Here is a 57063-nt window from a genome sequence, read left to right as displayed (position 1 = left end):
ATGCAAGCCGTAGATCTGCACGGGGGCAAAGCCAAACAGCGCCAGCAGGTCACTGACCCAGCCGGAGCGGCCAAACACGGCGAGCAATCCGAGGATGGCAACAATCACCGGCAGGATGAACGGCGCGCCCAGAAGGGTGATCAGCACCCGCCGTCCGAAGAACCGCCGCCGCGCCATCGCCCGCGCTACGGGCACCGCAAGCCCGATGCTGAACAGTGCCGACAGGCTCGCCTGCAGCAGCGTGAAGCGCAGCGCGGACCAATCCGCCGGGCCAAGGCCCGCAGGCCCTTCGGCGCGCAGGGCCACGGCAGTCAATGTGCCCAGAACCAGAAGCGCCACCCCAAGGGCGGCGCAGGTTCCGGGCCAGGTCGCAACCGGGCGCAGGGTTACTGGCTGAGCGCGGAGAGCCATTCGGCCAATGCTTCATCGCGGACGGAGGCTGCATCCTCTTCCGGCAACAACAGGGATTTCTCCGGGCTGACGAGGGTTTCGAACCCCTGTGGCAGGCCGTCGGACGGGATCACCGCCGGATACATCCAGTTGGTGGTCGGAATGATCGACTGAAACGCGTCAGAGACCATGAATTGCAGGAACTGATCCGCCAGCTCTGGCTGATCGCTGGACGCCAGCTTGCCCGCGACCTCCACCTGCATGTAGTGGCCTTCGTCAAACACCGCCGCCGCCTTGGTGTCATCTTTCTCGGCAATCAGGTGATAGGCGGGCGAGGTGGTGTAGGACAGGACCATGTCCGCTTCACCTTCGAGGAACAGGCCATAGGCCTCGGACCAGCCTTTGGTCACGGTGACGATATTGTCGCTCAGATCCTCCCAGATCGCGGGGGCTTCGTCGCCATAGGCGGCCTTCACCCACATCAGCAGGCCGAGGCCGGGGGTGGAAGAGCGCGGATCCTGGATCACGATCTTTGCATCACTCTCGGCCAGCGCCTTGAAGTTCGTGGGTGCGTCGGCATCGGCATTATGCACAAAGGCGAAATAGCCCCAGTCATAGGGGGCGAACATCTCGTCCTGCCACTCCACTGGCAGAGCATATTCCGCTGTCACTGAAATCGGCGCAAACAGACCGGTGTCCTTTGCCGCCGCCGTCAGGTTGGTGTCGAGCCCCAGCACAACATCGGCGTCAGAGCGCGCCCCTTCCAGCTTGATCCGTGCCAGCAGCGCGGCGCCATCGCCCGCACCGACAAATTTCAGATCGCAACCGCAGGTCGCCTCAAAGGCGGTTTCCACCGCGGGGCCGGGCCCCCATTCAGAGACAAAGCTGTCATAGGTATAGACCACCAATTCCGGGGTCTCGGCCGTGGCTGCTGTGGACAGGGCAATCGCGCCCGCAACACTGCTCGCAAGAACGAGGGTTTTCATGTCAGTCTCCAGTGCGGCGTGAGGCGAGGGGGATCCGGGCATCGCGTGCCGGAAGATCCGAAACCTTCCCTCCGCCGGTATAATCCGGTTCAGGTTCAGCGGGTTCATCAATCGACATCTCAGCGCATTGATCTGCGCACCCCGAGGTGAGGAGGACACTAGGGCTGACATCAGAGCTTGGCAAGGTCGCGCATGCAGGGCTTGGATGGGGCGATGGGGAGGGCCTTTGCCTTGGAGGATTTACGGCACCCCTCCTGACCTATTGTTTCGCGCGCGAAACATTGGGGGAGACATTCTGTCCTTTCTGCGGGGTTAATGCGCCACTCTCTTTTCCCGCGCCGCCTTTGCCGTTAAAGGGGCAGGACATAAGGAGACCCGCGCGCATGTCCATGAACTCTTTCGGCCACCTCTTCCGTGTCACCACCTGGGGCGAAAGCCACGGGCCTGCCCTCGGTGCAACTGTGGATGGCTGCCCGCCGAATGTGCCGCTGGATGCGGATATGCTGCAGCAGTGGTTGGACCGGCGCCGTCCCGGCCAGAACAAGAACACCACCCAGCGCAACGAGCCGGATGCGGTGAAGATCCTGTCCGGTGTGTTCGAGGGTCATTCCACCGGCACGCCGATCCAGCTGATGATCGAGAACACGGATCAGCGCTCGAAGGACTATGGCGACATCGCCCAGACCTTCCGCCCCGGCCACGCGGACATCACCTATTTCCAGAAATACGGCAACCGCGATTATCGCGGCGGCGGACGTTCCTCCGCCCGCGAAACCGCCGCGCGGGTGGCCGCCGGCGGCGTGGCACGCGCGGCGATCAAAGCGCTGGTGCCGGGGCTGGAGATCACCGGTTACATGACCCGCATGGGCGAGATGGAGATCGACCGCAGCCGCTTTGACTGGGATGCGATCCCGCAGAATGATTTCTGGATTCCCGACGCCGACGCCGTGCAGGACTGGGAAGACTATCTACAGGCCCTGCGCAAGGATCACGATTCGGTTGGCGCCGTGGTCGAGGTGGTGGCGCGCGGCGTCCCCGCAGGGATTGGCGCGCCGGTCTATGGCAAGCTCGACACCGATCTGGCGGCCGCGATGATGTCGATCAACGCCGTGAAGGGCGTGGAAATCGGCGAGGGCATGCAGGCGGCTCAGCTGAAAGGCTCCCAGAATGCCGATGAGATCTTCATGGGCAACGATGGCCAGCCGGTCTATTCCTCCAACCATGCCGGCGGCATCCTTGGCGGCATTTCCACCGGTCAGGACGTTGTGGTGCGCTTTGCGGTCAAGCCGACCTCCTCGATCCTGACGCCGCGCCAGTCGATCCGCAAGGATGGCTCTGCCGCCGAGGTGATCACCAGGGGCCGCCATGATCCCTGCGTCGGCATTCGCGCGGTGCCTGTCGCCGAGGCGATGATGGCCTGCGTGATTTTGGATCACCTGCTGCTGCATCGCGGCCAGATTGGCGAGAATCAGGGCCACATCGGGTAAACTCCGCCCATGGCCGCCATCCTCGGGATCACCTTTCCGATCTACGCGGCCCTGGGGCTTGGGTATCTCTTTGTCTGGAAAGGCATTTTCAGTCAGTCCGACATCAAGAGCCTCGGCGCCTTTGTCTTCAACCTGGCGCTGCCCGCGCTGATCTTTACCACCCTGGCGCAGCGCGACCCGGTCGAGGTCTTCCAGACGGCCTATGTGCTGCCCTATCTGCTTGGCGGGGTGATCAATATCGCCGTGGCCTATGCGTTGCTGAGCGCGCGGGGTTTTGACCCGATGCGCCGCGCCGTGGGCGTGATGGGGTCAACCTGCCCCAACAACGGCTTTGTCGGCTATCCGGTGATGCTGCTGGCGTTTCCTGACATCGCCGGCGTGGTGCTGACGCTCAACTTGGTGATCGAAACGCTGATCCTGATCCCGATCTGCCTGATGCTGATGGAGGCCGCTGCCAGCGATACGGCGCAGCCTCTTGGCCCGCGCCTGCGGAAGATCGTCTGGAACGTGGTGAAAATGCCGACGATGATGGCGCTGATGGCCGGGCTGGTGGTTTCAGTGCTACCGCTGTCGATCCCGGCGCCGGTGTTCCGCTTTACCGACATGCTGGCGGCTTCTGCCGGGGCGGTGTCGCTGATCGTGATCGGCGGCTCTCTGGCCGGGCTTCCCCTGCGTGGCAACAAGAGCCTCGCGCTGCAGACCACGTTGGGCAAGCTGGTGCTGCATCCCATGATCGTGGCGCTGGTGGCTGGTGTCTTTGTCCTGACGGGGCTGCTGGACATCTCGCCGCAGATCCGCGCCGCGCTGATCCTCTCCGCCGCGATGCCGATCTTTGCGACCTACACCATCTTTGCCCAGGCCCGCGGGCATGAGGGCGCGGCCAGTCTGGCCTCTCTGGCGGCGACGGTGCTGACGTTCTTCACCCTGAACGGGTTGCTGTGGCTGCTGACCTGAGGCCGCGCTTCAGCCGTGCTCGCCAAGGCACTGGCTGTGATCGCCCAGCGCGGTGAGCACCTGACAGGTGCCGCCGGTGCCGCCTTCGCAGAGGTGTGTGATCCGCTCCAGTTCCGTCTCCAGCTGCTGCAATCGCAGGATGCGGGACCGGACTTTCTCCAGCTGCGCCTTGGCGATCTGATCGGCGGCGTGGCAATCCTGTCCCAGCTCGCCATTCAGGCCCATCAGCTCTTTGATCTCCTCAAGGCCAAAGCCAAGATCGCGGGCGTGTTTGATGAACCCTAACCGCTCCAGCCCGGCCTGATCATAGCGACGCTGGTTGCCCGCGTTGCGCGTGGCGGGGTCGATCAGGCCGATTTCCTCGTAATAGCGGATGGTGGGGACTTTCACGCCAGTGGCCTTTGACAATGCGCCGATGGAAAACATCTCAATTCCCTCTTGAACCTCTAGTGACTAGAGCACCTAGGTTGATCCCGAATCGAGTTCAAGGACAAGCATAAAGGACCTGACCCATGGCAGGATGCTGCAATCATGACGCCCAGTTTGACGGTGTGTCGAGGGAATACAAACGCCGCCTCTGGGCGGTGATCGCGATCAATGCGGCGATGTTCTTCGTCGAAATGGCAGCGGGTCAGGCTGCCAACAGTCAGGCGCTGAAGGCCGACGCGCTGGACTTTCTTGGGGATGCGCTGACCTACGGGATTTCTCTGGCAGTGATCGGTGCCAGCCTGCGCACGCGATCTATGGCTGCGATCGGCAAAGGTGTGAGCCTTCTGCTGATGGGCAGTTGGGTTTTGGGGTCGACTGTCTGGAAGGTCTTTGTGGTTGGTGTGCCCGAAGCACAGGTGATGGGCTACATCGGTTTCATGGCACTGGCCGCCAACCTGTTGTCGGTGGCGCTCCTGGCTGCCTACAAAGATGGCGATGCGAATGTGCGCTCGGTCTGGCTGTGTTCACGCAATGACGCCGTGGGCAACGTGGCGGTTATGATTGCCGCGCTGGGCGTTTGGGGGACCGCAACCGGTTGGCCGGACCTGATCGTTGCGGGCATTATGGCGGGTTTGTTCCTCTCCTCTGCGGTGCAGATCCTGCGTCAGGCGCTGGCTGAATGGCGTGGTGATAAGACACCGTCGGGCGGGCATACCCACGATCAGGGGCAGGCCGCGGAGGATGGGCATACCCACGCGCACTAAGGTTTGCCAGGCGCACACTATAATGTACCAATCCAGCCCTGCGTGCTTGCCAATCACAGGCCAAGCGCGCAGGGTCCGCGCATGGCAAAAAGCTTAACATCGCATCGACCTTTGCTGGCGATCATTCTTAAAGTGACGGCCATCGGCCTCTTCACGATCATGTCCGGCCTGATCAAGGAAATCACCCAAACGGTGCCGACGGGGCAGGCGGTGTTCTTTCGGTCATTCTTTGTCCTGCCGGTGATTCTGGTCTGGCTGGCGCTGCGGGGGGATCTGCCCAAGGGCTTACGCACAAAAAGCCCGATGCTGCATTTCTGGCGCGGCGTTGTTGGTACGTCAGCGATGGGGTTAAATTTTGCGGCCTTGTCGCTGCTGCCGCTCCCCGAAGTGACGGCCCTTGGCTATGTGACGCCGATTTTCACGCTCATTCTGGCGGCCCTTTTCTTGGGAGAGCGTATTCGCGTCATCCGTATCAGCGCGGTGGCCATAGGGTTGGTTGGCGTTGTCATCATGTTGTCGCCGCGCCTGGGCAGTTCCGAGGTGATACAGGACACGGCATTTGTTGGCGCGATCCTGGTGCTGGCTGCTGCGGCCTTGCGCGGGTTCGTGCAGATCCATATTCGCAAAATGGTGCAGAGTGAGGAAACAGCGGCGATCGTATTCTACTTTTCGATAACCGCATCGTTTCTATCATTGCTGACTTTGCCGTTTGGCTGGGTGGTTCCAGATACGCCGCTACTGTTGCTGCTGATCAGTACAGGTTTTATCGGGGCGATCGCGCAGATCCTGATCACTTCGTCCTACCGCTTTGCGCCGGCATCGCTGTTGGCACCTTACGACTATGTCTCGATGCTGTTTGCATTGGTGATCGGCTACGTTTGGTTTGCCGAGTGGCCCTCACTGGTCGTGTTGGCCGGGGCAGCGTTGGTTGTTACCGCCAATGGCATCGTGATCTGGCGCGAAAGCCGTCTCGGGCTGGATCGCGGCAAGGCTAAGCCGCTGACCGACCCCAAGGGGGGCTGAGCAGGTTTATTGCTGTTCCAGCTTGTGCCTCAGGGCATTCAGCCTGTCACGCAGGGCGGACAGTTCCTCGATATCGCCGCCCATCGCCTCCAGCACGCAGGAGGTCACCTCACCTGCCTTGTCCTGCAGGTTGCGACCTTTGTCTGTGAGGGCGACGATCAGGCTGCGCTCATCCTCGGGGTTTCTTTTGCGGGTCAGCAGCTCGGCCGCCTCCATCCGCTTCAGGAGCGGGGTCAGGGTGTTTGTGTCCAACTGCAGCTCGGTCCCCAGATCATTCACCCGTCGCTTGTCCCTGTCCCAGAGCGCCACCAGCACTAGGTATTGCGGATAGGTCAGCCCCAGAGGGGCCAGCAGCGGGCGATAGAGGCGCGAGATCGCATGGTTCACCGAATAGACGGAGAAGCACAGAAGCTCGTCGATTTGCAGAGGTCGATCCATGAGGAGAATTTAGATCTCGCGCGATCTGATCGCAAGCGGTTGAATTCGCGTCGACAGTAACCATATTGATCGTACGCGATATAATCGTCCACGATAACAGGAGTTGGAAATGTCCGTATCCCCCGTCTACACCGCCCATGGATCCGCCACCGGAGGCCGTGATGGCCAGGCCAAAGTGGCCGGAACCGACCTTGTTCTCGATCTCGCCCCGCCGACCGAAATGGGCGGTGACGGGAAGGGCTACAACCCCGAGCAGCTATTTGCGGCCGGCTATTCCGCCTGCTACATCGGCGCGATGAAATTTGCGACCACGCAGGATGATAGCCTGGCGAAGGTACCCGATGACGTTGCGGTGGAGACCGCTGTTGGCATCGGCCCACGCGAGGCGGGCGGCTTTGGCCTGACCGTACATCTGAAGGTGACCCTGCCGGGGATGGACAAGGACGCGGCGGAGCGCCTCACCGAGGCTGGTCACAAGATCTGCCCCTATTCCAACTCGGTGCGCGGCAACGTCGACGTCACCACCGAAATCGCCTGATCCCGCGGAGCGCCTGCGGCGCACAGGATCAATTTAAGGGGGGCGAGGCTCTGCCTCGCGCTCCGAGATATTTGTGAAAAGATGAAGGTGCAGCAAGCGCCCGGCGGCACCGCAGGTGCTCAAACAGAAAAAGCGCGGGGCGTGAGCTCCGCGCTTTTGCCGCTTTACTACAGACGGCGGATCAGCTGCGGACCAGCGTCTCGTAGGCTTCGGAAATTTCCCGGGTCATTGCGCCCACCTCGAAAGTGTAGGGGCCGATCTCGCCCACAGGAGTCACCTCGGCAGCAGTCCCGGTGAGCCAGCACTGTTCGAACCCGTCCATTTCCTCTGGCATGATGTGGCGCTCATGCACGGTGATCCCGCGATCCTTCAGCATCTGGATCACGGTCTGGCGGGTGATGCCGTTGAGGAAGCAATCGGGTTTCGGCGTGTGCACTTCGCCATCCTTGACGAAGAAGATATTGGCGCCGGTCGCCTCGGCCACATAGCCACGATAATCCATGAACAGAGCGTCGGAACAGCCCTTGGCCTCCGCCTTGTGCTTGGAGATGGTGCAGATCATGTAGAGACCCGCCGCCTTTGCATGCACGGGAATGGTTTCCGGCGACGGGCGTTTGAATTCGGCGATGTCGAGCTTTGCACCCTGCATCTTGGCGTCACCATAGTAGGCGCCCCAGCCCCAGACCGCGACCGCCATGCGTACGGGGTTCTTTGCGGACGCCACGCCCATGTCTTCGCCTGAGCCACGCCAGACCACGGCGCGCACATAGGCGTCCGTCAGGCCGGACGCTTTCAGCGTCTCTTCCTTGGCCTTTTCGATGTCATCCACCGAATAGGGCATCGGCATGTCCAGCGCCTCGGCCGAGGCGATCAGGCGTGCGGAATGTTCGCGGCTTTTGAAGATCTTGCCATTGTAGGCGCGCTCACCCTCGAACACGGAAGAGGCATAATGCATTGCATGGGTCAGCACATGGACCTTGGCGTCGCGCCAGTTCACCAGTTCGCCATCCATCCAGATCAGACCGTCGCGGTCATCATATCCAGCCATTCCACATTCCTTTTCAGCGCCGTAGCATTTTCACTTCTTGCGCAAGTTACCGTGAACGCGTTCACATAATTGCGCCAAACCGGCAACTCGATACATCTCGGGTCTTGGAATGTCAACAATGCTGACATAAACTGGCCTGCAAAACGAAGGAGGGGCAAAGATGTCTGACGGGCGGTCCGGGTCGGGATTTGGTGGCGAGAGCCTGCTTTTTCTGACCGATGAGCAGCTGCGCCAAGGGATTGAGGCGATGTTCTTTGCCTATCGGGGCTTTACGGCCGATCCTGATCGTATTCTTGCTGAGCTGGCCTATGGACGTGCACACCATCGGGCGTTGCACTTCATCAGCCGCTCTCCTGGTACCACGGTCAACAATCTGCTGAGCATTCTCGGTGTGACCAAGCAATCGCTGAACCGCGTGCTGCGGGCCCTGGTCGAGGATGGGCTGGTGGACAGTCGGGTTGGCACGCTCGACAAGCGCGAGCGCAATCTCTACCTCACCGAGCAGGGGCAGGAGCTGGAGCAGCGTCTGTCTGATGCTCAGCGCATCCGCATGCGTTCCGCTTACAAGCAGGCCGGGCCAGAGGCCGTGCAGGGATTCAAGAAAGTACTGGAAGCCATGATGGATGCCGATATGCGCCGGGCCTATGTTGAAATGCGCGAGAAACCGCAATGAGCACCCCTGATGCGCATCTGCTGATCGTCGACGATGACGAACGCATCCGCGACCTGTTGAAGAAGTTCCTGATGCGGGCCGGGTTCCTGGTCACCGCCGCACGCGATGCCGCCCATGCGCGACGGGTTCTGTCGGGGCTGGATTTCGACCTCATCGTGCTTGACGTGATGATGCCGGGGGAGGATGGCCTGTCGCTGACCGCATCGCTGCGCGAAACCATGGTGACGCCGATCCTGTTGCTGACCGCGCGGGGCGAGACAGACGACCGCATCAAGGGGCTGGAGGTCGGAGCGGATGACTACCTGCCAAAGCCGTTCGAGCCCAAGGAGCTGTTGTTGCGGATCAATGCGATCCTGCGGCGGATGCCGGAGAACCAGCCGGAAGAGGTGACGCCGAAATTCCTGCAACTGGGGGCCATTCGCTATGACATCGACCGGGGCGAAATGTGGCAGGGCGAGGATCTGATCCGCCTGACCTCGACCGAGATACAGCTGATGAAGATCTTTTCCGCCCAGCCGGGAGAGCCTGTCAGTAGGGCCAAGCTGGTGGAGGATCTGGGCCGCGACCGTGGTCAGGCACAGGAGCGCGCGGTTGACGTGCAGATCACCCGCCTACGCCGCAAGATCGAGCCCAATCCAAAACAGCCGCAATACCTGCAAACCGTGCGCGGTGCGGGCTACATGTTGGCCCCGGACTGAAGTTTCGCGACATCGAGGCAGTCGTCTCCGCTGTTGGGGCACCTCAACGCCCGGCCTGCTCATGCGCGCAGGCCACTGTTTTCTTTGGGGGCTGCTGTGCGGGGCGGTGGTAATCAGGCCTCATGCGGACTGACGCTGAACTGACGGTGGCCCTCTTGAATTGCGCCGGTCAAACGGGGATCGTGCTGCAAATCATTTGAGGACGCCTATGACCACTGCATTGCTGACCCACGCGGATTGCCTGTCTCACGAAACGCCCGAAGGCCACCCGGAGCAGGTGGCGCGGCTGGAACATGTGCTGCATGCGCTGGCGGGGCTCGACCTGCAGCGTGTGACCGCACCGTTGGCGGCGGAGGATGACATCCTGCGCGTGCATCCCGCATCCTATCTGGCCGAGCTGCGCCGGGAGCTGCCCGCCGAAGGGCGCAAGCAGCTTGATGCGGATACGTGGATGTCGCCGGGGTCGCTGGATGCCGCCTTTCGTGCCGCGGGCGCCGCGGTGCGTGCGGTGGACCTGGTGCTGGGCGGTGAGGTCGGTAATGCCTTCTGCGCTACTCGCCCGCCGGGGCATCATGCCGAAACCGACACGCCGATGGGCTTCTGCTTGTTTGGCAATGCAGCCCTGGCGGCGAAACATGCGCTGGACCACCACGGGCTGAGCCGCGTCGCAGTGGTTGATTTCGATGTCCACCACGGCAATGGCACCCAGGATCTGCTGTGGGACGAGAAACGCGCGCTGGTCGTCACCTCGCAACAATTGCCGCTCTGGCCCGGTACCGGCCACCCGGAGGAAGATGGCGCGCATGGCAATGTAATGAACCTGCCCCTGCCGCCGGAAAGCACCGGCGCTGATATGCGGGACCTCTACACCGAGCAGGTGTTTCCCCGCCTGCGCGCCTTCAAGCCGGAGCTGATCATTCTGTCGGCTGGCTTTGACGCACACAAGGACGACCCACTGGCGCAATTGCAGTGGGAAACCGAGGATTTCCGCTGGTTGACGGCGCAGCTGTGCAGCCTTGCGCAAGAGCTGTGTCAGGGTCGTATCGTCTCGACTTTGGAGGGAGGATATGATCTGAACGCGCTGACCGACGCCGCCAAGGCGCATGTGGAAGAACTGATAAAGGCCGCGACATGACTACCGAGACCCCCGTCACCGAAATGAGCTTTGAACAGGCGATGCAGGAGCTGGAACGCGTCGTCGATCAGCTGGAGCGCGGCGATGTGGCGCTGGATGCCTCCATCGCGCTTTATGAGCGGGGGGCGGCACTGAAGAAACGTTGCGAGGACGAGTTGAAGCGCGCTGAGGAGAAGGTTGCCGCGATCACCCTAGACGCCAATGGCCAGCCCACCGGCACCCAGCCGCTCGACGCGGGATAAGCGCGCATGACGGCAGGATTTGCCGCCGCGCTCTCGCAAGCGCAGGCGAAGATCTCCACCCATATGGACATGCGTCTGCCGCAAGCGGACTTGCTGCATGAGGCGATGGCTTATGCGCTGCGCGGCGGCAAGATGCTGCGCGGGTTTCTGGTGCTGGAAAGCGCGCGTCTGCATGATGTGCCGGAGGCCGCAGCACTAGAGGCGGCGCTGGCGATCGAATGCATCCATGCCTATTCACTGGTGCATGACGATCTGCCCAGCATGGATGATGACGACCTGCGCCGGGGCCAGCCCACGCTGCACCGCAAATGGGACGAGGCCACCGCCGTGCTGGCGGGCGACAGCCTGCAAACATTTGCATTTGAATTGTTGGCGCGGGATGAGGTTGGACCTCATGCTCTTCCGCTGATCCGCACTCTTGCGCAGGCGGCGGGCAAGGACGGCATGGTGTCGGGCCAGATGCTGGATATCGCCGCCGAAAGTGCGGCAACACCGCTGACACTCGACCAGATCACCACTCTGCAGGCGCGCAAGACCGGCTGTCTGATTGAATGGTCCGCCTGCGCTGGCGCCCGTCTGGCCGGGGCGGACCCCGAGCCGCTGCGACACTATGCGCAGGCCCTGGGGCTGGCTTTTCAGATCGCCGACGACATCTTGGATATCGAGGGCGATGCCGCCACGGTCGGCAAGGCTGTGCGCAAGGACGCCGACGCGGGCAAGGCGACCTTTGTCTCGTTGCTGGGACTGGAGGGCGCAAAGAGCCGCGCACAGGAACTTGCACAGCTCGCCAGCACGGCGTTGTCCCCCTATGGTGCGGCAGGCGAGACCTTGAAGGACGCCGCCCGCTTCGTTATCTCGCGCGATAGCTGACGCGCCACAGGAGCCACGACCCATATGACCGACCGGCCACAGACCCCGCTCCTCGACCAGATCGCATCACCTGCGGATCTGAAACGGCTGACTGACGCGCAGTTGGAGCAGGTTGCCCATGAGCTGCGGCAGGAAACCATCTCTGCGGTCTCCGTCACCGGCGGCCATCTGGGCGCAGGGCTTGGGGTGGTGGAGCTGACCGTGGCGCTGCACGCGGTGTTCGACACCCCCAAGGACAAGGTGATCTGGGACGTCTCGCACCAGTGTTATCCGCACAAGATCCTGACCGGGCGGCGGGATCGTATCCGCACCCTGCGGATGAAAGATGGTCTGAGCGGGTTCACCAAACGCTCCGAGAGTGCCTATGATCCGTTTGGCGCGGCGCATAGCTCCACCTCGATTTCCGCCGCGCTAGGGTTTTCCGTGGCGCGCGACCTTGGCGGTGTCACTGAAGAGGGCCTTGGGGATGCGATCGCGGTGATCGGCGATGGCGCGATGAGCGCCGGCATGGCATTCGAGGCGATGAACAACGCCGGCCATCTGGGCAAGCGGTTGATCGTGATCCTGAACGACAACGAGATGTCGATCGCACCGCCGGTGGGGGCGCTGTCGTCCTACCTCAGCCGACTTTATACCGAGGCGCCGTTTCACGACCTGAAAGCCGCGGCCAAGGGCGCGGTCTCCTTCTTGCCGGAACCGTTCCGCGAAGGGGCGAAACGCGCCAAGGACATGCTGAAGGGCATGGCCATGGGCGGCACCCTGTTTGAATCTCTGGGCTTTTCCTACATCGGGCCGATTGATGGCCACGACATGGACCAGCTGCTGCCGGTGCTGCGCACCGTGAAGGCGCGCGCGGCGGGGCCGATCCTGATCCACGCGGTCACCAAGAAGGGCAAGGGCTATCGTCCCGCCGAGATCGCCCGCGACAAGGGGCACGCCACCGCAAAATTCGACATGGTGACCGGCGAGCAGAAAAAAGCGCCCTCCAACGCGCCCTCCTACACGTCGGTCTTTGGCAACACGCTGGTGGAGCTGGCCGCGCATGACAGCAAGATCTGCGCCGTCACCGCCGCGATGCCCGATGGCACCGGCCTCAATCTGATGGCGGAACGCTACCCGTCGCGTTGTTTTGACGTAGGGATCGCCGAACAGCATGGCGTCACCTTTGCCGCCGCTCTGGCCGCAGGCGGGATGAAGCCGTTCTGCGCGCTCTATTCCACCTTCCTGCAGCGTGGTTACGATCAGGTGGTGCATGATGTGGCGATCCAGCGCCTGCCGGTGCGCTTTGCCATCGACCGCGCCGGCCTGGTGGGGGCGGATGGCGCCACCCATGCCGGATCTTTCGACATTGGTTTCATGTCCAACCTGCCCGGCATGGTGGTGATGGCCGCCGCCGACGAGGCCGAGTTGAAGCATATGATCGCCACCGCCGCCGCCCATGACGATGGTCCCATCGCCTTCCGCTATCCGCGAGGCGAGGGCGAAGGCGTCGAGATGCCGGAACAGCCGCAGGTGCTAGAGGTCGGCAAGGGTCGGATGATCCAGTCTGGCGCGCGCGTCGCACTACTGTCCTTCGGCACCCGTCTGGGCGAGGTCAAAAAGGCCGCCGAAGCGCTCGCGGCCAAGGGCATCACGCCCACCATTGCCGATGCGCGCTTTGCCAAGCCGCTGGATCGCGACCTGATCCTGGGGCTGGCCGCGGATCACGAGGCGCTGATCACCATCGAAGAAGGCGCTGTGGGCGGTTTTGGCTCTCACGTGGCGCAGCTCTTGTCCGACGAGGGCGTGTTTGACGACGGGCTGAAGTACCGCTCCATGGTGCTGCCGGACACCTTCATCGACCAGTCCAGCCCCGCGGACATGTACGCGAGTGCTGCAATGAATGCAGAGCATATCGAGGCCAAGGTGCTGGATGTGCTGGGCGTGGCGCAGATCGGCGAGAAGCGGGCTTAGTCGCCTGACGTGGTAGTGCCTACGTTTGCAAGAATGGGTGTGTGTGGCATGTGGGGATGCGCGCTATCGATCCTCAGTCCATGATGCATAGTACGTCCTGTAGAAATCTGCGAGACTGCTGCTGTGAAGCTCAATGACAAGCGATGAAACATCTTCTTTTCCAAGTAGATAGACCGGAAGATAATTGGGGCGCAGGACTGAGAAGTACAGTAGCATGGCCCGCTTTCGAAACAGGGGCGGACCAAATACGCTTTCGACAATGCTGTCGCTAACGTAGTGTTCCCATAGCTGGTCGAGTACGCCGGGGAAGTTCGTTTTGATCGCGGCCTTGAGCCGTCCCAATGAGCGATATCGCGATAGCACCATATAGAGATGTAGGCTTTTGATGCTCAAACCCCCGGCGGGTCCGCTGGCGGGACAAAGCGCTCCATGTCCTCGGCTGCAAACACCGCCCTCAAGCCGCAGCGATAGTCCGGATAGCGCAGGTCCACACCCAGCTCTGCCTTGATCCGGTCATTGCGCACCCGCTTGTTCTCGCCATAGAAGCTGCGCGCCATCGGGCTCATCCCGGCCTCGTCAAAGGGCACTTCGGCGGGCACCGGCAGGCCCAGCAGTTCTGCCGCGTAGCCAAGCACATCCTGCGGCGGCGCCGGATTGTCATCGCAGACATTGTAGATCGCGCCCGGATTGGGCTGCGCGATGGAGGCCGCGAGCACCTGCGCGATGTCCTCCACATGGATGCGCGAGAACACCTGCCCCGGCTTCACGATCCGTCGCGCCCGGCCCGACATCAGCTTTGCGAACGGCCCGCGCCCGGGGCCGTAGATCCCGGCAAGGCGGAAGATATGCAGCGGCAGCTCTGGCAGGGCCTGCCAGTCGGCCTCGGCCCGGGCACGCCAATCGCCGCGCTGGCTGGAAGGGGTAATGGGAGTTGCTTCATCAACCCAGGCGCCATCATGGTCGCCGTAGACCGCGGTGGTGGACAGATAGCCGACCCATTCCAGCGACGGCAGCTCCGCGATGCGCGCGCCCAGCGTATTCAGCACCGGGTCACCCTCCTCGGAGGGGCTGATCGACAGCAGGATATGGGTCACTCCGTCGAGCGGGACATCCTCGCCGGGCCAGGTGAGCAGCTCCACGCCCTCGACCGGGGTGATTTCCGCACGATCCCGGGTGGTGCCGAGGATGCGCCACTCGGGCCCGGCCAGCACCTGAGCGAGCGCGCGAGCGGTGTATCCAAACCCAAAGCAAAGAAGCGTCTTTTTCGTCATGGGCCGGACCATGCTTTTGGTTGCAGGCAGATGCAAGACGATAAGGTCTTGCTTCGAATCCAAACACCGCTTTTGATTTGGCCATGACTGAGAAAACGCCAGACGTCAGCGATGCCTATGCATTGGACACGCCGAAGGCTGCGCGTCAGCTCTATGCCCGTTGGGCGAAGAGCTACGACGATAGCTTTGCCAACGCGCGGGGCTATACTCTGCCGGATTTGACCGTGCGGGCCTTTGCGCAGGCAGGGGGATGCGGGCCTGTGCTGGACGTTGGCGCGGGCACCGGGCTTTGTGGTGTGGCGCTGTCTGGACTGCGGGTCACGCCCGTGGATGCCACCGACATCAGCCCCGATATGTTGGCACAGGCGCTGCGCAAGGATGTCTACCGCGACGTGATCGAGGCCGATCTGAACGCGGGCATTCCCGTGCCACGACAGAGTTATGCCGGGGTGGTCTCCTCCGGCACCTTCACCCACGGCCATCTTGGCCCGGAGGTGTTGCCCGCGATCCTGCGGGTGGCGCGGAGTGGCGCCTGGTTTGCCCTCTCGGTGAATGCCGCGCATTACGAGGAGGGCGGGTTTGCCACCGCCTTTGATCGATTGCTGCGTGGGCAGTGGATCACCAATCTGTCGCTGCCTGAGGTGCGCATTTATGGCGAGGACGCGGAGGGCGCACACCGCAACGACACCGCGCTGATTGCGGTGTTTCAGAAGGTCTGAACCCCGGTGCGACCGCGCCGCGCCGTTAGGCGCGGCGCCCGGCCCAACTGGGGTGGACGTCCGTCAGGACGGTGGGCACAGGCGGGAGCGCTCCCGCCCCTTTGCATGCCATCCTTGATGCCACACAAAGCCTTGGGCCGGGCAGCGCGCCTGGCGGCGCGCTGCAGTGGCGTTCAGATGCCCGCGTCAGCGCCCCTTCCAGACCGGATCGCGCTTCTCGGCAAAGGCGCGCGCGCCTTCAAGATTGTCCTCGGAGCCATAGAGCACATCTACACTGCGCAGCTGCCGTCCGGTGACGCGGTTCATTGCGTCCTGGAACTTGGAATCCTCGGCATCACGCACGATTTCCTTGATCGCAGCGTAGACCAGCGGCGGGCCGGAGGCGAGGAGGCGCGCAAGCTCCCAAGCACGGTCCATCAATTGATCGCCGGCAATGATCTCATTCACCAGCCCCCAGCGGTTGGCCTCTTCGGCGTCGAACCAGCGCCCGGTCAGCAGCAGTTCCATCGCGATGTGATAGGGGATGCGTTTGGGCAGTTTGATCGATGCCGCATCGGCCACGGTGCCGGAGCGGATTTCCGGCAGGGCAAAGGTGGCGTGATCGGCCGCGAGGATCATGTCCGCCGACAGCGCCAGTTCCAGCCCGCCGCCGCAGGCGATGCCGTTGACGGCGGCGATCACGGGCTTGTTCAGCTCGCGCAGCTCCTGCAGGCCGCCAAAGCCGCCAACACCATAGTTGCCATCCACCGCATCACCGTCGGCGGCTGCCTTAAGGTCCCATCCGGGGCAGAAGAATTTCTCGCCACCGCCGGTGATGATCGCCACCCGCAACGTGTCGTCATCGCGAAAGGCCTGAAACGCCTCGCCCATCAGGCGCGAGGTGTGCAGATCAATCGCGTTGGCCTTGGGGCGGTCCAGCGTCACCTCGAGGATGGCGCCTTCGCGGCGGGTCTTGACGGGGCTCGTTTCAGTCATCGCAACATGTCCTTTCTGCGCATCAGCGCATCCGCCGCCACGGCCTCCGTGGGGGTGCAGAGCAGCGGGTTGATTTCGATTTCTTCCAGTCCTTCGGCCTCGGCGACCACATAGGCCTCGATGGATCGGATCGCGCGCAGGATCGCATTGCGATCCGCTGCAGGCGCGCCGCGATAGCCTGCCAGCAAGGGGGCGATCTTCAACCCGTCGAGTGCTGCGTTCAGGGCGGCGTCAGAGGCGGGCAGTAGCACCGAGGCGCTGTCCTGCATGATCTCGGTCAGTGTGCCGCCAGCGGCCAGCGTCAGCACGAAGCCATGTGCGGGATCCTTCACCACGCCAACCAGCAACTCGGCCACCGCGCCGGTGACCATCTCCTCGACCAGAAAACGGTCGGTGGGCATGGCCACGGCGGCATCGCTGACCTCCTGGCCGGAGCCGAGGTTCAGTTTTACCGCGCCTTCCTCGGTCTTATGCGCGATGCCTTCGCCCTTGAGCACCACGGGGTAGCCGATATCCGCCGCCACCGCGCGCGCGGCCACGACGGTGCGGGCGGGTTTGGCACGCGGCACCCGGAGGCCAAAGCGCGCAAGCCAGGCCTTGGCTTCGCCCTCCGGCACCAGATCCGGCTCGGCATGGGTTTTGGTGGGCAGCAACAGGGGGTGCGCCAGTTCTGGCAGCGGCTGGCCTGCCGCCTCGATGGCGCAAATCGCCTCGGGCAGGCCCAGCATCGGCACCACACCGGCGGCGATGAGCTGTTCGGCCACCTCTTCGGGCAGCAATTCCGGCAAGCTCGCAAGCATTGCCACCGGTTGATCGGTTTGCTGCCGCACCGCGATGGCGGATTGGATGGCGCAATCCCAATCGGAGGCATCGCAGCGGTCGGCACGCGGGAAATCCACCACCAGAATCGTCAGCGCCAGCTGCGGGTCGACCATGGCGGAGAAGGCCCGCGTCATCGCCTCCGTGTCACGCCATATATAGGTGTGGTAGTCGAGCGGGTTCGCCAGCGCCACCATCGGGCCCAGTGCCGCGCGCAGATCGCTGCGTTGGCGGTCATTCAATGGCGGAAAGCTGACATCCCGTCCGTAGGCGGTATCCGCCGACAGGCTTGCCTCGCCCCCGGAACAGCTGATCGTCGCAATGCGGGTAGAGGGCAGGCGGCCCACCACATGCATCAGTTTCAGTGTCTCGAGGAACGACGGCAGGTCATAAAGCCGCGGGATGCCGAGACGTGAGAGCAAAGCCCCGGCACCCGCGTCGCCCCCGGCCAGCGAGGCCGTGTGCGAGACTGTTGCGGCACGCGCCTGCGCGGACCGTCCAACCTTGAGCGCGATGATCTGCTTACCAAGTTGCCGTGCCTTCAGCGCCAGCGCCTCGAATGCGCGCAGATCGCCAAAGCCCTCGATATGCAGCCCCAGCGCGGTGACACGGTCATCTTCCAGCAGCGCCTCGCCGATCGCCGCCAGTCCGGTCTGGGCCTGATTGCCGCAGGTCACCACATAGGCCACCGGCAGTGCGCGGGTCTGCATGGTGAGGTTGATGGCGATATTGGAGCTTTGAGTGACGATGGCCACGCCTTTGTCCACCCGCTTGCCGCCATGCTGATCGGGCCACAACAGCGCGCCGTCGAGGTAGTTGATGAACCCGTAGCAGTTCGGCCCGAGGATCGGCATCTCCCCGGCCGCTGCCAGCAGTCGCTCCTGCAGATCCGCACCCTCGGCATCCTCGGCCTCGGCCTCCAGAAAGCCGGAGGCGAAACACACCGCGCCACCCGCACCGCGCGCGGCCAGCGCCGTGACGATGTCAATGGTGGCAAAGCGGTTCACGCCGATGAAGCTGGCGTCCGGCGCCGAGGGGAGGGAAGCCACGTCTTTGAACGCAGGCAGACCCGCGACCTCCTCGGCCTTGGGATGCACGGGCCAGATTTCGCCCTCAAACTCCATCTTGCGGCATTGTTCGATCACGGCGGAGCACCACGCCCCACCGCCGACAACGGCAATGGTTTTGGGCCTGAAGAGCCTTTTTAGAGACTGCATTTGACGTTATTCACCCAAGGTTTCACGGTCCAGATGCCCAAGGCTCTGATCCGGGTTGATATGATCGCGCACGCGGGTTTTCAGCTCTTTCACATCCGGAAATCCACCGTCCCGCTTACGCTCCCAGATCACCGCATCATCGAGGGTGATCTCAAAGGTTCCGCCAATTTCGCCCGGCACCAGAGTCACCCCGCCCAGTTGTTCCTGAAAGGTCGAGAGCAGTTCCTGGCTCATCCAGGCGGCGCGCAACAGCCAGTTGCAGCCGATGCAATAGGTGATGGTCACTACAGGTTTCTGGTTGGTTTCAGCGGGATCGGACAAGGTCAGCCTCCAAGCGGTCTCAGCATCTCGCGGCTGATGATATGCCGCTGGATTTCACTGGTGCCCTCCCAGATACGCTCCACGCGCGCGTCACGCCAGATGCGTTCGAGGGGAAGCTCGTCCATCAGCCCCATGCCGCCGTGGATCTGGATCGCCTCGTCGGCAACCATGGCCAGCATCTCGGTCGCTTTCAGCTTTGCCATCGACATGTCGCTCTCGGTGACGCTGCCCTGATCGAACTTCCAGCCAGCCTCCCAAGTGAGCAGGTTTGCCGCCTTCAGCTCGGTGGCCATATCGGCGAGTTTGAAGGACACCCCCTGAAACTTGCCGATCTGCTGGCCGAACTGCTTGCGCTCGGCGCTGTATTCGACGGCATGTTGCAGCGCCCGTTCGGCGCGGCCCAGACAGGTCGCGGCAACTTGCAACCGAGTAGCGCCCAGCCAAGTGTTGGCGACCTCGAACCCCTTGTCGACCTCGCCCAGAACGGCGGAGGACGGCAGGCGGCAATCGTCGAACTCCAGCACCGCGTTGGTGTAGCCGCGGTGGGAGACGTTGCGATAACCATCGCGCACGGAGAAGCCCGGCGTGCCCTTGTCGACAAAGAACGCCGTGATCTTTTTCTTCTTGCCGCGTGGGGTGTCCTCTTCCCCCGTAGCCATGAAGACGATTGCGAAATCGGCCACATCCGCGTGGGAGATGAAATGCTTGGTACCGTTCAGGATCCAGTCGTCACCATCCTTGCGGGCCGAAGCGGCCATGCCGCGCAGGTCGGAACCCGCGCCCGGCTCCGTCATTGCCAGACAATCCCATTTCTCGCCGCGGATACAGGGGAAGAGGTATTTCTCTTTCTGCTCCTCCGTGCCCGCCAAGAGGATGTTCGAGGGGCGCGCGACGCTGGTCCAATGCAGGGCGTAGTTGGCGCGACCGAGTTCTTTTTCATAGAGAAGCCACGACAGTGTATCGAGCCCGGCGCCGCCGACCTCTTCAGGCATATTGGCCGCATAAAGCCCGGCTTCTATGGCCTTTTTCTGGATCTCCTTCACCAGATCCATATCGAGATGGCCACTGCGCTCAATCTCCAGCTCATGCGGGTAGATCTCGTTCTCCACAAAGGCGCGGGTGGTCTCGACGATCATCGCCTGTTCTTCTGTCATGCCGAAATGCACGGGCGGTCTCCTTGCTGGTCTGGGCTGTCTGGGTGCTTGTCAGACAGGGTATGCCGGACATAGGGTAGACACCATGCAGTAATGGCGAAAATCATGCAGAAATGGACAAATGATCTCGCGACGGTGCAGCAGGTGGATATCCTGCTGTTCGATGATTTCTCCGCGCATTGTCTGGCAAACACGGTGGAGCCGATGCGGGCGGCCAACACATTGGCCGGACGGGAGCTCTATCGCTGGCGGTTCCTGTCCCGCGATGGTGGGACCGTGGTGTCCTCCTCCGGTATGGAGGTCACGGCGCATGCGCGGCTTGCCGATTGTTCCGGTGATATGCTGGCCATCATGCCGAGCTATAATTTCCTGCGCCATGATGGGCCTGAGACACGCCGGGCGCTGCGCGCCGCCGTGGCCCGCTATGCGGAGATGGCGGGGTTCGATACCGGCCCATGGTTGATGGCAGCGGCTGGCTTGCTGGATGGGCGCAAGGCAACAATCCATTGGCATGAGATCACGCGGCTTGAAGAGAGATTTCCAGAGGTGGAGGTGATCCGTGCGCGTTTCCTGCGCGACGGGGACCGCACCACCTGCACCGGGGCGCTGGCCGCATTCGACCTGATGATCGAACGGATCGGCGCGGCGCATGGTCAAGCTTTGCGTCTGGAAGTGGCCGCGTTGTTCATGAGTGCTGAAAGTGGCGGTGCCGCACCGGAAACCGCATTGGCGCGCACGCGAACTGTGTCCCGTGCCGTTGCCCTGATGCAGGCTCATCTGGAGCATCCACTGCCCATTCCAGAGATCGCACGACGTATCGGGCGATCACGAAAGGATCTGGAGGCGCGCATGAAGGCGGATCTAGGTGCCACGCCGGCGGCGGTCTATCGCAGGCTGCGTCTGATTCAGGCCCGAAGGCTCTTGTTAGAGACTGATATCACGGTGTCGGAGGTGGCCACTCGCAGCGGGTACGAAGATCCGAGCGCCTTGACCCGCGCCTTCAGAAATGAGTTTGCGACGACGCCTCGGGCGCTGCGCAAGGGAGGGGCCTGACTTTGTCAGATCTTGCGTGCCACCATCCATTGGTTGAGGCGCCAGACACCCCAGGCCAGCGGAATGGCGCCCAGCCCACCGATCACATAGGCCAACGGCTCGTCCGCGAAGCTTTCGAACATCTGAGTGTAGAAATGGATCGCGGCGAAAGTGAGCGCCGCGTTGAACAGCCCCCTTTGGGTGCGGGAGGCGGCCCATATAATGGTCGCCAAGAGCGTCATGGCCCACAGTATGGAATACGTCAGTTCAGGTATGGTAAGCGCGGCCTCACGGAAGGCATCGCGCGCGGCGCTGTAGGTTTCATAGTCTGCCCAGCCGTCCCGATAGCGCCCGGGGCCCCAGAGGTGTTCGCCAACGACATCGCCCCAGATTGACCCGACCAATGCGCAGAGGTTGGCGATGATAAAGCCCATGACGGCCAGAATACGCAGATGCCGTGCATCCCGTTCAGATACGCGGACAACGCCCCACATGCAGGTAGCGATCAACAGGCCCATTTGCAGGACCGTCAGTGTCGGCTCGGGGGAGTAGAAGGCATAAACCGCGTGGAAATAGGCGGTGCCGGTTTCCAGAATCTGTGCAAAGGGGATCAGGGCGGCAGCGGTGATCAGCCTCACGTCCAGTTGCCAGCCTGTCCCGGCCAGCGCCAAGGCATAATAGAGCAGCAGCAGATTGCGCCACGGAGGACCGAGGTCATGCAGCTGCGCCAGAATTTCGATACCGCCAAGATGCATGCTCAGCCCCATCAGCAGGACCGTGCCGAGGACGAACCGCGCGGACCATGCGCTGGTGCGCCAGCGCCAGAGACAGATCAGCGCGACCAGCACCCCACCCGGCGCCAGCACCCACCCTGCAAGTTGCTCGTAACGATCAACCAACTCCACGGTCGCGCCGCCAAGTAACATGCCCACGCCGATCAATACGGCGGAGTTGCCGAACATCGCGTAGCTGGCCCCCGCCCAGGCAAGAACTGCGAGGCCCCCGGCCAGCATCAAGCCGCCGACTATTGCCACCAGAAACGGATCCGCGAGCCAAAAGATGAACCCGACCGTGGCGGCAAGAATTCCGAAGCACAGGATCGCGTTCACTGCGAGCGTTACCATAACCTCGCGCGAGCGGCGCTCGAGGATCGCGGCCTGGTCTGGTGTCAGGGTGCCATCGGCGACCAGCGCCTCGGTATCGGCAATCACATGCATATCGAGATCCTTGTGGTCATGGTCTTTGCTAAGGGTGACACGTTAACTGAAGAATGAACAAGGCCGGGAAATCCATACGGGATCGGTGTGGGCAGGGCACATGAGGTCTTTGGTGCAGGCCGGTCTTCAGGTCCGCCATGATCGTCGGGTCGTTGCCTGCAGTACTTGTCCGCAACGGCAGGCGGCGCAAGCTCCCGCGATCAGTTCACGGGCATGATACCGTCCATGCGCGGAGGCCCACTTGTTGTTCATCAGGCTGTTATGATCGCGGATTAGGGGTCTTGCACCCCGGATCGCAATCAATGACAGTAGGCCATGACAAACAAGACCTTCCCAAGCTGGCCCGACGTCGCCCCCCAATTGATTGAAACCGCAGCCGGACGTGCCCCGGCCGATACGGTGATCCGTAACGGCAAGTGGGTAAATGTGCACACGCGGGAAGTACTGGATGGCCATGACATCGCGATCAAGGCGGGTCGGATCGCATATGTGGGGCCAGATGCCTCTTACTGCGTTGGCGCCGACACGCAGGTGATCGAGGCCGAGGGGCGCTATATGGTGCCGGGCCTGTGTGATGCGCATATGCACATCGAGAGCGGCATGCTGACGCCGGCGGAATTTGCCCGCGCGGTGATCCCGCATGGCACCACCACCATGTTCACCGACCCGCATGAGATCGCCAATGTGCTGGGCCTCGAAGGCGTGCGGCTGATGCATGACGAGGCGCTTTTGCAGCCGGTCAACATTTACACCCAGATGCCCTCCTGCGCGCCCTCGGCGCCGGGGTTGGAGACCACGGGCTATGAGATCTCGCCCGAGGACGTGTCGGAGGCAATGAACTGGCCCGGCATCATCGGGTTGGGCGAGATGATGAACTTTCCCGGTGTCGCCAATGGTGATGCCAAGATGCTGGCGGAGATCGCCGCCACCCAGCGCGCGGGCAAGACCGTCGGCGGGCATTATGCCTCGCCCGATCTGGGGCCGGATTTCGCCGCCTATGTGGCCGGCGGCCCGGCCGATGATCACGAGGGCACTTGCGAGGCGGACGCCATCGCGCGGATGCGGCAGGGGATGCGCGCGATGGTGCGTCTGGGCTCCGCCTGGTACGACGTCGAGGCGCAGATCACCGCGATCACCGAGAAAGGCCTCGATCCCCGCAATTTCATCCTCTGCACCGATGATTGCCACTCTGGCACGCTGGTCAACGATGGCCATATGAACCGGGTGGTGCGCCACGCCATCGCCTGCGGCTGTGACCCGGTGGTGGCGATCCAGATGGCGACCATCAACACCGCGACGCATTTTGGTCTGGAGCGCGAAATCGGCTCCCTCACCCCCGGTCGGCGGGCGGATGTGATCCTGAGCTCGGATCTGACAACCCTGCCCATCGAAGTGGTCATTGCGCGCGGGCAGGTCGTGGCAGAAACAGGCTCTATCAAGGTGGATTGCCCGCATCTGGACTGGCCGGACAGCGCCCGGGGCACCGTGCATCTGGGGCATCAATTGACCGCGCGGGACTTTGAACTCGCAGCGCCAGAGGGTGCAAACTCCGTCACCGCCAATGTGATCGGCGTGGTGGAGAACCAGGCCCCGACCAAGGCGCTGAAGGCGGAGCTGCCGGTCAAGGATGGGCTGGTCGAAGGCGAGGGACCGGTGTGTCAGATCGCGCTGGTCGAACGTCATCAGGCCACGGGCGGCGTCACCAACGCGTTTGTTTCGGGGTTTGGCTATGAGGGGCGGATGGCGATGGCCTCCACCGTCGCCCATGACAGTCACCACATGATCGTGGTCGGCACCGACCGCGCGCAGATGGCGCTGGCGGCAAACCGTCTGGCCGAAGTTGGCGGCGGCATCACGATCTTCCGAGATGGTGAGGAGCTGGCGCTGGTGGAGTTGCCGATCGCCGGGTTGATGTCGGACCGTCCTGCCTCCATGGTGGCTGCGGACGCGGACAAGCTGGTTGCGGCCATGCAGGACTGCGGCTGCCAGCTCAACAACGCCTATATGCAGCACTCGTTGCTGGCCCTCGTGGTCATACCTGAGCTGAGGATCAGCGATCTCGGCCTTGTCGATGTGCGTACATTCCAGAAAATTCCAGTAATCGAGCCGTTCAATGACTGACATAAAAACACCCGACCTGCCCGAAGCCCAAAGCTTTACCGATCCCAAGGCCGCCGTGGCCCGGTTGATCGAACTTTATGATGCGGCCACCAACTTTCTGTGCGACGAGTTCATGTCGGCGATGAGCGCAGGTGCTGCACCCGGAAGCCGCATGCGCGCGTTTTATCCGGAAGTTCGCTTTACAACGACTACCTATGCGCAGGTGGACAGTCGCCTGAGCTTTGGCCATGTGGCCGATCCGGGGACCTATTCAACCACGGTGACCAGACCGGATCTGTTTGAACATTATCTGGAGCAGCAGATTGGCCTGTTGATCAAGAACCACGGTCAGCCCGTGGTCGTGGGCGTTTCGGAAACACCTATGCCGGTGCATTTTGCCGTTGCCTCTCGCCCCGGTTTGACCGTGCCGCAGGAAGGGGCCGCGCGTTTCACCCTGCGTGACGTCTTTGACGTACCGGATCTGGCAACCACCAACGACGATATCGTCAATGGCACCCATGTGCCGGAAAATGGCGTCGGACCACTGTCGCTGTTTACCGCCCAACGGGTTGATTATTCGCTGGCGCGTCTGGCGCATTACACGGCCACCGACCCGGGTCATTTCCAGAACCATGTGTTGTTCACCAACTACCAGTTCTACGTGACCGAGTTCGAGGCCTATGCCCGCGCCCAACTGGCAGATACCGACAGCGGCTACACCAGCTTTGTCTCCACCGGCAACGTCGAGATTACCGATGCCGAGGAAGTGCTGCCTGAGTCCCCAAAGATGCCTCAGATGCCAACCTATCACCTGAAGCGACCGGACGGGAACGGCATCACCCTGGTCAACATCGGGGTCGGACCGTCGAATGCAAAGACCGCCACCGACCACATCGCGGTGCTGCGCCCGCATGCCTGGCTGATGGTTGGCCATTGTGCCGGTCTGCGAAATTCGCAGGCGCTGGGGGACTTCGTGCTGGCGCATGCCTATCTGCGCGAGGATCACGTGCTGGACGACGATCTGCCGGTCTGGGTGCCGATCCCGGCACTGGCGGAAATTCAGGTCGCATTGGAAGAGGCGGTGGCGCAGGAAACCGGCCTTGAAGGGTATGACCTGAAACGGATCATGCGCACCGGCACCGTTGCCAGCCACGACAACCGCAATTGGGAGCTGCGGGATCAGTCCGGCCCGGTGCAGCACCTGAGCCAATCCCGCGCCATTGCGCTTGATATGGAGAGTGCAACCATTGCCGCCAACGGGTACCGCTTCCGGGTGCCCTACGGGACGCTGTTGTGTGTGTCCGACAAGCCGCTGCACGGTGAGTTGAAGCTGCCGGGCATGGCCTCGGACTTCTACCGCACCCAAGTCTCAAAGCATTTGCTGATCGGGATCAAGGCGATGGAAATGCTCCGGAGCATGCCGTTGGAGCGCCTTCATAGCCGGAAATTGCGCTCTTTCGACGAAACAGCCTTCCTGTAAAGGCGAAAATATGCTGTTTTCCACCGAAAATCTCTAGTTTGGCGCTTGATCTTATGCGCTACGCGTTGTGTTGTCCCACAACATAACGCTAATGTTACGCGATGAGGCCCCAACACGTCGGGCAGTTTCAAGGAGACTAAGAATGTCCAAACCGATGACCAAAACTCAGCTTGTGGCAGCGCTTGCTGAGGAAATGGACAGCGACAAGAAAACCGCTGGCGCCGCGCTGGATGCCGTGTGCAACCTGATCACCCGTGAAGTGTCCGGCGGTGGTGCCGTGACTCTGCCGGGCGTTGGCAAGATCTATTGCCGTGAGCGTCCGGAGCGCGAAGTGCGCAACCCGGCCACCGGCGAGAAGTTCATGAAAGAAGCAGACAAGGTCGTGAAAATGACCATCGCCAAAGCGCTGAAAGACAGCGTGAACGGCGACGCCTGATAGACCTTTTGGTCTGGCGACAGCTTCGGGGCTGCCCTTTGGGGCGGCCCTTTTGTTTTGTACCAATATCCGATCACGACCTATTCACCCCGCCGGGAACTGGTTAGCGTGCCGGCGATGACAACGAAGGGGCCATTGATGGATTTGCGTGCAATAGCGATGGGGCTGACATTTGCCCTGATGTGGTCTTCTGCCTTTACCTCGGCGCGGATCATCGTTGTGGATGCTTCCCCGTTGTTTTCGCTGGCGATGCGGTTTCTGATCTCCGGCGTGATTGGTGTCCTGATCGCGCGTGCCCTTGGGCAGACATGGCGACTGACGTCTGGGCAGTGGAAGGCGACCATCGTGTTTGGCGTCTGTCAGAATGCGCTCTATCTCGGGCTCAACTTCGTTGCGATGCAATGGATCGAGGCGTCTTTGGCCGCCATTATTGCGTCGACCATGCCGCTGCTGGTGGCGCTTGCCTCGCTGATCGTGTTCCATGAGAAAATCCGCCCGCTCGGGTTGCTGGGACTTGTGGCCGGTGTGGCCGGGGTCGGCCTGATCATGGGAACGCGGATTGGTGCCGGTGTCGACCTTGTTGGTGTGGCCTTCTGTGGGCTTGGGGTGTTGGCCCTGACTGCAGCCACACTTGCACTGCGCGGGGCGACGTCAGGTGGCAACTTCATGATGGTGGTGGGGCTGCAGATGCTGATCGGCTCTGCAGTGCTGTTTCCGGCGGCCCTGACGTTTGAGACCATTCGCGTAGACCCGAGCTGGCCGCTCGCGCTCGCGTTCATCTATACGACATTGGTGCCCGGGCTGGCGGCGACGCTGATCTGGGTGATGCTGCTCAACCGGATCGGTGCGGTGAGGGCGGCGACCTTCCACTTCCTCAACCCGGTGTTCGGTGTCGCGATTGCCAGCATTCTGCTGGGAGAGCGCCTCGGAGTGCTGGATGTGGTTGGCGTGGGGATCGTGACGCTTGGTATTCTTGCGGTGCAGCTGTCGCGGCAGCCCGCGACCAGAACCGCACCGATGGCGCCTGGCCTCTCGGCGCGGGCGGATTAAAAACTCAGCTGTTCAGCTGCCCTTCGACGGCCTGACGGATCGCACCGGACATTGGCCGCGTGAGGGAGCCCCAAGTCTTCACGACATTTCCGTCTGGTGACAGCAGGATCTTGTTGAAGTTCCAGCGCGGCACAAACCCGGTCTGCTGTGCCACTTCGCGAAAGAACGGATGAGCGTCCTGACCGGTCACCTGCGTGATATCCGCCATCGGCAATGTGAGATCGAAACGGGTTTCGCAGAACTCTTTCACCTCTTCGGCGTTGGAAAGCTCCTGATTGAAGTCATTCGACGGGACGGCCAGCACAATCAGCCCCCGTTCACGATAGGTATCGTAGAGGGTCTGCAGCCCATCATACTGTCCGGTAAACCCGCACATTGACGCCGTGTTGACCACAAGCACCGGCTGCCCGCGAAAGCTCTCCAGATCGAGGGTCTCGCCATCTATGGATTGAAACGTGCCTTGTAGCGGCGCGCTGTTTACCGTCGACATTCCGAAAATCCCAAACAACATCAACATCCCTGCCAGAAACACGCGCATCAGAACTCTCCTTTTGAAATCATACGGACCGGTCCGCAGGGTGGATCACTTTTGCTCACGGGAGGAGGTGACTGCCAGTCACCCTCTTGCGCATTGGGGTTTGAAAGCGCAGTCTCCGACCCCAAATATTGCCCTATCAATCATGTGGGAGGGGCCCATGACCAAATACTTCAAGAACCCAGATGCCGTCGCAGCGCTGTCGGAAGAGGAATTCCACGTCACGCAAAACGCGGGAACCGAACGGCCGGGCACGGGCAAGCTGCTGTCCAACAAGGAGCCCGGCATCTATGTGGACATCGTCTCCGGCGAACCGCTGTTCGCTTCTGCCGACAAATACGAGTCGGGGTGTGGCTGGCCGAGTTTTACCAAGCCGATCGAGTCCGCCCATGTGCAGGAAATCGAAGATCGAACCCTCGGCATGATCCGCACCGAAGTGCGTTCCACCCATGGCGACAGTCATCTCGGGCATGTTTTTCCTGATGGACCGGCGGATCGGGGCGGCCTGCGCTACTGCATCAACTCGGCGTCCTTGCGCTTTATCCACCTCGACGACATGGAGGCGGAAGGCTATGGCGCCTACATCAATCAAGTGGAGGACCACCGATGAGCAATACCGAACGTGCCGTTCTGGCTGGCGGTTGTTTCTGGGGCATGCAGGAGCTGATCCGGAAGCGCACAGGCGTGCTGAGCACCCGTGTCGGCTATACCGGCGGCGATGTCCCGAACGCGACCTATCAGAACCATGGTACTCATGCTGAGGGGATCGAGATCATCTTTGATCCCGAGCAGACCTCCTACCGTGAAATGCTGGAGTTCTTCTTCCAGATCCACGATCCCACCACAGAGAATCGCCAGGGCAATGACGTCGGCATGAGCTATCGCTCCGCCATCTACTATGTGGATGAGGCGCAGAAAGCCGTGGCGCTGGACACGATCGCCGATGTGGATGCCTCTGGCATCTGGCCCGGCAAAGTGGTGACAGAAGTGGAGCCCGTAGGCGATTTCTGGGAGGCCGAGTCTGAACATCAGGACTATTTGCAGCGCCTGCCAAGCGGCTACACTTGCCACTTCGCTCGTCCCGACTGGGTCTTGCCCAAGCGGACTCAAGCAGCGGAATAAACCTGATTAGAGCCTGATATCAGGCCCTGAACCCAGAAGCGGCCGTCCGGTAGAGGACGGTCGCTTGCCATTTTAGATGCTACTGATGCGCAGCGCGCGGGCGGCCGCTGGCCTGCACCGTCAGCAGCGCTTCGACGAAGATCGACCGCGCTTCGACCTCTGCGGTCCGGATGTCCCGGCTGACATGTACGTGGATATCGCCGGCCCCTGCTGCTTCGGCGGCGGCGACGGCGTCCGCGCGCAGGGATTTTTCCAGCGCCTCCAGGGCCTCCGCACTGGCTGTGAAATCTCGCGGACCGGTGTCGAAATGCACCCGGAACTTGCCCTCGGACGGGGAGGTGACGGTTCCGCTCCGTCGTTGGGATATCCGCCCGACGACGGCACCGATGGCATTGGCGACCCCGGCGTGTTCCGGCAGGATCATTCTGCAGCGCAGCCGATCACCCACCGCCGGGTAATAGCTTGGGGCAGAAGCGCCAAGACCAATCACGTCCACGTTCACGCGCGCATCGAGTGCCAGCACGCCCCGATGCCCCGCCAGACCACGCTGCAGCAGGATATGACGGGCGAGATCCTTTGGGTTGCCCCCAAGCGACGCCTGCTCTTCGCAAAAAACCGATTCCAGCAACGTCAGCGCCGTCTGCTCCGTCAGTTGGTCGACGATCATCTGCGCCAGCGCTTTCGCGTCTTCGGCCACTGTGTCGCCGCTTCCGATCCGGCGACGGGCAAAGATCGTCAGGGCCTTTTCTGCAGCGTCTCGATCCCATGCGGAAACCCGGTTCAGGACGTGGCTGGCATCGGAGGGCGTGATACCCGCAATCTGCACCAGACCACGGTCAACCAAGCGGTTCAGCGCCCCGTGCTCCATCCGGGTGCGCAGCACGTCACCCAGTGCACGGACGCCGGTGCCGACCCGTGCCAGAACAGTGGCCTCTCGTTCCGACAGACCAACTGCGGGCTGCCCTTCGACGGCGCGGACAAATCGACCGTCGTACTCCCCCACCACAGGCGCGCGCAGCTGCGCCTCAAGCGCTGCATGCACGACATCAGGGGCCTCGGCGGCAATCAGGGAGACCGGCAGCACCCGGCGCGGACCAAGCGTCACGCCACCTTCCAGACCATCGGTGTTGAGATGCACCTGACTGTCACCACCAAGGCCAGTGGTGCGCATGGCCACTGCCTCCACCATGGTGCGAAAGCCCCCCACCAGCGCGCCTTCGGGGTCGATCTTGGGCAGGCCACGTTCGATCAGTGCCACATCGGTGGTGGTGCCACCAATGTCGCTGACCAGTGCGTTTTCAGCCCCGGTCATCCAGCGCGCACCGACGATCGAGGCGGCAGGCCCGCTGAGGATCGTTTCGATCGGCCGGCTGCGCGCCTGCTGCGCCGACATCAAGGCCCCGTCGCCACGCACCACCATCATCGGGGCTTCGATCCCGATATGCGCCAGCGTGTCCGCCGCGCGATTGATAAGCTGGTCGATCATGCCGATAAGGCGCGCGTTCAGCACCGCTGTCAGCGCTCGCTTGGGTCCGTTCAGCTTGGCCGAGAGCTGATGCGAGCAGGTCACCGGCGCGCCAGTGCGCTCCTGGATGATCTTCGCCACTTCCAGCTCATGCGCGGGGTTGCGAGTGGCAAACACCCCGGCGACGGCAAAGCCGCTCACACCGGCAGATGCAGTCTCTAAAAAGGCAATCAGGGCCTCTGTGTCGAGTGGTTTCGCCTCGCTGCCCGCATGGGTATGGCCGCCGGAGAGGATCAGCGCCGGGTCGCCTTTCAGCGCTTCATTGAGGCCATGGCGGTCCAGATCCTGCTCGGAAAAGCCGATGTAGATGAGCGCCACACGCCCGCCCTGTCCCTCAACCAGCGCATTGGTGGCCAGGGTCGTGGACAGGGCCGCCAAGGACACCTCAGTCGGTGAAGCGCCGGATTGTTCCAGCACCGCCCGCACGGCACCACCAACCCCGATCGCCAGATCCTGTCGGGTGGTGAGCGATTTGGCCGAAGCGATCACTTCCGTTTCGTCGCGGATCAGGACCGCATCCGTGTAGGTGCCCCCGGTGTCCACCCCAAGCAACAACGCCATCTTATCCTCGAATTCTGTTCACGCCTGCATGGGTGTCACGACCATTCGCGTCACGTCCACTCTGTTTGCGTCATTCCTGCAGTCGCATCACGGCCCAACGCGCAGCATCGGCCACGGTGGGATCGGGATCTTCACACAGCCGTTGGGCATCGGACAACAGGCCGGGGTCGCCGGAATTTCCGATGGCATAAAGCACATTGCGCACAAACCTATCCCGCCCGATCCGTTTGATCGGCGAGCCAGAAAAACGCGCGCGAAAATCGGCATCATCGAGTTGCGCCAGCTCGGACAGCGGCGGCGCAATCGTTCCCTCCCGCGCAGCATAGCGGATGTCGGAGGCTTCAACCGCAAATTTGTTCCAGGGACAGGCAGCCAGACAATCGTCACAGCCGTAGATCCGATTGCCGAGTTTGCCGCGCAGCTCCTCGTCGATGGGTCCCTTATATTCGATCGTCAGATAGGAAATGCAACGCCGCGCATCCAGCTGGTAGGGCGCTGGGAAGGCGTCCGTCGGACAGGCCGTCAGGCAGGCCTTGCAGGAGCCGCAATGATCCGGTTCAGCCGGGTCGATGGGCAGCTCCAATGTGGTAAAAACAGAGCCTAAAAAGGCCCAGTTTCCCCAATCTCGGCTCAGAAGGTTGGTATGCTTGCCCTGCCAACCCAAGCCGGAGGCCTGTCCCAGCGCCTTTTCCGGCACTGGAGCTGTGTCGACAAACACCTTCACCTGCGTTTCATCACCCGCCTCGGCAATCATCCAGCGCGCCAGTCGCTTCAGCCGTTTCTTGACGAGATCATGGTAGTCCTTGCCTCGGGCATAGACGGAGATCGCAGCGCGGTCCGGCAAGCCCACAACCGACATCGGATTTTCATCCGGCATATAGCTTTCCGCCAGCATGATGACAGAACGCGCCTCCGGCCAGAGTGCGGCCGGATTTTCACGCCAGTTCACCCGGTCTGCCATCCAGCCCATCTGGCCATGGTATCCGGCATCGAGAAACGCGCGCAGCCGCTCTGGCACCTGCGGCACATCCCATGGCCGACAGATGCGCGCAGAGACGAACCCCTCGGCGCGTGCCTGTTCCACAAGCCGTGACTTTATATCGCCGACGTCATTCATCTTTTCAGAAATACCCTCGGGGGTGAACGGGCCGCAAGGCCCGGAGGGGGCAGCGCCCCCAGAGCGGTCTCAGAAATCAAGATCCGCGTAATGCGACGGCGGACGGAAGCCAGACACCTGATCGGCCAGGATAGAGCGGAAGGCGGGGCGGGATTTGATCTTGGCGTACCAATCCTTGACCACGGCAGAGCGGTTCCAGTCCACATCCGAGATGTAATCGAGCGACGACAAATGCGCCGCGGCCGCGAAATCTGCCAGCGTCATGTTGTCCCCCGCCAGCCAACGCCGGTGGTCGAGAAGCCAGGACATATAGTCGATGTGATACTTGATCGCTTTGGCGCCCGATTTCACGTTGGAGCTGTCGGGATAGCCTTCGCCGGTCATCTTCTTGTTCACCCGCTCATAGAGCAGCTTCGAGGTCACTTCGCTGTGGAACTTGTCGTCGAACCAGCTGACCAGACGGCGCACTTCCAGCCGCTCCGGCGCGGTCTTTGGCATCAGTGACGGGTCGGGTCGGGTTTCTTCGATGTATTCGCAGATCGCGGCGCTTTCGGCCATCAACATGCCGTCGAGACGCAACACCGGAACTTTGGCCGCAGGGTTGCGACGCAGGAAGTCCGCGTCCTTCTCCCAGTAGCGTTCCTCGACAAGCTCCACCTCTATCTTCTTTTCTGCCAGCGACAGGCGGACCTTGCGGCAGAAGGGGGACAGGGGGACGTGATAGAGACGTGCCATGGGCGTCAAGTGCTCTCCGGTTGTGATGAGGTCGGGTTTCTCCAGCAATGCCTTGCCAGAGCGGAAACTTCAATGCTCGAAACAGGCCGAGCGCCCGTCACGCTCGATGGTGGCGGCGCCATCCATGATTTGGCGCGCTCTTTTGCGCATGAAATTGCCGGGTTGAGCGGCTGATCGCTCTTTCGGGTTGGGCAGAAGCGCTGCGATCAGTGCCGCCTGCTGTGGGCTGAGCGCATCTGCACCGACACCGAAATAGTGCTGCGCGGCGGCATCGGCGCCAAACACACCATTGCCCATCTCGGCCACATTCAAATAGACCTCGACGATGCGGCGCTTGCTCCAGGTGGCTTCGACCACGGGGGTCATAAAGGTTTCCAGCGCTTTACGCACCCAGCTGCGTCCCTGCCAGAGAAAGACGTTCTTCACGACCTGCTGCGTGATCGTCGACGCCCCGCGATTGGCGCCGGCCTCCAGTGCGTTGCGGATGGCATTGACGTCAAATCCCCAGTGTTCACAGAACCGCGCATCCTCTGCCGCGACAACGGAGCGGGCGAGGGCAGGGGCGATGTCCTCGATGGGGACCCATTCACGTTCCACGTGGCCGAGGCGACGCTTCTCGGTCCAGATCGTGTGGGTGAGTGGCGGGTTCACCACGGAGTAAAGCAGAATCATCGCCAGCAGAAAGACCAGGCCGCCAAGTGCAGCCCGCAGCGCCCAACGACGCAGGCGGAGATACAGCGCGCGCGGGCTGAACCGTGCGGGCTTCGATTTCGATTTGCGGGATGTCTTCTTGCGTGCTGCCTTTGCCATGGGCTCTCTATAAGACAGAGAACCGCTGCTCTCCAACAGGGAAACGTCCAGCTTGGCAGGTTGCAGTGTTCGGGGCAAAAAAGCGCCCCACAGGTCGAAACACTGCGGGGCTCAGTTTCAGGAATAAGATAGGATCTTATTCTCGGGGATCGTTGAGTTATTCGGCAGGGATCGCCGAAGATTCCGTTGCGATGGGATGCGGCAGCTTGTTCAGCATCTCCTTTGGGCAGACCTGAAGGAAATGCTGCTTTTCGCTATCCCAGTGCTGCAGGATCTCGGCGGCCTTGCGGCTGCCTGTTTCCACCAGATGACGTTCGACAAGCGCTTTCAGCTCTGCCTCCCAATGGTCCACAGTCAACGGACAGGTGACGAGGCTTTCCATGTTCATCAGATGCTCGGCGGTGCCTTCTGGATCATAAAGATAGGCCATGCCGCCGGTCATGCCGGCCCCGAAGTTCGCGCCAATGGTGCCGAGGATGACAGCAACGCCGCCGGTCATGTACTCGCAACCATTGGTGCCGCAGCCTTCGATCACCACCTTGGCGCCGGAGTTGCGCACCGCGAAACGCTCACCCGCACGGCCCGCGGCGAACAGGTAGCCTGCAGTTGCACCATAGAGCACGGTATTGCCGACAATGGTGTTTTCAGACGCGGTCAGCGGCGATGCCATCGAGGGGCGCACAACCACGGTGCCGCCCGAAAGCCCCTTGCCAACATAGTCGTTGGCGTCGCCGGAGACTTCCAGTTTCAACCCTGGCGCGGCGAATGCCCCGAGCGATTGACCTGCAGAGCCCTGCAGTTTCACCGTCAGGTGATCGGGCTGCAGCGTGTTGCGCATGCCGAAGTTCTGCACGATGTGGCTGGAGGTGCGGGTGCCCACCGTGCGATGCGTGTTCTGCACCGCATAGGACAGCTGCATCTTCTCGCCGTCCTTGAGGAACCGAGCGGCATCGCGCACGATTTCCGCATCCAGCGTATCCGGCACCGCGTTGCGGTCCTTGTCGCGGTTGTAGACGATGCTGGCAGACCCATCGACGGTGATCAGCAGCGGGTTCAGGTCGAGGTCATCGAGGTGGGCCGAGCCACGCGACACCTGGGCCAGCAGATCCGCCCGCCCGATCACCTCATCAAGGCTGCGCGCCCCGATGGAGGCAAGGATCTCGCGGACTTCCTGTGCGTAGAAGGTGATGAGGTTCACCACCTTGTCGGCATTGCCGGTGAACTTGCCGCGCAGTGCCTCGTCCTGGGTGCAGACCCCAACCGGGCAGGTGTTGGACTGGCACTGGCGTACCATGATGCAGCCCATCGCGATCAGCGCGGCGGTGCCGATGCCGTATTCCTCGGCGCCCATCATCGCGGCCATGACGATATCACGCCCGGTGCGCAGGCCGCCATCGGTCCGCAGGGTGACGCGGCCGCGCAGGTTGTTCATTGCCAGAACCTGATGCGCTTCGGTCAGACCCATCTCCCACGGCAGGCCGCAGTATTTGATCGAGGTCGCAGGCGAGGCCCCGGTGCCGCCGTTGTGGCCCGAAATCAGGATGATGTCGGCCTTCGCCTTGGCCACACCGGCGGCAATGGTGCCAACACCGGAGGAGGCCACCAGCTTCACCGTCACCTTGCAGCGCGGGTTGATCTGCTTCAGGTCGTAGATCAGCTGCGCCAGATCCTCGATCGAGTAGATGTCATGGTGCGGCGGCGGCGAAATCAGCGTGACCCCCTTGGTGGAGTGACGCAGGCGCGCAATCAGGTCGGTGACCTTCATGCCCGGCAGCTGGCCACCCTCGCCGGGCTTGGCGCCCTGAGCGACCTTGATTTCCAGTTCTTCGCACTGGTTCAGGTATTCGGCTGTCACGCCAAAACGGCCCGACGCCACCTGCTTGATCTTCGCCGACGGGTTGTCGCCGTTGGCTTCTGGCACAAAATGCGCCGGATCTTCGCCGCCCTCACCGGAGTCGGACTTGGCGCCGATACGGTTCATCGCCACGTTCAGGGTCTTGTGCGCCTCGGGGCTGAGTGCGCCCAGCGACATGCCCGGGGTGACAAAGCGTTTACGGATCGAGGTGATCGATTCCACCTCTTCGATCGGGATCGCCTTGCCCAGCGGCTTGATGTCCAGCAGATCACGCAGGTGGATCGGCGGGTTTGACTGCATCTTGGCCGAATACTGCTTCCACATCTCGAAAGACGCGCGGTTGCAGGCCATCTGCATCATATGCATCGAGGTGGCTTCCCAAGCGTGGGTCTCACCCGATTTGCGTGCCTTGTAGAAGCCGCCGATCGGCAGCACGTTTTCCGCGGTATCCCAGCCCTTGGCGTGGATCTCCTCGGCCTTCACCTGAATCCCCGAGACACCAATGCCGGAAATCCGCGAGGTCATGCCGGGGAAATACTCTGCCACCATGGCGCGCGACAGGCCCACCGCCTCAAAGTTGAGGCCACCACGGTAGGACGACACCACAGAGATGCCCATCTTCGCCATGATCTTCAGCAAGCCCTGATCGATCGCCTCGCGGTAGCGGGCGACATTCTCGGTCAGGGAGCCATCCAGCAATCCGCGCTCGATGCGGTCGGCCAGCGAATCTTCCGCCAGATAGGCGTTCACCACGGTCGCACCACAGCCGATCAGCACCGCGAAGTAATGCGGGTCTATACACTCCGCCGAACGCACGTTGAGCGAGCAGAAGGTGCGCAGGCCCTGACGGATCAGATGCGAGTGTACGGCGGAGGTCGCAAGGATCATCGGCATCGCGACCTTGCCCGCACCGGAGTGCTGGTCGGTCAGAACGATATGGCCAGCGCCGGAGCGCACGGCTTCTTCCACCTCGGCGCGAATGCGGGCCAGCGCGCTGTGCAGCGACCCTTTGCCGGGGGCGAAGGAACAATCGATCTCGGCCAGTTTGGAACCGAGGTTCTCGACCAGCTTGTCCCATTGCGAGTTGCCGACAAAGGGGCTTTCCAGCACCACGATCTCGGTCTGGGAGCTGTCCTCGTCGAGCACGTTCTTGAGGTTGCCGAAGCGAGTCTTCAGGCTCATCACGCGGAATTCGCGCAAAGAGTCGATCGGTGGGTTGGTCACCTGAGAGAAGTTCTGGCGGAAGAAGTGGCTCAGCGGGCGATATTGCTTCGACAGCACCGCAGAAGGGGTGTCATCGCCCATGGAAGCAAGGCTCTCCTTGCCGTCCTCGGCCATCGGCGACAGGATCTGCTCCAGCTCCTCGATGGTATAGCCGGCTGCAACCTGACGGCGGCGCAGTTCCTCGCCGGAGAACAGGGGCGTTTCCTGCACGCTGCCCAGCACCGCGTCCAGATCGTTGACTTTCGCCACCCAGTCGCCAAAGGGCAACGCGCGGGAAAGTTTATCCTTGATTTCAACGTCGTGGTAGAGTTCGCCCTTCTTCATGTCCACGGCCAGCATCTGACCCGGACCCAGCGCGCCCTTTTCCACCACAGAGGCTTCGTCGATCGGCACCATGCCTGCCTCGGAGCCCGCAATGACCAGACCGTCGCCGGTGACCACATAGCGCATCGGGCGCAGACCGTTGCGGTCGAGACCAGCACAGACCCAGCGGCCATCGGTCATCGCTAGCGCGGCGGGCCCGTCCCAGGGCTCCATCACGGCGTTGCAGTAGGAATACATGTCACGCCAGGCCTGCGGCAGTTCCTCGGCCTGTTTGGACCAGCTTTCCGGCACCAGCATGGTTTTTGCCATAGGTGCGGAGCGGCCTGCGCGCACCAGAACCTCAAACACCGAATCCAGTGCCGCGGAGTCCGAAGACCCATTGGCCACGATCGGCTTGATGTCCTCGGCGTGGTCGCCAAAGGTCGAAGACGCCATGCGGATCTCATGGCTCTTCATCCAGTTGACGTTGCCCTTCAACGTGTTGATCTCGCCGTTGTGGGCCAGCATGCGGAACGGCTGTGCCAGCCACCACTGCGGGAAGGTGTTGGTGGAATAGCGCTGGTGATAGATCGCAAAGGCGCTTTCGAACCGTTCGTTCATCAGGTCGGGGTAGAAGACGGCAACCTGTTCGGCCAGCATCATGCCCTTGTAGATGATCGATCGGCAGGACAGCGACGCGATATAGAGCGCGCCAACCTGCGCGGCGGCAGCGGCCTTCTCGATGCGGCGACGGATGACGTAAAGCTCGCGTTCGAAGGTTTCTTCGTCCACACCCTTGGCGTTGGAGATCAGGATTTGTTCGATCTCGGGGCGGGTTGCGTTGGCCTTGTCGCCGAGGCAGGTCACATCCACCGGCACATGGCGCCAGCCGTAGATGTAGTACCCCATGCGCAGCACTTCGGTCTCGACGATGGTCCGGCAGGTTTCCTGAGCGCCAAAATCGGTGCGTGGCAGGAACACCTGACCCACGGCCATCAGCTCATCCTTGCGCGGCTCGTGGCCAGTGCGCTTGACCTGGTCGTGGAAGAAAGGCACCGGGATCTGCACGTGAATGCCCGCGCCATCGCCAGTCATGCCATCGGCATCCACCGCACCACGATGCCAGATCGCCTTTAGTGCGTCGATGCCGGCCTCAACCACCTTGCGGCTCTTACTGCCGTCAACGGAGACCACAAGCCCCACACCACAGGAGGAATGCTCTTCTTCCTCGGAATAAAGACCGTTTTCGGCCATCCACTGGCGCTTGGCTTCTTCTGCGCGGACCCAGTTCTCATCATATTTGGTCATCTGTGTATTCTCCTCTGCCTGGCGGTGGCGCCGCGCCTGTGTCAGGGGCGCCGGACCGCTCGGGAACCTGTTGATTACTCGGCTGCGACAGCCGCCTTGGTGGTGAAGCGTTGCAGGATCGCCTCGGCACAATCGCGACCGTCCTTGATGGCCCAGACCACGAGAGAGGCGCCGCGCACGATGTCCCCCACCGCATAGACACCATCGAGGTTGGTCGCGCCGGTGCGGAACTCCGCCTTGATGGTACCCCAGCGGGTCACCGGAAGGTTGGGTTGGTCCCAGAGCGTCGGCAGGTCTTCGGGTTCAAAGCCAAGCGCCTTGATCACCAGATCGGCGTCTTCCACGTAGTCGGCGCCCTCGATCACCTCGGGGGATTGCCGGCCAGAGGCATCGGGCTGACCCAGGCGCATCTTCTGCACCATGACGCCCGTGACCTTGCTGCTCTCGTCGGTGAAGCCCTTGGGGGCGGACAGCCATTCGAAGACCACGCCTTCTTCCTCGGCGTTCTGAGTCTCGCGCTGCGAGCCGGGCATGTTTGCGCGGTCGCGACGGTAGAGGCATTTCACCGATTTGGCGCCTTGGCGGATCGAGGTGCGCAGGCAGTCCATGGCCGTATCGCCGCCACCGATCACCACCACGTTCTTGCCGTCGGCGTTGAAGGTGCCGTCTTCATACTCCGGCACGCTGTCGCCAAAGTTCGCCACCCGGTTGGAGGCGGTGAGAAAGTCGATCGCCTTGACGATGCCGGTGGCGCCGGAGCCGGGCATGGTGAGGTCGCGGGACTTGTAGACACCGGTGGCGATGATCACCGCGTCATGTTTGCCGCGGATCTCGTCAAACGAGATATCCTCGCCGATGTTGCAGTTCATCACGAAGGTGACGCCGCCGTCGGCCAGCAACTGGTTGCGGCGCATGACCACGTCTTTTTCCAGTTTGAAGCCGGGAATGCCATAGGTCAGCAAGCCGCCTGCGCGATCATAGCGGTCATAGACGGTGACCTGCACGCCAGCCTTGCGCAGCATGTCCGCCGCCGCCAGGCCACCGGGACCCGCACCGATGATACCTACGGATTCCTCACGCTCGGCGCGCGGGGCGTTGGGCTTCACCCAGCCTTTGTCCCAAGCGGTGTCGGTGATGTATTTTTCAACCGCGCCGATGGTGACTGTGCCATGGCCGGATTGCTCGATGACGCAGTTGCCTTCGCACAGGCGGTCCTGCGGGCAGATGCGGCCGCAGATTTCCGGAAAGGTGTTGGTGGCCTGCGATGTCTCATAGGCCTCCTTCAGGCGACCGGTGGCCGTCAGGTTCAGCCAGTCGGGGATGTTATTGTGCAGCGGACAGTGCGACTGGCAATAGGGCACGCCACATTGGCTGCAGCGGCTTGCCTGTTCTTCTGCCTTGATCGCGGCGAATTCCGCATAGATCTCGTCGAAATCTTCCTTGCGCGTTTCCGCCGCCCGTTTCACGGGCATATCGCGATCAATCTTCACGAACTTAAGCATCGGTTGCTTGGCCACGGTGACACTCTCCTTTTAGCTGGCGGCGACAGTACAAAGTCTTGAAGCGCAAGTGGTACGTCAGCAATGTTGACCTATTACTTGACTAGCTGTCTGTGAATAGCCGTTCCGGTGGCTTTGTACAGTATTTTTAGATCCGATCCGGTCCTAAAAATAGACTTTCTCATAAAATCAAGGGAGCTATACAGGATGCCAAAGCTGCGACCTTCGCGCAGCATAGCCTTCGGTCCCTGATTTATGCCTTTGTTCCAGCTCATCCTCGTGGCCCTGATTCAGGGCATCACTGAATTTTTGCCGGTTTCCTCGTCTGGTCATCTGATCTTATTGCCGAGTTTGACTGGAATGCAGGATCAGGGACAGGCCATCGACGTTGCTGTCCACGTCGGCACGCTTGCCGCCGTTGTCATCTACTTCTGGCGTGACGTGCGGGTGGGGCTCATGGGGCTGCCGCGCGCCTTGAGTGGGCGCTGGGACACGGAAGGGTCACGGCTTGCGATGGGGTTGATCGTGGCGACGATTCCGACCGTGCTCTTTGGCGCATTCCTGCATTTCAGCGGTTTCAGCGACGCGTTGCGGTCGGTGGCCGTGATCGGCTGGACCATGCTCGGTTTCGGGCTGGTGCTTTATATCGCCGATCAATGGGGCAAGACCCACAAGTCGATGGACGATTGGAGCCTGCGCGATGCGTTGATCATGGGGCTATGGCAGATGATTGCACTGATCCCGGGCACATCGCGCTCTGGCATCACCATCACCGGCGCCCGTCAATTGGGGTATAACCGGGAGGACGGCGCGCGGATTGCCATGTTGATGTCAATTCCGACGATCATCGCTTCCGGCGTTTTGTTGGGGGCCGAGGTTGCGATCGAGGCCGACGTCGCCCTGATGCGGGACATGGGGATTGCCGCATTTCTTGCGATGGGGGCCGCCCTGGCGGCCTTGGCTCTGATGATGCGCCTGCTCAAGTCGGTGAGTTTTACGCCCTATGTGATCTATCGCGTGATCCTTGGTGTCGTGCTGCTCGGGATCGCCTATAGCTAAAAAGGCGCAGCAATCGCCACGCCTTTTGTCACAAATCCGATGAGGTAAGGATCAGACGTCGCCGTGCAGGTTGCGCGCCGATTTCATCAGCTCATCGTACTGGCCGGAGGGGCGGAACTTCCACAGGTAGTCGGGCAGGACAGCGCCAAGGGTGATTGGCTCAATTCCGAGGTCTGCAAATCCGTTTGCGTCCTGAGAGACAACATTGTCGTTCTGCAGGTTTTTCAGCTGGTCACGGGTCAAGAGCCCGTTCTGAAAGAGCCCGAAGGACGCGGACTGGGCCAGATCAAAGCTGAAGGCCATCATGCGCGCGACAAAGTTTGGCAAGGACGCCACGAGCCGGCGGCGATGAATCACTTCGAGCATTTGTGTCATCAGGTCGGAAAAGCTCTTCACCTCCGGGCCGCCCAGCTCAAAGACGCCCGGCTTGGCCTCGCCGGTAAGTCCGGCAACTGCCGCCTTGGCGACATCGTCGACATAGACCGGCTGGAAGCGGGTGCTGCCGGCGGCGATCGGTAGCACGGGGCCCAGGCGGGTCATGCTGGCGAAGCGGTTGAAGAACTGGTCCTCGGGGCCAAAAATAATCGAAGGACGCAGGATCATGGCGTCGGGATAGGCTGCCAGTACGGCGGCCTCGCCTTCGCCTTTGGTGCGCGCGTAGTCGCTCGACCCTGCGGCATCTGCGCCAATGGCGGAGATCTGGACGAGGCGTTCGACATTATTCTGAGCAGCGATTCGCGCAATCCGACCGGCGCCCTCTGCCTGAACGGCGCTGAATGTGTTCTTGCCAGCCTCGCTCAGCACGCCGACGCAGTTCACCACGGCATCCGCTCCGGCCATGACGGCCGCAACAGAGGCATCGTCGCGAATGTTGCAGAAGACAGGTTCAACCTGGCCCGGAACGCCATAGGGTTTGACATGCATCGCCTCGTTGGGGCGGCGCACGGCGACGCGAACGCGCCAGCCTTCTTTCGCCATGCGGCGCGCGATGTAGCGACCGACAAACCCCGATCCGCCATAGATGGTGACCAGTTTCGACATGACTTGGCTCCTCTCGCGTAGCTGTTGATCCGATTTACCGCCCCAAGCCCTTTCAAACAAGGCGCAAAACGCCGCTGGCGGTCCTGCAGACCTGCGATTTGCGGGAAATGAGCGGAGGTTTTGCAAAAATGTCAAAAATCCGTTTGACGCTCCTCGCGACTTTGCTTATACGCCGCTCTCACGATATCCGTGCCCAGATGGCGGAATTGGTAGACGCGCTAGCTTCAGGTGCTAGTGTCCGCAAGGACGTGGAGGTTCGAGTCCTCTTCTGGGCACCATTTATACCCCCTTAAATGTAGCTAGACTAGTCAGAGCAACTCATTGAGTTAAAAGACAAATGCGCGTGGTTCAGCTGTGTTGAGGGCGGCTGAAAATATGCTCGCGCCCAGAGCATTTTCCGCTTGCTGCCCCTTTGATTTCCTCCTATACGGCTGACCACGATATCCGTGCCCAGATGGCGGAATTGGTAGACGCGCTAGCTTCAGGTGCTAGTGTCCGCAAGGACGTGGAGGTTCGAGTCCTCTTCTGGGCACCATTATTCTTCAAAAGCACATGATAATTTATCACCCATATCAGTGGGTATGCAGCCGCATGATATATGCTGGCAGCTGTATTGCCGTTTGAATGAATGACACGGTCAGATTGGCAGCAAGTGCTGATTTTGCGCGTGAAGAGTCTCTGCGGAGTTGCGCACAACCTCGGCGATCTCATTTAGTTGCGGTGCCAGGGGGCTGGTCTTGCGCCAGACCATACCGAGCGAACGACCAGGCTCCTCGCCCGGGAATCGCGCCAATGCAACCGGGGCGGAGCGGGTTTCGACCGATACAGCCATTTCCGGAATGATCGTCACGCCGATGCCGGCCCCGACCATCTGAACCAGCGTCGACAGCGAGCTACCGTCCAGGCCGTCGCGGGCAAGGGCAGGGCGGAGGTGGCAGAAGGAGACCGCCTGATCGCGAAAGCAATGCCCCTCTTCCAGCAGCAGAAGCTTCATCTCCCGCATGCCTTCGGGCGACGGCACCGGAGCCTCAGCGTCCTGAGCGTTGCGTACCAATACGAATTTCTCTTCAAACAGAGGTGTCTCGACCAGGCCGGGTTCGGACACCGGCAGTGCCACGATGGCCGTATCCAGCCGCCCGTCGAGCAACTCGGCAATCAGTCTCTGCGTCAGTGTTTCGCGGATATGCACGTCCAATCCGCTGTGCCGAGTATTCAACTGATGGATCAAGGTGGGCAGCAGATACGGTGCAACGGTCGGGATCACCCCGATTCGAAGGCGTCCCACCATTCGATCCTTGGCCAGCCGGGCCAGATCGCCCAGCTCATCCACAGCACGCAGGACGTCGCGGGCGCGTTCGGCAAAATCCTGCCCGAACCCTGTCAGCCGTACCTGCCGCGCACTACGTTCAAACAGAACGACGCCGAGCGTTTCTTCCAGCTCCTTTATCTGCACGGATAAGGCGGGCTGCGAGATCGCACAGGTCTCTGCGGCGCGACCAAAGTGACGGTGGCGCGTCAGGGCTTCAAAATAACGGAGCTGTTTGAGGGTGATGTTCATCATAGGATTTTCTTATCGACGCCATGAAAAAATGCAACTTAGAATAATTCTGAATGCTTGCTACGAATGAGGCCGAGGGTTGATGTCGCGGATTCGCCGACAGGGCGTGTTGCTGTCCCGGCCGACCCAACAGTTCAAACAGTCCCCACCACGGACATTTTCTGGAGGAAGATATGGACGGACAAGACAATAGCGCAGGCGGTTGCCCGTTTTCCGGAGCCAACGCCAGCAAGGGGCGTCGCTCCAACCGCGACTGGTGGCCGAACCAGCTGAACCTGGCGATTCTGCATCAGCATCAGGCCCGCCAGAACCCGCTGGGCGAAGAGTTCAGCTATGCCGAGGCCTTCAAGAGCCTTGATCTCGACGCGGTGAAAGAAGACTTGATTGCGCTGATGACCGACAGTCAGGACTGGTGGCCGGCGGATTACGGTCATTACGGCGGCTTGATGATCCGCATGGCCTGGCACTCGGCGGGTACTTACCGAACCGCAGACGGTCGCGGTGGTGGCTCCACTGGCACACAGCGTTTCGCACCGCTGAACTCCTGGCCGGACAATGGCAACCTCGACAAGGCCCGCATGCTGCTGTGGCCGATCAAGAAGAAATACGGCAACGCCCTGTCCTGGGCCGACCTGATGATCCTCGCGGGCAATTGCGCTATCGAATCCATGGGGCTGAAGCCCTTTGGTTTTGGCGGCGGTCGCGCCGACGTCTGGGAACCCGAGGAAGACATCTACTGGGGGGCTGAGGACGAATGGCTCGCCACCTCCGACCACGAGCTGGCCCGCTACCAGGGTGACCGCGAGTTGGAAGATCCGCTGGCCGCCGTGCAGATGGGGCTGATCTACGTGAACCCCGAAGGCCCGGACGGCAACCCGGACCCGATCGCCTCCGGTCGCGACATTCGTGAGACGTTTGCGCGGATGGCGATGAACGACGAGGAAACCGTGGCGCTGACCGCCGGGGGTCATACCTTTGGCAAGGCGCATGGCAACGGGCCGGTCGAGGCCGTCGGGCCAGAGCCCGAAGGCGCGCCCATCGAGGCGATGGGGCAGGGGTGGCTGTCGTCGTACAAATCCGGCAAGGGCGTCGACACCATCACCTCCGGCATCGAAGGCGCGTGGACGTCCAACCCGATCCAATGGGACATGGGCTATTTCGACGTGCTCTTCGGCTACGATTGGGAGCTGACCAAATCCCCTGCCGGTGCATGGATCTGGCATGCCAAGGACCTGAAGGACGAAGACCATGCGCCCGAGGTGGATGGCTCCGGCAAGAAGGTTCCGATCATGATGACCACCGCCGACATGGCGATGAAGATGGACCCGATCTATGGCCCGATCTCCAAGCGGTTCCACGAGAATCCGGAAGAGTTCGCCGACGCCTTCAAACGCGCATGGTTCAAGCTGACCCACCGCGACATGGGGCCGAAGGCCTGCTACCTCGGCGCGGATGTGCCGGACGAAGATCTGATCTGGCAGGATCCGGTGCCGGCGGTCGATCATGCGCTGATCGGTGAGGCCGAAGTGGCGTCCCTGAAGGCGGACATCCTCGCCTCCGGCCTGTCGGTGCAGGATCTGGTCTATGTGGCCTGGGCCTCTGCCTCCACCTTCCGTGGTTCCGACAAGCGGGGTGGCGCCAATGGCGCGCGCATCCGTCTGGCACCGATGAAGGCCTGGGAGGCCAATGAGCCTGCCAAGCTGGAAAAGGTCCTGGGCGTGTTGGAAGGCATCCAGAGCAGCTTCAACGCTGTGGCGTCTGGCGGCATGAAGGTCTCGCTGGCCGATCTGATCGTTCTGGCGGGCACCGCCGCAGTGGAGAAATCTGCCAAGGACGCAGGGTTCGACGTGACTGTTCCCTTCACCCCGGGCCGCACCGACGCGTCTCAGGAGCAGACCGAGATCGAGAGCTTTGACGTGATGGAGCCGCAGATCGACGGCTTCCGCAACTACGCTACGACCAAGTTCACCGTCTCCACAGAGGAGATGCTGATCGACAAGGCGCAGCTGCTGACGCTCTCCGCACCGGAAATGACGGTGCTGATCGGCGGTCTGCGGGCAATCGGAGCCACCTATGGCGACAGTGCCCATGGCGTGCTCACCACCCGCAAGGGCCAGCTGACGAATGACTTCTTCGTCAATGTGCTGGATCTGGGCACCAAATGGACCGCCACAGACGACTCGGGCGAGATCTTCGAGGGCAGCGACCGAGCAACCGGCGAGGTCAAATGGACCGGCACCCGTGCCGATCTGATCTTCGGCTCCAACTCGCAGCTGCGTGCCCTGTCCGAGGTTTATGCCCAGGACGACAATGCCGGCAAGTTCGTCAATGACTTCGTGGCGGCCTGGGTCAAGGTCATGGAGCTGGACCGCTTCGACCTCAGCTGAGCCGCTGAGGCCTAAAATATCGAGGAAGGCGTCGCGTCCTGCGGCGCCTTTTTCAGTCTGGGTCGACGGCCTCAAACAGTGCGGCGGTGCCGAGTCCTCCGGCTGCGGCGATCGCGGCCAAGGCCGGCCCGTCCCCGATACGCAGGGCGTGGAACAGCTTCACCGCGAGGATCGCGCCGGAGGCACCAACAGGGTGTCCCTGCGCCAGCGCACCGCCAGCGGGATTGACTATATCAGGCTCTAACTGGGCGTTTGTGACGCAAGCCAGCGCCTGAACGGCAAAGGCCTCCATGATCTCTGCCCGCTGCAGATCATTGGGCTGCAGGCCCTGACGGCGCAGCACCTCGCGAATGGCGGGAACGGGCGCGAGGCCGGGCTGATCGGGCGTGGCGCCAAGTGTCACGCCTTGCGCCAGTGTCATGCCGCCTTTCTGCAAGTGCGTCGCTACACGATCGCTGACGACCACCACAAAGGCGGCGGCATCCGCAGCCACGGCCATGTTTGCGGCGGTGATGCTGCCGGTGACCGTCTTCGCCCGCTGGCAATGCCGATCCGTCAGATCGCGGGTAAATGCATCCTCAGTGACGCCTTCAATGGGCACAATTTCGGCCTGTCTTTTGTCCGCATGCCCACGGGCGCGGGCATGACTGCGCTGCGCCCAGGCGTCCTGAGTGTCCTGCGTTAAATCGAGCGTCCGGGCCAATGTGTCCGCCGCTTTGGCCATGTCGGGATCACGCTCGGCCCAGGGCGTGAACCGCGCCTGATCGTAAGGAACAGGAGGGCGACCATCGGCAAAGGTACGGGACCGCAATGGTCGGCGGGAGTAGCTCTCCGCTCCGCCCGCGATCACCACCTCGCGCATCCCGGCATCGATCAGCGCATGTGCCAGCAGGATGGCATCCAGCCCGCCCGCGCATTGACGGTCGATGCTGAGGCCTGCCACCCGTTCCGGCAGGCCAGCGGCCAGTGCCGCGATCCGCGCCGGGTTGCCACCGCCACCGAGCGCGTTGGACAGGATCAGTTCGCCGACATCACTGGCGTCAAGCGCGGCATCCGCAAGACAGGCCTCGATCACCGGTCTTGCCAGATTATGTGGCTCTAACAAGGCGAATTTGCCGCCGTGTGGAACGACAGCAGTGCGGCGGGCCGCGATGATCCTCGGCATCAAACTTCGTCCCACAGGCGCGCGAGCGCGCGCAAATCGGGCTTGCCGGCGGGCAGCATGGGGAGGGTGGCAAGTTGGCGGATCTCCTTAGGCGCGGCGTGATCGCCAATCTCCTGTCGGCAAAGGTGTCGCAGTTTATTGGCCTCGGCAGTGCCCTGGATGACAGCAACAATCCGGTGACCGCGCAGGGCGTCCGGCAAGGCCAGCGCCACCGCAAGCTCCACCCCTTCGACCCGCATCAGCACGCCTTCGATTTCTTCGGGGAATACGTTCTTGTCCGCCACCGTCACCATGCGGTTGCGCCGCCCCTTGGGGTAGAGGTTCCCGGCAGCGTCGATCCAGCCCATCTCGCCAATGGTGAGCCAATCGCCGTCCCAGCGGGTCTCGGCACTGTGTCCTTCGGCGTAGCCATCAAACAGGAACGGGCTGCGCATCCAGATCTCGCCCACGCCTGCCGCATCCATCTCCGTCAGGCGCAGCTCAACCCCCGGATAGGCCGTGCCAACGGACCCCGCGGGGGCGTCGGGTCCGGCCAGCGTGATATAACTGGTCTCTGTAGCGCCAAAGATCTCTTGCACCTCGGCCTGCGGAAACAAAACGCCAAGCGCCGCACGCGTCGTCTGATCTAGTTTGCCACCGGAGGAGAAGATCAGCCGGATACCGGGAAGCACCCGCCCCTCACCCGCCCGCAGCAACAGCCGAAGCTGCGCTGGCGTGGCGTAAAGCACCGAGGCGTCAAGGCGCTCAAGCCCAGCAATCTGCCCCCTCGGAGCCATGTTCCCCAGCATCGCCAGGTCGGCGCCGATATGACAGGCCGCGACGGCTGCAAACAGCGTCAGCGAATGCGACAGCGTGCCGAGGCTGGCGTATACATCCGCCGAGGACAGACCGAACATCTCCTGATCCATCTCGAAGCTGCGGATCCAGCTGTCGGGCGTACGCCGGATTGTCTTGGCATAGCCTGTAGAGCCGGAACTTTGACAATAGAGCCACTGTTTCGGCTCTAACACAGGGGAAATCGGCTCCTCCGAGGGGCGTGCAAGAAGGGAATGGCCCTCACGCAGGGTCTCCAGCAGCGCCGTCAGGCCGGCCACATCCGGGGTCAGGACATGGGTCTCGGGCGAGAGGTGAAATCTGTCGTGAGGCTTGCGCATATCCATGTCCGCCTGATCCGGGTCGGCGCGCAGAATAGCCGAGCTGGCTTTCGGGGAACAGGGCTCAGGTGAACTTGCGAAACAGGCGGGTACGGTCGAAGGCCGCCTCAAGCTCATCGGTGCGCGCCTTCACCGTTTCCCAGTGATCTTCCTGGATTTTGGCGATCATGCTTTCGACCAGCAGCAGCAGTGCGAGGCCTGAATCCCAGGCCGACGGCACCGCGATACGCGCGGCAAAGGTGTATGTCGCCTCCTTCTGGATCGGTGAGCGCCACTGATCGGTGAACAGCACCACCTTGACCCCACGCTCATGCGCCATTTCGGCCAGAAGCAGGGTGGCGTTCTCGTAGCGACGGATATCGAACAGGATCAGCGTATCGCCGGGCAGAAGGTCGAGCACCGAATGGGTCCAAGAGGCCCGCGGCGGGATCATGAAGACATCTCTTCGGATCATCTGCAGATGCAGGTAGAAGGACTGCGCCAAGGTGCCACTGAGCCGTCCACCGGCAATATGGACCCGGTGATCCGTGTCCGCCAAGAGGGCGCAGAGCGTGTCGAACTCCTCCAGGTTCACATTCTCCAGCGTGGCGCGAATGTTGTCGTAAACCCCCACCGCGTAGCGGTTCAGCATATGTGATTCAGGCAGGGCAGGTGCCTGCTCGGCACGCTTTTCCACTGGGTTGGAGATGATCTCCCGCAGTTCTTCTCGTAGGGCATGCTGGAACTCGGGATAGCCGGAAAAACCCAGCTTTTGCACCATTCTAGCGACTGTAGGAGTGGAGACTTCGGCCAGCTCTGCCAGCTCTGTGATGCTGCCGAGGCCCGGAATGGGATAGTTGTCCAAGATCGCTGCCGCCAGTTGCCGTTCCGCCCGTGTCAATTCAGGTTCGCGGGCTTTCAGTTTCTCGGCGATCGTCGGCATCCACGGCTCTCCTGCTCAGGTTTTTCGCATTTTATTACAGAACGGATGATGATGAAAGAATTTTTACAGAAACCATATTGACAGAACGGTGCCGGCTGAAGAGCATGCTACATATGAATACGGATTCCTCTGCCTTTGACTTCGGTCCCTCCTTCTCAACGACCTCATCAGCTGCTGGGGCTGAGGTGATTGTGGTGTGTGAACACGCCGCCAACTGGATCCCTCCGGGTTTGGCGGATCTTGGCCTCGAAGTCTCTGCACGCAATAGTCACATTGCCTGGGATCCAGGTGCGCTGGGCGTGGCCCGCAAACTGGCAGAACTGTTGCAGGGCCCGCTTGTCGAGGGGCGCATCTCGCGTCTGGTTTATGACCTCAACCGACCGCCGGAGTCACCGACCGCAATTCCCGCAGCGTCAGAGATTTTTGACGTGCCGGGCAATCAAAATCTGTCGGATGCCGCACGTGCGCAGCGTGTGCAGGCGGTGTACGAACCGTTCTGCGCCGCGCTTGCCGATGAAATTAACCGGGGCAAGGACGCGTTGCGCCTGATGGTCACGGTGCATAGCTTCACGCCGATCTACAAAGGCGAGAGCCGGGCGGTGGAGTTGGGTCTGCTGCATGGGCGCGATGATCGCTTTGCCGAGGCGATGATGGTCAGGCAGCCCGAAACCTTGCCGTGGAATGTTCGGTTGAATGAACCGTACAGCGCCGCGGACGGGGTTGCACATACGCTGGATTTGCATGGCTGCGACAACGGGCTGCTGAACGTCATGCTGGAAATACGAAACGATCTGATTGCCACGGCGGAGCAGCAAGCGGATTGGGCTGAACAGCTCGCGCCCTGGATCCGCTCCACCCTGAAGGAGGCGTTTGCATGATCGGCGCCATGCTTGGATATGTGCGCGTGGTTGATGCGGTAAATTATCGGATCGGCCGCGTGATGATGTGGGGGTTGTTTGCGATGATGGGGATCCTGTTGTGGTCCTCGATCTCCAAGACCTTCTTTCTGCCCTCGCTCTGGACCCTGGAAATGGCACAATTTGCCATGGTCACCTATTACATTCTCGGCGGCGCTTACTCGATCCAGTTGGGCTCGAACGTGCGCATGGATCTGTTCTATCACAATTGGTCGACACGACGGAAAGCGTGGTTCGATGCCTTCACCGTCCTGGCGCTGATCACCTATCTGGCCATTCTGTTCTACGGCGGACTTGGATCCACGGCGTATTCATTGGGCTATTGGGGCGACAATCCCTTTGCCTTCTTCTGGGGCTTGATCACCGGCGCCGAAGAAATTGGCCATATGGAGCGTGCGTCCACCGCGTGGCGCCCTTTCATCTGGCCAATCAAATCCATCATGGTCTTCGGCTTCTTCTTGATGCTGCTGCAAGCCATCTCGGAACTCTTCAAAGATATCGCCCGCCTCAAGGGCCATGACATCCCAAGCGAGCGCGCCTCATGAGCCAGGAATATATCGCCATCTTCATGTTTGCATCGATGATGCTGATGCTCTTTACTGGGCAGCGCGTCTTTGGTGCCATTGGCGCGGTGGGTGCCGTAGCGGCGCTGCTGCTGTGGGGCGTGGGCGGCTATGATATCCCCTTCTCAGCTGCGATGAAGCTGATGAAATGGTACCCGCTGCTGACCCTGCCGATGTTCATTTTCATGGGCTACGTGCTGAGCGAGAGCCGCCTGGCCGATGACCTCTACAAGATGTTCCATGTCTGGATGGGGCCGATCAATGGCGGGCTTGCAATTGGTACCATCGGCCTGATGGTGCTGGTTTCGGCCATGAACGGCCTGTCGGTGGCGGGCATGGCCATCGGTGCCACGATCGCGCTGCCGGAACTTCTGCGGCGCGGCTATGACAAAACCATGGTGACCGGCGTCATTCAGGCGGGGTCCTCCTTAGGCATTCTGGTGCCGCCCTCGGTGGTTCTGGTGCTCTATGCGATGATTGCGCGTCAGCCGGTCGGGCAGCTCTGGCTTGCCGGGGTCGTGCCGGGGCTGATGATGGCGGGCCTGTTTATCCTCTACATCTGGCTGCGCTGCAAAGCGAACCCGGAGCTGGGCCCGGCCATGGAAGATGCGCATGAGGTCCCGCGGGCCGAGAAGCTGCGTCTGCTCTGGGCCGGGGCGCTGCCGTTGATGATCTTTGCCGCGATGATGGTGCCGTTCGTCAACGGCTGGACCTCGCTGGTGGAAAGCTCAGCCATTGGCGCGCTCACCGCATTGGCGGCATCGGTCGCAAAGCGCCGCATGACCTGGAAGATCTTCGAATCCTGCACGAAGAGCACGCTGGCGATTTCCTGCATGTTCATGTGGATCATTCTCGCGGCCCTTGGCTTTGGCGCGGTGTTTGACGGTCTCGGCGCGGTCAAGGCGATCGACAGCCTGTTCACCGAGCAGCTGGGTCTCAACCCCTGGATGATCCTGATCCTGATGCAGCTCAGCTTCATCATCATGGGCACCTTCCTTGATGATACCGCCATGCTGGTGATCGTGGCGCCGCTCTATGTGCCGCTGGTGGCCGCACTTGGCTTTGATCTGGTCTGGTATGGTGTGCTCTACACGATCACCACGCAAATCGCCTATATGACGCCGCCGTTTGGCTACAACCTGTTCCTGATGCGCGCGATGGCCCCGCCGGAAATCTCGCTGACGGATATCTATCGTTCGATCGTGCCGTTTGTTGGGATCATGGTTCTGGCGCTGGCGATCATCATGGCGTTCCCGCAAATTGCGCTGTGGCTGCCGGAGACCGTCTATGGGAAATGACGGGCCTCTCCTGACGCCTCTGGGTGAGGATATCTGGATTGTGGATGGTCCGACCATCGACTTCTACCGGATCCCTTTCCCGACCCGGATGACGGTCATCCGGCTGGCGAACGGCGACCTCTTCCTGCATTCGCCCATCGCCTACACAGAGGCATTGGCGGAAGAACTGAAGAGGCTGGGCACCATCCGTCACCTCGTGTCGCCCAACTGGATTCACTACGCCTACATCGCGGATTGGCAGCGCCACTGTGCTGATACCATCGCATGGGCGTCACCCGGCGTGCGGGAGCGGGCACAGAGCCGCAAGGTCGAGATCACCTTTGATCGAGATTTGGAGGACGGCCCTGCGACAGACTGGTCGGGTGAGATTGATCAACTTATCGTTCGGGGGAGCAAGGTGCACACAGAGGTCGTGTTCTTTCACAAAAAGAGCCACACGCTGGTGCTCACCGACCTGATCGAGAACATGCATGGCAAGGATCTGCCCCTGTGGATCCGACCCTTTGCCTGGGTGGCGGGTATCCTCGCCCCCAATGGAAAAATGCCGTTGGACATCTGGATGTCCTTCTCCGGCAATCGGGACAAGTTGCGCGATGCGCTGACCCGGATGCTGGATTGGCAGCCCAATATCGTCGTGCTCGCGCATGGCGACATCCTTCGCGAGAATGCACCGCAACGGCTCCGGGAAGGATTCAGACGGCTGAGGCCCTGCGGGCACAGCCATTGAACTTAGTCCGACAGAGGAGACTGAAAGACATGACAACACGTCGTAATTTTCTAAAGACCACAGCGCTGGGCGCCGCGGCGGCTCCGCTGGCCACCCCGGCCATCGCGCAGAACAAGATCACCTGGCGGATGCAGACCTATGCCGGTCCTGCGCTGGCAGCTCATGTGATCGATCCGGCGATCAAGATGTTCAACAAGATCGCAGGCGACCGCATGCAGATCGAGCTGTTCTACGCCGATCAGCTGGTGCCCACCGGCGAGCTGTTCCGCGCAATGCAAAAAGGCACGATCGATGCGGTGCAGTCCGATGATGACTCCATGGCGTCACCGACCGAAGTCACCGTCTTTGGTGGCTATTTCCCCTTCGCGTCCCGCTATTCGCTCGACGTGCCGGTGTTGTTCAACCAGTACGGCCTGAACGAGATCTGGGACGAGGAATACTCCAAGGTCGGCGTGAAGCACATCTCTGCCGGGGCCTGGGATCCCTGCCATTTTGCCACCAAAGACCCGATCAACTCACTTGAGGATCTGAAGGGCAAGCGCGTCTTCACCTTCCCGACTGCGGGCCGTTTCCTGAGCCAGTTTGGCGTGGTGCCGGTGACCCTGCCATGGGAGGACATCGAAGTCGCGATGCAGACCGGCGAGCTGGATGGCGTCGCATGGTCCGGCATTACCGAAGACTACACCGTCGGGTGGGCCGATGTGACCAACCACTTCCTGACCAACAATATCTCGGGTGCTTGGGCCGGGTCGTTCTTTGCCAATATGGATCGCTGGAATGAGCTTCCGGAAGATCTGCAGGCGCTGTTCCGCGTCTGCACGGATCAGTCGCACTACTATCGTCAGTGGTGGTATTGGGGTGGTGAAGCGTCCTTGCGGGTCAACGGTGACAAGCTGAAACTGACGTCGATCCCCGATGCCGAATGGCAACAGGTCGAAGACGCTGCCGTGAAGTTCTGGGACGAGATCGCAGCCGAGTCCGAGACCAAGGCACGCGTTGTCGAGATCTTCAAGAAGTACAACGCCGACATGGCCAAGGCCGGTCGTCCGTATCGCTACGGCTGATCTCCGTAAGAAAACCAACATATGTCGGGGGCAGGGCTTTGTCCTGCCCCCTGTCAGAATAACAGGGAACGCCAGATGACTTTCGAGGATCTCAAGGAACAGATCGCCGCCGGACAGGTCGACACCGTGCTGGTCTGCATTGTGGACATGCAGGGCCGCCTGATGGGCAAACGCTTCCACGCCGAGGCCTTTCTTGAGATGGCCGAAGGTGAAACCCACTGCTGCAACTATCTGCTGGCCACCGACCTCGCCATGGCAACGCCCGATGGGTATGCCTCCACCAGCTGGGAGCGGGGATACGGCGACTACATCATGAAGCCGGACCTCTCGACGCTGCGCCCGGTGCCGTGGCTCGATGGGACCGCCATGGTGCTCTGTGATGTGATCGACCACCACACCCACGCGCCGGTGGCGCATTCCCCGCGGGAAATGCTGAAGGCACAGATCGCGCGTTGTGCGGAACTGGGACTGTCGCCGGTCATGGCGACCGAGCTGGAGTTTTTCCTCTTCAAAGGCACCCATGACGAAGTCGCTGCCGGTGGGTTCCAGCAACTTGAGCCAATCTCCACCTACAATGAAGATTACAGCATCATGCAGACCTCGAAGGAGGAACCTGTGATGCGCCCGATCCGCAACCATTTGCGCGCCATGGGTATTCCGATCGAAGGATCGAAGGGCGAGGCAGAAGCCGGTCAGGAAGAGCTGAACGTCAAATATGACGAGGCTTTGGCGACCGCCGACCACCACACGCTGGCCAAGCACGGCATCAAGGAAATCGCGCACCAGCAGGGTTATGCCGCGACCTTCCTGCCCAAATGGCACCATGATCGAGTCGGGTCTGCCGCGCATGTGCATCAGTCGCTGTGGAAAGAGGGCGCCAACGCCTTCTTTGATGAGAGCGCGCCGCTCGGCAAGTCGAAGCTGATGGACCACTATATGGCGGGGCTGTTGAAATACGCGGCTGACTTCACCTATTTCATGGCGCCCTACATCAACAGCTACAAGCGTTTCGCCAAGGGCACCTTTGCACCGACACAGCTGGTCTGGTCGGTTGATAACCGGACTGCCGCCTTCCGCCTGTGCGGTGAAGGAAGCAAGGCGGTGCGGGTGGAATGCCGAGTGCCGGGATCTGATATGAACCCCTATCTGGCACAAGCTGCTATGCTGGCGGCGGGCCTCAAAGGGATCGAGGAGAAGCTCGAGTTGCAGGACGCCTTCGCTGGCGACGCCTATGCGGGTAAGCCGCAGCAGCACATACCGAACACCTTGTTGGCCGCACGTGAGGCGCTTTTGGCGTCTGATATGCTGCGTGAGGCCTTTGGCGAAGAGGTGATCACTCATTATGCCCGCGCGGCTGAATGGGAGATTGAAGAGTTCAACCGCGTGGTGACCGACTACGAAGTTGCGCGCGGGTTTGAGAAAGCCTGATATCGCGCGGACAGGCGGGGGCCAGCCCCCGCACACCCGAGGTATTTGGAAAAAGCTGAACATAATCGGGGCCGTATCCTGCGCCCCCGGAGGAGTTGGCCAATGGGCAAGACACTGAACTGTATTTCGCCGATCGACGGATCGGTCTACGCCAGCCGCGAGACGCTGGATCTGGACGCCGCCCGCGCCGAGGTGGTCGCTGTGCGGACGGCACAGAAGGCCTGGGCGGCGCGCCCGCTTCAGGAGCGGATTGACCTTGTGATGGCGGGTGTGGCTGCCATTGGCGAGATGAACGACGAGATCGTGCCGGAGCTTGCCCATATGATGGGCCGTCCCGTTCGCTTTGGCGGCGAGTTTGGCGGGTTTAACGAACGCGCATCACATTTGGCGCAGATCGCGGCTGAGTCGCTGGCGGATATCGAGGTCGGCGAAGACGCGACGTTCAAACGCTACATCAAGCGCATTCCCCACGGCGTGGTCTTTGTCGTGGCGCCTTGGAACTACCCATATATGACCGCTATCAACACGGTCGCTCCGGCGCTCATTGCGGGCAATAGTGTGGTGCTGAAACATGCAACCCAGACTTTGCTGGTCGGGGAACGGATGGCAAAGGCCTTCCATGCAGCGGGCGTGCCCGAAGCTGTGTTCAAGAATGTGTTCCTCGATCATGATACCACATCGGCGCTGATTGCCGAAAAGGCGTTTGATTTTGTGAACTTCACCGGATCCGTCGGCGGTGGTCAGGCAATGGAACGCGCCGCAGCGGGCACTTTCACCGGCGTGGGCACCGAACTAGGCGGCAAGGATCCCGGCTATGTCATGGAGGACGCCGATGTGGATGCGGCGGTCGACACGTTGATCGACGGGGCCATGTTCAACTCCGGCCAGTGCTGCTGCGGCATCGAACGCATCTATGTCCATGAAAGCCTTTACGACAGCTTCCTTGAAAAGGCCCTGGCGGTGGTCAATGGCTACAAGCTCGGCAACCCGCTTGAGGCGGAGACGACCATCGGCCCGATGGCCAATGTGCGCTTTGCTCAAGAGGTGCGCGATCAGATCGCCGAGGCGGTCGAACAGGGCGCCGTGGCCCATATCGCCACCATGGAGGCAGACGATGGCGGCGCCTATCTGACGCCGCAGATCCTGACCAATGTCACCCATGAGATGCGGGTGATGCGCGATGAGAGCTTCGGCCCGGTCGTTGGCATCATGAAGGTCTCTTCCGACGAAGAAGCCATCAAGCTGATGAACGACAGCGAATTTGGTCTCACCGCCTCGATCTGGACCAAGGATCTGGAGCGCGCGCAAGCCGTGGGCGATCAGATCGAAACCGGCACCGTGTTCATGAACCGCGCCGACTACCTCGATCCGGGGCTGTGTTGGACCGGTTGCAAGAACACCGGTCGCGGCGGTGGCCTGTCGATGATCGGCTATCACAACCTGACCCGACCCAAGTCCTACCACCTGAAAAAAGTCACGGGCTAACCCCCTTCATCTTTTTGAAAATACCTCGGGGGAGCTTGCCGTATGGCAAGCGGGGGCAGCGCCCCCACCCCGGCTCACCACAGGAACATGCTGATGTCTCTCACTGGAAACTGGTCATACCCGACCGCAATCAAATTCGGCGCCGGTCGGATCAAGGAACTGGCCGATGCCTGCGCGCAGGCCGGGATCAAGAAGCCACTGCTCGTCACCGACAAGGGGCTTGCGGATCTACCCGTGACAAAATCCACCCTCGACATCATGGAGGCCGCCGGCCTTGGTCGC

52 protein-coding genes, 2 tRNA genes and 1 riboswitch (2 of these 55 cut by a window edge) are annotated in these 57063 nt (G+C 61.7%); of the genes, 31 read left to right on the top strand and 23 right to left on the bottom strand.

What is annotated here, in order from left to right:
* A protein-coding gene (locus CLV89_RS14845) for a thiamine/thiamine pyrophosphate ABC transporter permease ThiP (RefSeq protein WP_106164439.1) crosses the window boundary here: on the bottom strand, positions 1-411 show its 5' end (the start). Its footprint begins 1161 nt before the window's first position; the window shows 411 of its 1572 coding nt (coding positions 1-411); it begins with the start codon at positions 409-411; its stop codon lies beyond the left edge, outside the window.
* Complete coding sequence (thiB, locus tag CLV89_RS14840; protein ID WP_106164438.1) at positions 387-1376, bottom strand: thiamine ABC transporter substrate binding subunit; 990 nt, start codon at positions 1374-1376, stop codon at positions 387-389. Before thiB ends, CLV89_RS14845 begins: the two co-directional genes overlap by 25 nt.
* Positions 1377-1425: 49 nt before the next feature.
* A riboswitch (TPP riboswitch) is annotated at positions 1426-1530 on the bottom strand.
* A 229-nt stretch (positions 1531-1759) separates the two neighbouring features.
* Here thiB and aroC point away from each other — a divergent pair.
* Positions 1760-2863: a chorismate synthase gene (gene aroC / locus CLV89_RS14835; protein ID WP_106164437.1), complete on the top strand. Its 1104-nt coding sequence runs from the start codon at positions 1760-1762 to the stop codon at positions 2861-2863.
* Positions 2864-2872: 9 nt separating this feature from the next.
* Positions 2873-3817, top strand: coding sequence for an AEC family transporter (locus tag CLV89_RS14830; RefSeq protein ID WP_106164436.1), 945 nt, complete (start codon positions 2873-2875; stop codon positions 3815-3817).
* Between the two features lie 9 nt (positions 3818-3826).
* Here the strand turns inward: CLV89_RS14830 and CLV89_RS14825 are convergent, their stop codons facing one another.
* Positions 3827-4243 (bottom strand): MerR family transcriptional regulator, encoded by a 417-nt coding sequence (locus CLV89_RS14825; protein ID WP_106164435.1) that lies wholly within the window; start codon positions 4241-4243, stop codon positions 3827-3829.
* An 86-nt stretch (positions 4244-4329) separates the two neighbouring features.
* On the opposite strand from CLV89_RS14825, the gene CLV89_RS14820 reads away from it, so the two are divergent.
* Together CLV89_RS14820 and CLV89_RS14815 are read left to right on the top strand one after the other, a co-directional pair.
* Positions 4330-5010 carry a cation efflux transmembrane domain-containing protein gene (locus tag CLV89_RS14820; RefSeq protein WP_106164434.1) on the top strand — a complete coding sequence of 227 codons (681 nt, stop codon included), beginning with the start codon at positions 4330-4332 and terminating at the stop codon, positions 5008-5010.
* Between the two features lie 81 nt (positions 5011-5091).
* Entirely contained in the window at positions 5092-6033 is a 942-nt protein-coding gene (locus CLV89_RS14815; RefSeq protein ID WP_106164433.1) for a DMT family transporter, read from the top strand.
* Positions 6034-6039: 6 nt separating this feature from the next.
* Here the strand turns inward: CLV89_RS14815 and CLV89_RS14810 are convergent, their stop codons facing one another.
* The gene (locus tag CLV89_RS14810; protein WP_106164432.1) at positions 6040-6471 is read right to left on the bottom strand and encodes a MarR family winged helix-turn-helix transcriptional regulator; all 432 of its coding nucleotides are present in this window, start codon (positions 6469-6471) and stop codon (positions 6040-6042) included.
* Positions 6472-6580: 109 nt separating this feature from the next.
* Here CLV89_RS14810 and CLV89_RS14805 point away from each other — a divergent pair, with 109 nt between their 5' ends.
* Positions 6581-7009: an organic hydroperoxide resistance protein gene (locus tag CLV89_RS14805; RefSeq protein ID WP_106164431.1), complete on the top strand. Its 429-nt coding sequence runs from the start codon at positions 6581-6583 to the stop codon at positions 7007-7009.
* Between the two features lie 181 nt (positions 7010-7190).
* Here CLV89_RS14805 and CLV89_RS14800 read toward each other — a convergent pair whose 3' ends face one another.
* Positions 7191-8057: a branched-chain amino acid aminotransferase gene (locus CLV89_RS14800; protein WP_106164430.1), complete on the bottom strand. Its 867-nt coding sequence runs from the start codon at positions 8055-8057 to the stop codon at positions 7191-7193.
* A gap of 160 nt (positions 8058-8217) precedes the next feature.
* On the opposite strand from CLV89_RS14800, the gene CLV89_RS14795 reads away from it, so the two are divergent.
* The 6 genes from CLV89_RS14795 (at position 8218) to dxs (ending at position 13628) form a co-directional block, all read left to right on the top strand.
* On the top strand, positions 8218-8730 hold the full coding sequence (locus CLV89_RS14795; RefSeq protein WP_106164429.1) for a MarR family winged helix-turn-helix transcriptional regulator: 513 nt from the start codon (positions 8218-8220) through the stop codon (positions 8728-8730).
* Positions 8727-9428, top strand: a complete 702-nt coding sequence (locus CLV89_RS14790) for a response regulator (protein WP_106164428.1) — start codon at positions 8727-8729, stop codon at positions 9426-9428. Before CLV89_RS14795 ends, CLV89_RS14790 begins: the two co-directional genes overlap by 4 nt.
* 208 nt (positions 9429-9636) lie before the next feature.
* The gene (locus tag CLV89_RS14785; protein WP_106164427.1) at positions 9637-10563 is read left to right on the top strand and encodes a histone deacetylase family protein; all 927 of its coding nucleotides are present in this window, start codon (positions 9637-9639) and stop codon (positions 10561-10563) included.
* Positions 10560-10805, top strand: a complete 246-nt coding sequence (locus CLV89_RS14780) for an exodeoxyribonuclease VII small subunit (protein ID WP_106164426.1) — start codon at positions 10560-10562, stop codon at positions 10803-10805. Before CLV89_RS14785 ends, CLV89_RS14780 begins: the two co-directional genes overlap by 4 nt.
* A gap of 6 nt (positions 10806-10811) precedes the next feature.
* Positions 10812-11675, top strand: a complete 864-nt coding sequence (locus CLV89_RS14775) for a polyprenyl synthetase family protein (RefSeq protein ID WP_106164425.1) — start codon at positions 10812-10814, stop codon at positions 11673-11675.
* Between the two features lie 24 nt (positions 11676-11699).
* Positions 11700-13628, top strand: coding sequence for a 1-deoxy-D-xylulose-5-phosphate synthase (gene dxs, locus CLV89_RS14770; protein WP_106164424.1), 1929 nt, complete (start codon positions 11700-11702; stop codon positions 13626-13628).
* 389 nt (positions 13629-14017) lie between these two features.
* Here dxs and CLV89_RS14765 read toward each other — a convergent pair whose 3' ends face one another.
* Positions 14018-14899, bottom strand: coding sequence for an SDR family oxidoreductase (locus tag CLV89_RS14765; RefSeq protein WP_106164464.1), 882 nt, complete (start codon positions 14897-14899; stop codon positions 14018-14020).
* Positions 14900-14982: 83 nt separating this feature from the next.
* Between CLV89_RS14765 and CLV89_RS14760 the strand changes: the two genes are divergently transcribed.
* Entirely contained in the window at positions 14983-15618 is a 636-nt protein-coding gene (locus CLV89_RS14760; RefSeq protein ID WP_106164423.1) for a class I SAM-dependent DNA methyltransferase, read from the top strand.
* A 186-nt stretch (positions 15619-15804) separates the two neighbouring features.
* Here CLV89_RS14760 and CLV89_RS14755 read toward each other — a convergent pair whose 3' ends face one another.
* From CLV89_RS14755 to CLV89_RS14740, 4 genes are read right to left on the bottom strand one after another with little or no spacing between them, the layout of a single operon-like run.
* A complete protein-coding gene (locus tag CLV89_RS14755) occupies positions 15805-16593 on the bottom strand; it encodes a carnitinyl-CoA dehydratase (protein ID WP_106164422.1) in 789 nt (262 codons plus the stop codon).
* Complete coding sequence (locus CLV89_RS14750) at positions 16590-18629, bottom strand: acetate--CoA ligase family protein (RefSeq protein WP_106164421.1); 2040 nt, start codon at positions 18627-18629, stop codon at positions 16590-16592. Before CLV89_RS14750 ends, CLV89_RS14755 begins: the two co-directional genes overlap by 4 nt.
* A 6-nt stretch (positions 18630-18635) precedes the next feature.
* On the bottom strand, positions 18636-18950 hold the full coding sequence (locus tag CLV89_RS14745) for an Rdx family protein (protein WP_106164420.1): 315 nt from the start codon (positions 18948-18950) through the stop codon (positions 18636-18638).
* A 2-nt stretch (positions 18951-18952) separates the two neighbouring features.
* On the bottom strand, positions 18953-20116 hold the full coding sequence (locus CLV89_RS14740) for an acyl-CoA dehydrogenase family protein (RefSeq protein WP_106164419.1): 1164 nt from the start codon (positions 20114-20116) through the stop codon (positions 18953-18955).
* Positions 20117-20209: 93 nt separating this feature from the next.
* On the opposite strand from CLV89_RS14740, the gene CLV89_RS14735 reads away from it, so the two are divergent.
* Positions 20210-21157, top strand: a complete 948-nt coding sequence (locus CLV89_RS14735) for a GlxA family transcriptional regulator (protein WP_106164463.1) — start codon at positions 20210-20212, stop codon at positions 21155-21157.
* Positions 21158-21162: 5 nt separating this feature from the next.
* On the opposite strand, the gene CLV89_RS14730 is transcribed toward CLV89_RS14735, so the two are convergent.
* Complete coding sequence (locus CLV89_RS14730) at positions 21163-22353, bottom strand: hypothetical protein (protein ID WP_106164418.1); 1191 nt, start codon at positions 22351-22353, stop codon at positions 21163-21165.
* 315 nt (positions 22354-22668) lie between these two features.
* On the opposite strand from CLV89_RS14730, the gene ade reads away from it, so the two are divergent.
* The 4 genes from ade (at position 22669) to CLV89_RS14710 (ending at position 27419) form a co-directional block, all read left to right on the top strand.
* Positions 22669-24474, top strand: a complete 1806-nt coding sequence (gene ade, locus CLV89_RS14725) for an adenine deaminase (protein WP_106164417.1) — start codon at positions 22669-22671, stop codon at positions 24472-24474.
* Positions 24467-25933, top strand: a complete 1467-nt coding sequence (locus CLV89_RS14720) for an AMP nucleosidase (RefSeq protein WP_106164416.1) — start codon at positions 24467-24469, stop codon at positions 25931-25933. The genes ade and CLV89_RS14720 overlap by 8 nt, the downstream gene beginning before the upstream one ends.
* Positions 25934-26075: 142 nt before the next feature.
* The gene (locus CLV89_RS14715; protein WP_005618395.1) at positions 26076-26369 is read left to right on the top strand and encodes an HU family DNA-binding protein; all 294 of its coding nucleotides are present in this window, start codon (positions 26076-26078) and stop codon (positions 26367-26369) included.
* Between the two features lie 138 nt (positions 26370-26507).
* Positions 26508-27419 carry a DMT family transporter gene (locus CLV89_RS14710; protein ID WP_106164415.1) on the top strand — a complete coding sequence of 304 codons (912 nt, stop codon included), beginning with the start codon at positions 26508-26510 and terminating at the stop codon, positions 27417-27419.
* A gap of 4 nt (positions 27420-27423) precedes the next feature.
* Here CLV89_RS14710 and CLV89_RS14705 read toward each other — a convergent pair whose 3' ends face one another.
* A complete protein-coding gene (locus CLV89_RS14705) occupies positions 27424-27957 on the bottom strand; it encodes a glutathione peroxidase (RefSeq protein WP_394804999.1) in 534 nt (177 codons plus the stop codon).
* A 157-nt stretch (positions 27958-28114) separates the two neighbouring features.
* Here CLV89_RS14705 and msrB point away from each other — a divergent pair, with 157 nt between their 5' ends.
* A complete protein-coding gene (gene msrB, locus CLV89_RS14700; RefSeq protein WP_106164414.1) occupies positions 28115-28564 on the top strand; it encodes a peptide-methionine (R)-S-oxide reductase MsrB in 450 nt (149 codons plus the stop codon).
* The gene (gene msrA / locus CLV89_RS14695; protein ID WP_106164413.1) at positions 28561-29076 is read left to right on the top strand and encodes a peptide-methionine (S)-S-oxide reductase MsrA; all 516 of its coding nucleotides are present in this window, start codon (positions 28561-28563) and stop codon (positions 29074-29076) included. Before msrB ends, msrA begins: the two co-directional genes overlap by 4 nt.
* Positions 29077-29155: 79 nt before the next feature.
* Here msrA and CLV89_RS14690 read toward each other — a convergent pair whose 3' ends face one another.
* The 6 genes from CLV89_RS14690 to CLV89_RS14665 all read right to left on the bottom strand — a co-directional run bounded on the left by CLV89_RS14690 (position 29156) and on the right by CLV89_RS14665 (position 40031).
* A complete protein-coding gene (locus CLV89_RS14690; RefSeq protein ID WP_106164412.1) occupies positions 29156-31162 on the bottom strand; it encodes a hydantoinase/oxoprolinase N-terminal domain-containing protein in 2007 nt (668 codons plus the stop codon).
* 70 nt (positions 31163-31232) lie between these two features.
* Positions 31233-32279, bottom strand: coding sequence for a tRNA epoxyqueuosine(34) reductase QueG (gene queG / locus CLV89_RS14685; RefSeq protein ID WP_106164411.1), 1047 nt, complete (start codon positions 32277-32279; stop codon positions 31233-31235).
* Positions 32280-32348: 69 nt separating this feature from the next.
* A complete protein-coding gene (fzlA, locus tag CLV89_RS14680; RefSeq protein WP_106164410.1) occupies positions 32349-33014 on the bottom strand; it encodes an FtsZ-binding protein FzlA in 666 nt (221 codons plus the stop codon).
* Between the two features lie 69 nt (positions 33015-33083).
* Positions 33084-33824 carry a monofunctional biosynthetic peptidoglycan transglycosylase gene (mtgA, locus tag CLV89_RS14675; protein WP_106164409.1) on the bottom strand — a complete coding sequence of 247 codons (741 nt, stop codon included), beginning with the start codon at positions 33822-33824 and terminating at the stop codon, positions 33084-33086.
* A gap of 157 nt (positions 33825-33981) precedes the next feature.
* Positions 33982-38514, bottom strand: a complete 4533-nt coding sequence (gltB, locus tag CLV89_RS14670; RefSeq protein WP_106164408.1) for a glutamate synthase large subunit — start codon at positions 38512-38514, stop codon at positions 33982-33984.
* Positions 38515-38588: 74 nt separating this feature from the next.
* Positions 38589-40031 carry an NAD(P)-dependent oxidoreductase gene (locus tag CLV89_RS14665; protein WP_106164407.1) on the bottom strand — a complete coding sequence of 481 codons (1443 nt, stop codon included), beginning with the start codon at positions 40029-40031 and terminating at the stop codon, positions 38589-38591.
* Positions 40032-40268: 237 nt separating this feature from the next.
* On the opposite strand from CLV89_RS14665, the gene CLV89_RS14660 reads away from it, so the two are divergent.
* Positions 40269-41072 (top strand): undecaprenyl-diphosphate phosphatase, encoded by an 804-nt coding sequence (locus CLV89_RS14660; RefSeq protein WP_106164406.1) that lies wholly within the window; start codon positions 40269-40271, stop codon positions 41070-41072.
* A 51-nt stretch (positions 41073-41123) separates the two neighbouring features.
* Here CLV89_RS14660 and CLV89_RS14655 read toward each other — a convergent pair whose 3' ends face one another.
* Positions 41124-42113 (bottom strand): complex I NDUFA9 subunit family protein, encoded by a 990-nt coding sequence (locus CLV89_RS14655; protein WP_106164405.1) that lies wholly within the window; start codon positions 42111-42113, stop codon positions 41124-41126.
* Positions 42114-42304: 191 nt separating this feature from the next.
* Between CLV89_RS14655 and CLV89_RS14650 the strand changes: the two genes are divergently transcribed.
* Together CLV89_RS14650 and CLV89_RS14645 are read left to right on the top strand one after the other, a co-directional pair.
* Positions 42305-42391, top strand: a tRNA-Leu gene (locus CLV89_RS14650).
* Between the two features lie 170 nt (positions 42392-42561).
* A tRNA-Leu gene (locus tag CLV89_RS14645) sits at positions 42562-42648 on the top strand.
* 102 nt (positions 42649-42750) lie between these two features.
* On the opposite strand, the gene CLV89_RS14640 is transcribed toward CLV89_RS14645, so the two are convergent.
* The gene (locus tag CLV89_RS14640) at positions 42751-43674 is read right to left on the bottom strand and encodes a hydrogen peroxide-inducible genes activator (protein WP_106164404.1); all 924 of its coding nucleotides are present in this window, start codon (positions 43672-43674) and stop codon (positions 42751-42753) included.
* Between the two features lie 170 nt (positions 43675-43844).
* Between CLV89_RS14640 and katG the strand changes: the two genes are divergently transcribed.
* Positions 43845-46058 (top strand): catalase/peroxidase HPI, encoded by a 2214-nt coding sequence (katG, locus tag CLV89_RS14635; RefSeq protein ID WP_106164403.1) that lies wholly within the window; start codon positions 43845-43847, stop codon positions 46056-46058.
* 52 nt (positions 46059-46110) lie between these two features.
* On the opposite strand, the gene CLV89_RS14630 is transcribed toward katG, so the two are convergent.
* From CLV89_RS14630 to CLV89_RS14620, 3 genes are read right to left on the bottom strand one after another with little or no spacing between them, the layout of a single operon-like run.
* Positions 46111-47223, bottom strand: coding sequence for an acetyl-CoA C-acyltransferase (locus tag CLV89_RS14630; RefSeq protein ID WP_106164402.1), 1113 nt, complete (start codon positions 47221-47223; stop codon positions 46111-46113).
* The gene (locus CLV89_RS14625) at positions 47223-48383 is read right to left on the bottom strand and encodes an AMP-binding protein (RefSeq protein WP_243395024.1); all 1161 of its coding nucleotides are present in this window, start codon (positions 48381-48383) and stop codon (positions 47223-47225) included. Before CLV89_RS14625 ends, CLV89_RS14630 begins: the two co-directional genes overlap by 1 nt.
* Before the next feature lie 58 nt (positions 48384-48441).
* On the bottom strand, positions 48442-49299 hold the full coding sequence (locus CLV89_RS14620) for a MurR/RpiR family transcriptional regulator (RefSeq protein WP_106164401.1): 858 nt from the start codon (positions 49297-49299) through the stop codon (positions 48442-48444).
* A gap of 113 nt (positions 49300-49412) precedes the next feature.
* Between CLV89_RS14620 and CLV89_RS14615 the strand changes: the two genes are divergently transcribed.
* The 8 genes from CLV89_RS14615 to CLV89_RS14580 all read left to right on the top strand — a co-directional run.
* On the top strand, positions 49413-50177 hold the full coding sequence (locus CLV89_RS14615; RefSeq protein ID WP_106164400.1) for an N-formylglutamate amidohydrolase: 765 nt from the start codon (positions 49413-49415) through the stop codon (positions 50175-50177).
* Positions 50174-50761: a TRAP transporter small permease subunit gene (locus CLV89_RS14610; protein ID WP_106164399.1), complete on the top strand. Its 588-nt coding sequence runs from the start codon at positions 50174-50176 to the stop codon at positions 50759-50761. The genes CLV89_RS14615 and CLV89_RS14610 overlap by 4 nt, the downstream gene beginning before the upstream one ends.
* The gene (locus CLV89_RS14605; protein ID WP_106164398.1) at positions 50758-52077 is read left to right on the top strand and encodes a TRAP transporter large permease; all 1320 of its coding nucleotides are present in this window, start codon (positions 50758-50760) and stop codon (positions 52075-52077) included. Before CLV89_RS14610 ends, CLV89_RS14605 begins: the two co-directional genes overlap by 4 nt.
* Positions 52067-52804 carry a DUF4336 domain-containing protein gene (locus CLV89_RS14600; protein ID WP_106164397.1) on the top strand — a complete coding sequence of 246 codons (738 nt, stop codon included), beginning with the start codon at positions 52067-52069 and terminating at the stop codon, positions 52802-52804. The genes CLV89_RS14605 and CLV89_RS14600 overlap by 11 nt, the downstream gene beginning before the upstream one ends.
* Before the next feature lie 29 nt (positions 52805-52833).
* Positions 52834-53868 (top strand): TRAP transporter substrate-binding protein, encoded by a 1035-nt coding sequence (locus CLV89_RS14595; RefSeq protein ID WP_106164396.1) that lies wholly within the window; start codon positions 52834-52836, stop codon positions 53866-53868.
* A gap of 75 nt (positions 53869-53943) precedes the next feature.
* Positions 53944-55296 (top strand): glutamine synthetase family protein, encoded by a 1353-nt coding sequence (locus CLV89_RS14590; protein ID WP_106164395.1) that lies wholly within the window; start codon positions 53944-53946, stop codon positions 55294-55296.
* A 102-nt stretch (positions 55297-55398) separates the two neighbouring features.
* A complete protein-coding gene (locus tag CLV89_RS14585; RefSeq protein WP_106164394.1) occupies positions 55399-56781 on the top strand; it encodes an aldehyde dehydrogenase family protein in 1383 nt (460 codons plus the stop codon).
* Between the two features lie 93 nt (positions 56782-56874).
* Positions 56875-57063, top strand: the 5' end (the start) of a protein-coding gene (locus CLV89_RS14580) for an iron-containing alcohol dehydrogenase (protein WP_106164460.1). The gene runs 957 nt beyond the window's last position; the window shows 189 of its 1146 coding nt (coding positions 1-189); its start codon is at positions 56875-56877; its stop codon lies beyond the right edge, outside the window.

The organism is Tritonibacter scottomollicae (assembly GCF_003003215.1).
GTDB classification, from domain to species: domain Bacteria; phylum Pseudomonadota; class Alphaproteobacteria; order Rhodobacterales; family Rhodobacteraceae; genus Epibacterium; species Epibacterium scottomollicae.
The sequence above is the reverse complement of the archived record's forward strand: the minus strand, read 5'-3'. Positions and strand labels throughout refer to the sequence as shown.

Coding starts and splice junctions, on each gene's coding strand:
- CLV89_RS14785 (WP_106164427.1), top strand. CDS start 9,637: ATGACCACTGCATTGCTGACCCACGCGGATTGCCTGTCTCACGAAACG.
- CLV89_RS14715 (WP_005618395.1), top strand. CDS start 26,076: ATGTCCAAACCGATGACCAAAACTCAGCTTGTGGCAGCGCTTGCTGAG.
- CLV89_RS14625 (WP_243395024.1), bottom strand. CDS start 48,383: ATGGATATGCGCAAGCCTCACGACAGATTTCACCTCTCGCCCGAGACC.
- CLV89_RS14705 (WP_394804999.1), bottom strand. CDS start 27,957: ATGCGCGTGTTTCTGGCAGGGATGTTGATGTTGTTTGGGATTTTCGGA.
- CLV89_RS14710 (WP_106164415.1), top strand. CDS start 26,508: ATGGATTTGCGTGCAATAGCGATGGGGCTGACATTTGCCCTGATGTGG.
- fzlA (WP_106164410.1), bottom strand. CDS start 33,014: ATGGCACGTCTCTATCACGTCCCCCTGTCCCCCTTCTGCCGCAAGGTC.
- CLV89_RS14620 (WP_106164401.1), bottom strand. CDS start 49,299: ATGCCGACGATCGCCGAGAAACTGAAAGCCCGCGAACCTGAATTGACA.
- msrB (WP_106164414.1), top strand. CDS start 28,115: ATGACCAAATACTTCAAGAACCCAGATGCCGTCGCAGCGCTGTCGGAA.
- CLV89_RS14765 (WP_106164464.1), bottom strand. CDS start 14,899: ATGACGAAAAAGACGCTTCTTTGCTTTGGGTTTGGATACACCGCTCGC.
- CLV89_RS14655 (WP_106164405.1), bottom strand. CDS start 42,113: ATGTCGAAACTGGTCACCATCTATGGCGGATCGGGGTTTGTCGGTCGC.
- CLV89_RS14825 (WP_106164435.1), bottom strand. CDS start 4,243: ATGTTTTCCATCGGCGCATTGTCAAAGGCCACTGGCGTGAAAGTCCCC.
- CLV89_RS14795 (WP_106164429.1), top strand. CDS start 8,218: ATGTCTGACGGGCGGTCCGGGTCGGGATTTGGTGGCGAGAGCCTGCTT.
- thiB (WP_106164438.1), bottom strand. CDS start 1,376: ATGAAAACCCTCGTTCTTGCGAGCAGTGTTGCGGGCGCGATTGCCCTG.
- CLV89_RS14610 (WP_106164399.1), top strand. CDS start 50,174: ATGATCGGCGCCATGCTTGGATATGTGCGCGTGGTTGATGCGGTAAAT.
- CLV89_RS14750 (WP_106164421.1), bottom strand. CDS start 18,629: ATGCAGTCTCTAAAAAGGCTCTTCAGGCCCAAAACCATTGCCGTTGTC.
- CLV89_RS14800 (WP_106164430.1), bottom strand. CDS start 8,057: ATGGCTGGATATGATGACCGCGACGGTCTGATCTGGATGGATGGCGAA.
- CLV89_RS14630 (WP_106164402.1), bottom strand. CDS start 47,223: ATGCCGAGGATCATCGCGGCCCGCCGCACTGCTGTCGTTCCACACGGC.
- CLV89_RS14790 (WP_106164428.1), top strand. CDS start 8,727: ATGAGCACCCCTGATGCGCATCTGCTGATCGTCGACGATGACGAACGC.
- CLV89_RS14780 (WP_106164426.1), top strand. CDS start 10,560: ATGACTACCGAGACCCCCGTCACCGAAATGAGCTTTGAACAGGCGATG.
- queG (WP_106164411.1), bottom strand. CDS start 32,279: ATGAATGACGTCGGCGATATAAAGTCACGGCTTGTGGAACAGGCACGC.
- CLV89_RS14660 (WP_106164406.1), top strand. CDS start 40,269: ATGCCTTTGTTCCAGCTCATCCTCGTGGCCCTGATTCAGGGCATCACT.
- mtgA (WP_106164409.1), bottom strand. CDS start 33,824: ATGGCAAAGGCAGCACGCAAGAAGACATCCCGCAAATCGAAATCGAAG.
- CLV89_RS14730 (WP_106164418.1), bottom strand. CDS start 22,353: ATGCATGTGATTGCCGATACCGAGGCGCTGGTCGCCGATGGCACCCTG.
- gltB (WP_106164408.1), bottom strand. CDS start 38,514: ATGACCAAATATGATGAGAACTGGGTCCGCGCAGAAGAAGCCAAGCGC.
- aroC (WP_106164437.1), top strand. CDS start 1,760: ATGTCCATGAACTCTTTCGGCCACCTCTTCCGTGTCACCACCTGGGGC.
- katG (WP_106164403.1), top strand. CDS start 43,845: ATGGACGGACAAGACAATAGCGCAGGCGGTTGCCCGTTTTCCGGAGCC.
- CLV89_RS14815 (WP_106164433.1), top strand. CDS start 5,092: ATGGCAAAAAGCTTAACATCGCATCGACCTTTGCTGGCGATCATTCTT.
- CLV89_RS14590 (WP_106164395.1), top strand. CDS start 53,944: ATGACTTTCGAGGATCTCAAGGAACAGATCGCCGCCGGACAGGTCGAC.
- CLV89_RS14585 (WP_106164394.1), top strand. CDS start 55,399: ATGGGCAAGACACTGAACTGTATTTCGCCGATCGACGGATCGGTCTAC.
- CLV89_RS14830 (WP_106164436.1), top strand. CDS start 2,873: ATGGCCGCCATCCTCGGGATCACCTTTCCGATCTACGCGGCCCTGGGG.
- msrA (WP_106164413.1), top strand. CDS start 28,561: ATGAGCAATACCGAACGTGCCGTTCTGGCTGGCGGTTGTTTCTGGGGC.
- CLV89_RS14690 (WP_106164412.1), bottom strand. CDS start 31,162: ATGGCGTTGTTGCTTGGGGTGGACACCGGGGGCACCTACACGGATGCG.
- ade (WP_106164417.1), top strand. CDS start 22,669: ATGACAAACAAGACCTTCCCAAGCTGGCCCGACGTCGCCCCCCAATTG.
- CLV89_RS14615 (WP_106164400.1), top strand. CDS start 49,413: ATGAATACGGATTCCTCTGCCTTTGACTTCGGTCCCTCCTTCTCAACG.
- CLV89_RS14805 (WP_106164431.1), top strand. CDS start 6,581: ATGTCCGTATCCCCCGTCTACACCGCCCATGGATCCGCCACCGGAGGC.
- CLV89_RS14605 (WP_106164398.1), top strand. CDS start 50,758: ATGAGCCAGGAATATATCGCCATCTTCATGTTTGCATCGATGATGCTG.
- CLV89_RS14735 (WP_106164463.1), top strand. CDS start 20,210: ATGCAGAAATGGACAAATGATCTCGCGACGGTGCAGCAGGTGGATATC.
- CLV89_RS14760 (WP_106164423.1), top strand. CDS start 14,983: ATGACTGAGAAAACGCCAGACGTCAGCGATGCCTATGCATTGGACACG.
- CLV89_RS14720 (WP_106164416.1), top strand. CDS start 24,467: ATGACTGACATAAAAACACCCGACCTGCCCGAAGCCCAAAGCTTTACC.
- CLV89_RS14775 (WP_106164425.1), top strand. CDS start 10,812: ATGACGGCAGGATTTGCCGCCGCGCTCTCGCAAGCGCAGGCGAAGATC.
- CLV89_RS14600 (WP_106164397.1), top strand. CDS start 52,067: ATGGGAAATGACGGGCCTCTCCTGACGCCTCTGGGTGAGGATATCTGG.
- CLV89_RS14755 (WP_106164422.1), bottom strand. CDS start 16,593: ATGACTGAAACGAGCCCCGTCAAGACCCGCCGCGAAGGCGCCATCCTC.
- dxs (WP_106164424.1), top strand. CDS start 11,700: ATGACCGACCGGCCACAGACCCCGCTCCTCGACCAGATCGCATCACCT.
- CLV89_RS14810 (WP_106164432.1), bottom strand. CDS start 6,471: ATGGATCGACCTCTGCAAATCGACGAGCTTCTGTGCTTCTCCGTCTAT.
- CLV89_RS14640 (WP_106164404.1), bottom strand. CDS start 43,674: ATGATGAACATCACCCTCAAACAGCTCCGTTATTTTGAAGCCCTGACG.
- CLV89_RS14820 (WP_106164434.1), top strand. CDS start 4,330: ATGGCAGGATGCTGCAATCATGACGCCCAGTTTGACGGTGTGTCGAGG.
- CLV89_RS14595 (WP_106164396.1), top strand. CDS start 52,834: ATGACAACACGTCGTAATTTTCTAAAGACCACAGCGCTGGGCGCCGCG.